Raw genomic sequence first — 57671 nt, 5'->3', positions numbered from 1 at the left:
ATTTGGTTAGGCGGAGATGATGTAACATTAAGCGCGTATGACTCTATATGTGGTTGGGCGTTTATTGACCAAATGGATGCCGAAAAGGTTAAGTGTTGGTCTCCCGTCGTATTACCAGACCCGCCTGATACGAGAGGCAAATAATGGCAACAGTAAGCATCCTCATCAGCGACCAACCGGACGGCCTGTTTATCAAGCTGACCTCGGACGAGCCAATGCCGAAAGATGGCGAAGACTGCGGCAGCATTGCCCAGAACGCAGGCCTTATCTGCCTAGCAATCCTTAAACGCGAAATGCGGCAGATAACAGGCAAAGAACCAGTTTTGATTGATATCCAATAACCCGCGCAACAACTACCAATCCGACAGACGGCGGAAATACCGCCTGATGAAGATTAGAAAGGCAAGAAGATGTATCTAACAGCGCAAGAATGCGCGGAATTACTACACGTCAAACGCGCAACATTCGTTAATCAGACTTGCAAACAGGCAGACTTCCCAAAGCCGTTTGTAATTTCGCCGCGCAAACGGTTATGGCCGAAAGCAGAAGTACACGACTTTATCCGTCGCCGCCGTCAGAAATAGAGAAACCGCCGTAACAGGCGGTTTTTTTCAATCTAGCAAATCGGCAAGTTCGCCAATATCAGGGTTATAGTACACGTTGAGCAGGATTCTCAAATCCTTGTGACCGCTGATTTTCGCCAGTTGCATAGGTTCAACTTTCGCCGCCATGCGCGTCAGTGCCTTGTGTCGCGTATCGTGGAAATGGAAGGCCTCAGCCCCTTCAACTTTTGCCCTCGCACGTCTGAACATTACATCAAGCGTGTGGGAGCTTATATCAAACACAGACCCACTCTCAGAGCGTGGCAATCTATCCAATATCGCCATAGCCTTTTTAGACAACGGCACATCACGACTGCTACCGTTTTTTGTCATTGGCAAATGCACCACGCGCCGGCTCAAATGCACATCACGCCAAGCCATGTTACAGATTTCCCCGGCACGCATGGCCGTCTCAATCGCAAACAAGACAGCCAAGCCGATACGCTGTTTTGCCGTGATTATCGGCACGCCGTCAGCTACACCAAGCTCACGCACGACAGCCAAAACAATATCATCGGGCGGTATGTAGTTTCGCGCCTTTCCTTTGCTGGGCCGTCTGATTTGTAACAGCGGATTTGACGGCAATAAGCCCCATTCTTTGACCGCCATTTGACAGACGGCCGACAGCGTTTCAAGCTCACGCCTGACCGTGGCCTCTTGCACTTCTTTTTTTCGATTGTCGCGCCATTGGGCAAAATGATGTGGGCGCAGGTCGCTGACTTTTATGTTTGCCAAATCCGACCGTAACGCACGATTCAGACGGTACGTTTCCGCCCTATTGCCTCGCTTCGTGGGCGTGATTTCATCGCGGTATCGTGTCAGCAAATCGGCAAAATATAGGCTTTTAGGCGCATTGCCCTGCACGCCGTCCAAGATTGCCGCTTCAGTCCGCGCCGCCCATGCGACGGCATCAGATTTCAGGGCAAATGTTTCAGACTTGGTAACACCTTTCAGACGGACTTTGACGCGATATTTTCCGTTGCGCTTTTCGATGGTTGCCATGTGGGTATTTTTGGGACACTGAGGGGACACGGCATTATATGTTATAATCAATTCTAATCAATCATAATGTATTGAGTGGTGCAGATATGAGATTGATTTGTATATATAATCTATCTAAATCAATCATAATCTACTATAATCGATTAGCTGTTTAAATGCACTCCGTCCGCACCACACTCAAAATGAGCAGCTTTCAGGCTGCTTTTTTTACATCTATTCCACTATATACCCTATTCAAAATCAAAACTGCTTTTAATTTTTTGACCTTTGCAAAAAAGGGGTTTATTTGGGGGTATAACAGACGTTTCCATTTTATCTTTCAGACGGCCTATCATTTATGTTGAATCCATCGCAAAAACTTGTCGAATTGGTCCGTATCCTTGAAGAACGTGCCTATATTTTTCCGGGAGATCCTGTGCAGGCGACGGAAGCGTTGCGACATATTGATGGCGGCAACGAGGAAAAACTGATACGCCGCGCCCAAATTATTGACCGCGACCAGCATTTGAAATATGTGTTGCAGCAGGTGGAGACAGGCTCGTTTTGGCTTTGGATTGTTGCGGCGACATTGTTGTTTACGGTCGGTTTTTCCAGCACTTATCTTTTGATGGACAATCAAGGGCTGAACTTTTTTCTGGTATTGGCCGGGATTTTGGGCATGAATACAGTCATGCTGCTGGTGTGGCTGGCGACTTTATTCCTTCGTTTGAAAAATGTGCACTTTTTCAGCAGTCCGGCAACTTGGTTCCGAGGTAAAGACCCGGTCAATCAGGCAATTTTGCGGCTTTATGTGGATGAATGGCGTAAACCGCAAACGCGTTGGCTGATTGGTGCAACTTCGCACAGCCTGTGGCTATGCACGCTGTCGGGAATGTTGGTTTCTGTTTTGCTGCTGCTTTTGGTGCGTCAATATACGTTCAACTGGGAAAGTACACTTTTAAGCAATACGACATTGGTGAAAACGGTTGAAGCTTTGTCATGGCTGCCGGAACGTTTGGGCTTTCCTGTTCCCGACAGTCAGGCCGTAATTGCAGGCCGTCTGAACAATCATATCGAAGATGCACGCGCTTGGGCGGGCTTACTCATCGGCAGCATCATCTGCTATGGTATTCTACCGCGCTTGATTGCTTGGCTGGCTTGCAAGATTACTTTAAAAACCCTTCGCGAACGTTTGGATTTGAATCAGCCCTACTATCAAAACATCCTCCGTACATGGCAAACGAAGATTGTTGATGCCGATGATTTTCAGGAAAACATCGTTCCCGTTTCATCCAAAATTACGCTGAATAATGCGCCCAAATGGGCAGTTACACTGGAAACGGAATGGCCTGAGCCGCTTTGGTTTTCCGGCATTTTGGCGCAAGAATGGATAGACAAAGGCGTGGTCGCCGGCAGAAAAGATTTGGAACAATTAGAAGCCGAATTGAAACAAACTCCGGCGCAACTTCTCATCGGCGTACGCACGCAAACTGTTCCCGACCGCGGCATTTTGCGTCAAATCAGCCGCTTGGCCGAAGCTACGGACGGCGGCGTTATCATTCAGCTTTTGAATCAAGGCAGCTTCTCTGAAGATTTGGATACCAAACTGGATTATTGGCGCAATGCGCTGGCAGAAAGAAACATTGCCTGGCTGGAACCGACCCGTTTGGCACAAGAAAAACGGCAAAGCTCTATTTGACAGATAAACCGAAGGCCGTCTGAAACCTGATGTTTGGGTTTCAGACGGCCTTATTTATTGTTGAGGATTCATCTTAATGATGTTCGTGGCGATGCTCTTGATGATGTTTGGGCTTGGCTGCGTGGTGTTTGTCTTTAGGTGCAGGTTTTTTCATTTTTTGCGGTTTGGCTTTTTTGTGCATACGCTCTTGTTTCGGATGCATTTCGTGTTTGCCGTGTGCAGAAGCGACAGGAGCCAATACCAAACCGGCAGCAGCAACCATCAAAGAGGTCATTTGAATCAGTTTTTTCATATTTATCTTCTTTCAAGGGTTGATTTGAGGTAAAAATAAGAATTTTTTCGCACTCAAGCAATGGACAAAATATTAATGGCTTTGACTGTCAGCTGCTGTCAGCATTCAGCGAAATCTGTTCAAAATTCGGCAATAGAAGTATGGCAACACGATGATGTAGCAAGGTTTTGAAAGTTTACCGTCAATTTCGACAAAGCGTCTTTACACATTTTCCAAACGACAAAAAGCGCGAACCTTTCGATTCGCGCTTTTTCAGACGGCATCAATTATTTTTTGTCGTCTTTTACTTCTTCAAAGTCGGCATCTACGATGTCGTCGTCTTTCTTAGCAGAAGACTCGGCTTGTGCGCCCTCGCCTGCTTGTGCTTCGGCTTGCGCTTGAGCGTAAACCATTTCGCCCAATTTTTGGCTGGCTGCACCCAAAGCTTCGGCTTTGGCATCAATAGCGGCTTTGTCGTCGCCTTTAACTGCTTCTTCAGCTTCTTTCAACGCAGCTTCGATTTTTTCTTTCTCGGCAGCGTCGAGCTTGTCACCGTAATCAGCCAGAGATTTTTTCACAGAGTGAATCAGGGCTTCAGCTTGGTTGCGGGAAGCGACCAATTCAGCCAGTTTTTTATCTTCTTCAGCGTTGGCTTCGGCATCTTTCACCATGCGTTCGATTTCTTCTTCGCTCAAACCTGAAGAACCTTGGATGGTGATGTTGGCTGCTTTGCCGGTGCCTTTGTCTTTGGCGGAAACGTGCAGGATGCCGTTGGCGTCAATGTCGAAGGTTACTTCGATTTGCGGCATGCCGCGCGGTGCGGGTGCGATGTCGCCCAAGTTGAACTGACCCAAAGATTTGTTGGCGGAAGCGCGTTCGCGTTCGCCTTGCAGTACATGGATGGTTACTGCACTTTGGTTGTCTTCGGCGGTAGAGAACACTTGCGACGCTTTGGTCGGGATGGTGGTGTTCTTCTGAATCAGCTTGGTCATCACGCCGCCCATGGTTTCGATACCCAAGGACAGAGGGGTTACGTCCAGCAGCAATACGTCGCTGCGGCCGCCGCTCAATACTTCGCCTTGAATCGCTGCGCCTACGGCAACGGCTTCGTCAGGGTTCACGTCTTTGCGCGGCTCTTTGCCGAAGAAGTCTCTAACGGCTTCTTGTACTTTCGGCATACGGGACTGACCGCCGACCAAAATCACGTCGTCGATATCGCTGGTGCTCAAGCCGGCATCTTTCAATGCAACTTTACAAGGCTCGATAGAACGTTGGATCAAATCTTCAACCAGGCTTTCAAATTTGGCACGGGTAATTTTCATGGCCAAGTGTTTAGGACCGGTTGCGTCCATAGTGATGTATGGCAGGTTGATTTCAGTTTGCTGACCGCTGGACAATTCGATTTTGGCTTTTTCGGCAGCTTCTTTCAGACGTTGCAGAGCCATTACGTCTTGTTTCAAATCAATGCCTTGTTCTTTTTTGAACTCGTCAATGATGTAGTCGATCAAGCGTTGGTCGAAGTCTTCACCGCCCAAGAAAGTATCGCCGTTGGTAGCCAATACTTCAAATTGTTTGTCGCCGTCGAGGTTGGCGATTTCGATGATGGAGATATCGAAAGTACCGCCACCCAAGTCATATACGGCTACTTTGCGGTCTTTGTTGTCGCCTTTGTCCATACCGAATGCCAAAGCGGCTGCGGTTGGTTCGTTGATGATACGTTTTACTTCCAAACCTGCGATACGGCCTGCGTCTTTAGTCGCTTGACGTTGGCTGTCGTTGAAGTAGGCAGGAACGGTAATCACGGCTTCGGTGACTTTCTCACCCAAGTAAGCTTCAGCGGCTTCTTTCATTTTACGCAAAACTTCTGCGGAAACTTGCGGCGGAGACAGCTCTTTGCCTTGCGCTTTCACCCATGCGTCGCCGTTGTTGGCCTTGATGATTTCGAAAGGCATGGATTCGATGTCGCGTTGAACTTCTTTGTCTTCAAATTTATGACCAATCAAACGTTTTACAGCGTAGATGGTGTTTTTAGCGTTGGTTACCGCTTGGCGTTTGGCGGGTGCGCCAACGAGGACTTCGCCGCCGTCCAGATAAGCGATAACGGAAGGAGTGGTGCGTGCACCTTCTGCATTTTCGATCACTTTGGTTTGACCGTTTTCAGAAATGGCCAAACAAGAGTTGGTTGTACCTAAGTCAATACCGATTACTTTTGCCATATTATGTTGCTCCTAATAAATAAACTTTTCTAAATTAATAATCCTGTGGAACATTTCGTTCCGATGGCTTGTAAATAAGGTTGCTTCATTTTTTTTCAAGGCTTAATTTGAATTTTTTTTCAAATTAAATTCAAGTATTTGATTTATTTATCCACAAGCCGTTTATTCTTTTTTCAGACGGCCGGTTTTAATTTTCCGATTCCGGTTTATCGGAATGATTTTCCAATAGCGGAACATCGGGCTTTGAAACCGGATAAGGCCGTCTGAAGATTTTATGCTTGATAAACTTTATCAAGCGGTGCCTTCAATCTTCTTTTTTCGCCACGACAACCATCGCAGGGCGCAAAACGCGGTCGGATAATGTGTAGCCTTTTTTCATCACGCTGACGATGGTGTTCGGCTCTTGCTCGCTGACCACTGTCTGCATGGCTTGGTGGTAATGCGGATCAAGTTTCTCGCCTGCCTGAGGATTGACTTCTTTAATATGGGTGGCATCAAACGCTTTTTGCAACTCGTTCAAAGTCATTTGCACGCCCATTTTCAGGGCATCGAAATTACCGCTTTGGTCGAGCAGCGCCATTTCAAGGTAGTCTTTGACAGGCAGCATTTCGGCCGCAAATTTTTGTCCGGCGAATTTATGGGTATCGGCGATTTCTTGCTGATGGCGGCGGCGCAGGTTTTGCTCGTTTGCCAAACCGCGCAGCTCGCTGTCTTTGAGCTGGCCTTCCAACTCGGCAATACGCGCCTGCAGATCTTCGTAAGTCGGCTCGGCTTGTACTTCGGCTTGTTCGGTTTCAACTGCTTCAGCAGTTTCTACGGCTGCCGCTTCTTCGGCTTCGTTTTGGTGTTGTTCGTTACGATCCGTCATTTCTGACATCCTTTTAGAGTGTTAGCATTCAATAACCCATATATAAGGCCGTCTGAAAAAACTTCAAGCATTTGAACGTCGATTATCAAATGCCTTGTTAAAAGACATTGGAAAACGGTAAGATAGCCATCTGATTTTATTCTTCAGACGGCCTCGAATATGAAAAAAGACCATTTGAATTCAACCGATTTTAATCTGTGGCACACCATCCGCGAAGAAACCGAAGCGGCCGCCGCGGCCGAACCGATGCTGGCGAGCTTCCTGCATCAAACCGTGTTGCGCCACGATTCTCTCGATTCGGTACTTGCCTACCATCTTTCCAGCAAGCTCGGCAGCCCGATTATGGATGTGCGCGCGCTGTTTGAAATCTATCAGCAGGCTTTGAGCGTGGACACCCGTATCAGCAAATGCGTCGAGGCCGACTTGAAAGCCATTTATGAGCGCGACCCGGCTTGTGATGAATATTCGCTGCCGCTGTTGTATTTCAAAGGTTTCCACGCCGTACAGGCACACCGCATCAACCACTGGCTCTATCAAAACGGCCGTAAAACGCTGGCGTATTTTCTGCAAAACCGCATGTCGGAAGTCTTCGGTGTCGATATCCACCCGGCCGCCCGTTTCGGTCACGGCCTGATGCTCGACCATGCCACCGGTTTTGTGGCCGGCGAAACTGCCGTCTTGGGCAACAATATTTCCATCCTCCACGGCGTAACGTTGGGCGGTTCGGGCAAAGAAAGCGGCGACCGCCACCCGAAAATAGGCGATGGCGTGATGATTGGTGCGAATGCTTCGATTTTGGGCAACATCCGCATCGGCGAAAATGCCAAAATCGGCGCAGGCAGCGTGGTGGTTGCCGACGTACCGTCTTCGATTACCGTTGTCGGCGTACCGGCCAAACCGGTTGGCCGCTCGTCCAAAACCCCGTCTGCCGATATGGATCAAAACATTCAATTATCGACTACGGATTTTGTGATTTAAGCAATCTGCCATTTAAAAGGCCGTCTGAAAACAAATCTTTCAGACGGCCTTTTATCATTTAAATCTTGGTGTTAACCGCGTTTGCGCAAGGCTTCCAAGTGCGTTTTAACCTGCTTGACTTTCTCTTCGGTAAACAGGTTGGCAATGTTTTTCCAAATGCTGTGATAACCGTAAGGCCCGTGCTGCATTTCGGCTTTTGCCTCTTCCGCTGTCCAGCCTTGATAAATGATGCGGTACATTCCGGCAATCAAACCGGTACGGTCTGCGCCGTGATAACAATGGATAAGCACTGCGCCGTTTTGCTGTTGTTTTTCAATTAAGTATAGGATTTCCGCAATCTCTTTCGGCTTAATGCTCCATGACAGCAACGGACGGTTTAGCAAGGTCAAACCATACGCTTTCAAATGGTCGTCATCGTTGCGGTCGAAAAAGCGCAAGTTGACCACGCTTTGAATGCCCAGTTTGACGATGGCTTCGCTATCTTCGGCAACAGGCTGCTCGCTGCGGTAAAGCTTGTCGTCGATACGATAAAGGTTAGCATCGTGTTTGACGGGGGTTGCCCAACGCTCGGACTGAACGGCTTTGCTGCCGTTATCCGGCGGCACGGACGAGCAAGCGATGGGCAAGCCAGAAGCGAGAAGACACAACAAAAGACGGCGCATAAAATTCCTGTATGAAAATCAATTGGAAATCAAAATATCATGCGATTCTCTCAAAACCCGTTCGGATATTCTATCCGCGCAAACCGCGTTACAATAAAGCCTCTTTTTTCAGACGGCCTTTCATCATGACCTACCTTGCTTGGAACACCACGCCTTCCCTTGCTACCCTTTGCCGCGCAATCGAACAACATACCGTACCGCTTTATTTGATTGTCTGCCTGCCTGAAAACCGTATTCCCGATTTTCCGCTGTCAAATCATCCCTCCGAGCTTGAAGGCCGTCTGAACAACCGTCTCGCTCAAGCCATGAAATGCCTTCAGTTCAACAGCGTCAATGTTTTAGAAAACCTATTGTCTGATGTGCATCTCTGGCTGGTTCCGCCACACCGCGCCGACCGCTTACACGAACATTTCCCTCATATCGAATGGCAAACCGAAGCCATACCCCAATCCGCTCCTATTCCTCTAAAACCTTGGTTCAGACGGCCCGAACATCAAGCCGCGCCCGAACACATCCTGATTATCGGCGCAGGCATTGCCGGCGCAGCGACTGCGCGCAAACTGGCGGAGCATGGCGTACGCGTTACGGTTTTGGAGGCAGGCAAAGCGGCGCAGGCAGGCAGCGGCAACCGCCAAGGCTTGCTCTACGCCAAAATCTCGCCACACGATACCGAACAAACCGAGTTGCTGCTGACAGGCTACGGCTACACGCGCCGATTGCTGGAAGACTTGCTGCCCGACTCCGACGTATGGGGCGGCGACGGCGTATTGCATTTGAATTTTGATGACAGTGAACGCAAACGCAATCAGGCCTTGGGTTTGCAACACCAGCATAAACACCTCTACCGCAGCGTATCTGCCGAAGAGGCTGCGTCCATCGCAGGCATAGACGTATTTTCAGACGGCCTTTACTGGCCGCAAGGCGTATGGCTGAATCCGCCCGCCGTTGTACATACCTTATTGAATCATCCGCTGATTGAGTTGCACGAACATTCGCCGCTGACCGCAGTATCACATGACGGCACACAATGGACGGCACACACGCTGGACGCGCATTTCAACGCCAGCCATATCGTTTACTGTATGGGCGCGCACAGCCCGACTGCCGCCGACACCAACGTCTCCGCCCTGCCTTTCCGCCAAATCCGCGGACAAACCGGCGTTGTATCCGCCAGCCCGTTTTCACAAAAACTGCGTTGCGCCATTTCCGGCGAAAGCTACATCAGCCCGAGCTGGCAAGGCTGCCACTGCTACGGCGCGACATTTGTCCTCAACAGCAACGATGAAACTTGGTATCCGCATGAAGAAACCGAAAACCGCGCTGCCCTGCACCAACTCAATCCGCCATTGGCACAATCCCTGTTTGAGCAAGACTCGTTTTCAGACGGCCTTCAAAGCACACAAGGCCATGCTGCCCTACGTTGCGACAGCCTCGACCACTTGCCCGTTGTCGGCGCACTCGGCGACATCGCCGCCATGCAGTCCGCTTACGCCAAGCTGGCATTAGACAAAAACTACCGCCTCGACAATATCCCCTGCCCTTACCTGCCCAATGCCTACATCAATACGGCACACGGCACGCGCGGACTGGCGACAGCCCCCATCTGCGCCGCCGCCATTGCAGCCGAAATACTCGGCTTGCCGCATCCGCTATCGCAAAGGCTGAGAGCCGTGCTGCACCCCAACCGCGCCATCATCCGCGCGATTGTTCGGCAGCAGCCGTTGTTATCCGTTTAAAGATTTCGTTTTAAATAAAAAAGGCCGTCTGAAAGTCATCAAAACTTTCAGACGGCCTTTAGCTATCCGTTAACTGCTTAGAATTTCCATTCCAAAGACACGGCATAGTTGCGACCTGGGGCGCGGTAGCGGTCTAAACCTTTGCCATCGCGGTCAACGCCGTTGGTGGTGCTGTAGCTGTACCAACCTTCCTTTCTGTTCTAATTACCTTAGAACTTGGCTTCAAGCGTGAAGTTGTAGCTTCTGCCGGGAGAGGTGAAGCGTTCTATACCGGCATGGGTTTTGTTGTCAACGCGGTTGACTGTACCGAATTCGCGGATGCTGCGCAGCGATTCCCAAGTGTAGTATTTTTTGTTGCCGATATTGTACGCACCGGCGCGCAGGGTGAAGTATTTGCCCAAGTTGACGTAGCCTGTCAGGTCGAAAAGCGTATAGGCTTTGCTGTGCTTGGCAAATGGCCATGGGTTGTTCAAATCATCACTGCTGTGAACGGTGTCAGACGGTTTTTTAGCTGCAGTGTGTGTCAGGTACGCATTGATACCCCAGCGTTTGGAAGGAGCGTCGTAGCCCAGATTGTAAACGGCAGACCACGGCGAAAGTGCGTTAATCGGGGTTTCCTGTTCGTTGGTCTGTTTGGCTTTGCCTTTGATGTAGCTGACATTGACACCTGCGTGCGTACCTTGCGGCAAACCGATGCTGTCGAGGTTCCATGTGCCGTTAAATTCCAAACCTTTCACCCATGCGGAGGAACGGTTTTGGTTTTGCCAAACGGGTGAGCTGACCAATGCGGTACCGTCGGAAATCGGCGCATAATTAGGGCTGTTGGGGTTGTCTGAGGACACGCCCATGTAGGTCAGTTCGATAAAGTTGCGGTAGCGGGTTTGGAAGCCGGAGAGTTTAAAGTTTCCGGCTTTGCCACTGCCGGCAAGTCCCAGCTCGAAGTTTTTGGCGGTTTCTGCCTTAAGGTTAGGGTTTGCTTTAAGGTAGAAGTCAGGATGCGGGAACAATAGCCAGGTTTCGTCCGAAGTCGGCGCGCGGAAGCCTGTACTGTATTTCGCCAGAAGATTCAAATGTGGAGTAAATTTCCAGTCTAATCCTAAGCCGTAGCTGAAACCGCTGTGTTTACGCTCGCTGCCAAGATAGGGGATTTGACCGCGGATGGCAGGGGTATAGTTGGGGTTGTCCTTGGCTTTGCTGCTGCTGTTGTCGTAGCGAAGCCCGGCATTGAGGCGGTATTGGCTGCTGTCGCCGAATTGGAAGGTGTTGTTCCAGTAGGCAAAACGGTTTTTGGAGGAGCTTTCGACCAGCATAGTCAATTCTTGGTTGTTGGACGTTTGATATTTCGGGTCGTATAGGCGTACCCAATAGCTATGGTCGCTATTACCGTTGTCGTTTTTAGAACCGCCCAATCCGTATTGCATAGCCCATACCGATTTGGAGAAGTCGATTTGTTTTTCGGTGTCTACACTATATTGTGCGGTCTTTTGACGGATGTTGCGGAACATATGATATACGTCGCTATTGATACCGTTTTGGGCGTAATCGGTCGGCAAGTCCCAAGTCCAGGTACTCATGTCGATGGTTTGACGGTCGTAACGCAGGTTGAGGCTGTCCCATGGTCCTTGGTCAAGTTGGTTTTTGTATTCGAAACCGATGCGTTTGCGGTAGGAAATATCTTGACGGGAACGGGTATCGCCCAGAGCCTCACCTTTCCAGTTTGCCGCCCACATATTGGATAATTCAGTCGTCGTGCGGTCGGTGCGTGAATCCTCGTAAATCCAACCGATACGGTTTTTATCGTTGAAGTTGTAACCCAGTTTGAATAAGGTGCTTTTGTTTACCCAATCTTGTGGATCGGGTTTGCTGCGGGCTACGCCGCGGCTGCCGTAGTTGGTGCTGCCGGCATTCGGGTTCCAGCTTTGTTTGTTGTCGGTGATGACGGTATCGGCAGCGTCGCTGTTGTTTTTGGTTTCTTTACCGAAACGGCGGGTATAAACCATCAATGCATCCAGACCCAGCCAAGTTCCTGCGGCGGTTATGCTGCTGAATTTCTGGCTGTTGCGTCCGATATAGCCGCCTTTAATGCCCAAATGGTAGGGCTTTTCTTCGGAAACATAGTCGCTTGCGGATTTGGTTTTATAGTTGACGGCACCGCCCAATGCACCGCTGCCGGATTTGAGCGAGTCCGCACCTTTGGTGAGGGTTACTTCCGAGAAATTTTCGGGTTCGGAAGTGTTGCGGTTGGCATTGAAGTTGCCGTATGCGCCGAACAACTCTTGGAATGCTTCAGACGACCTGCTTTCTGCTTGTGCCAGTCCGTCCACGTTGATGGCAACGCGGTCTTTATCGACACCGCGTATGGTAAAACCGTTAGAACCTGAGCGCCCGCCTTCAACGACGCTGATGCCCGGATCGTAACGCACCAAGTCGCTTTCATCGGAGACCATTTGTTTATCCAAAGCCTGACGGCGGATTTTCTCTTCACCGAGTTTTTGTACTTTGCGGCCGCCAATGACTTTGACTTCATTCAACTCCTGATAAGCTTGAGGAATAGGATCGGCCGCTAAGGCAGGGAAAGTTTGGCTGACAATAGCTGCCAGCAGTACAGGTTTAAAATGGAAGGACATTTTTTGCCTCTTAATATATATTGATTATCTATTATTGGAATGCTTGATGTGCAGTTACTGGCTGACAGGTGTCAAGCTTGTATCTGTCGTATTGCGGTCTGATGAATTTTCTACGCCGCCAAATACAGTATCTAACGATTTGTCAGCATCGAAGGTAACTTTGCCGCCTATGCTGACTTCTGTTTTATCGCCGCCTTTAAACTGACCGAAGAATTTTCCTTCGACTTTGCCGTTTTTACCGTCAGATTCGGCAGTGCCTGAGAAATCAACGCCGTTAATGCCCACATCTTTCATTACGACGTCCGGACCGTAATCCGCATTACCTAAAATCGTGCCGCCGAGTTTGTTGGTGTTGAAATTGGCTGTCAGCAGTGAAAGTTTGGGAGCGGTTTTTTCAGACGACCCGGAGGATTTGCCCGGATCGTAGGTTGAGGTAACGATATTGCCGTTGCGGACGCGGACTGCCCAAACTTCGTATGTGGTCTTGCCTTTTGCCACAGTACTGTCTGACGGAGTGTAATAAGACGGTTTCGCCGTGCCAACAGGTTTACCGCCGACGAACAGGTCTGCCGTGCCGTCTGAACTTATCCATGCGCCGAATTTGAGGTGATCATGTTTGGTTGCGGGCGCGTAGGTGAACTGTCCGGAACTGCTGCAACAAACAAACAGCTTTCCACCTTCGGATAAAGGCTGACCTTCGTGGCGTGTACGCAGGGCATAAGATGGGCTGGAGTAAGAGGGGACAATCGGGTCGGAATATGAGCTGATGTTGTAATAGTTGCCTGAAGGGGTTTGATAGACATATTGCTTATCGGTATAGCTGCCCCATGATGTTTTTACTTCGAGCTCCGCTTCATGCAGGCTGCCACCTTTTCCGGAAAGGGTATTGATGGTCTGTATCGCACTGCTTTCATCGCTCAGCTTAACATTGGCGATAGGTTGCGCTGTCGGAATAGCAACGGGAACTTTGGGTTCAGATGCACCTCCACCTGCACATGCAGTCAAAATAAAGGTAGTTGCAATGGGTACTATAAATACATTAATTTTCATAACCAATTTCTCTAAATACAAGCTTCTCAAATACAATAATGATAAGTATTACTAATAATATGAAATATTGTGTAACAAATATTTTATTTTAGCAATACCAATATTTTCTCTATCAGTAGTTAGGGTGAATCTTTATGCTATCTTCTCTCTGTTAAATATATTTACGTAATTTATAATCCTATAAAAATAAATAAGTTATATATATTTCGTAAATTTGCCGTTATAATGATAAATCTAAATACGAATCTGTATTTTTTATGCAAAAATAAAATTACCTGAGATGCCTCAGGCAGTTTTATGATAAGAGCAAATCCCTTATTAGAAACGGTTTGCCCTGCAATATATACATATATTTCGGATGACTTTAAATGCTAAAAATAAAACAAAAAATTGTCTCAGCTTCTTTGTGCTACCTATTGCCGTCAGCAGTCTTTGCTGAATTTCCCGAAGAGGGTGTTCGGCAGAATATTTCTTCTCAGAATACTGCTGTACAAGTACAACAGAAACAATGGTTAGATATTTTATCTGAGGAAGAAAGGTCGCCTGAAAAGAATGAGAATATAGGCAGACCGACTCTGATTAACGATGATTTTTTAGCGTCAAACCCGCATATTCTTGAAGACGCACTGGTTCAAGCACTTAACGGCAATAGCGCAGACCTGGTTTCCTCGCTTGTTGCCCTTTACCGCAAACAGCAGCCCAACCACAATCCCAAACTGATTGCACGTGCCGATGCTTTGCTGGCAAAACTGAAAGGACGGACTTCCGAAGCGGTCGAACGTTATCGTACCCTTTATGAATCTGACGTTTCAGACGACCGCATATTGTTGGATTTGGCAGCAGCAGAGTTTCAGGACTATCGCTTGGGTGAGGCAACGATGCATTTTCGTCATGCCGCGCAACGCGATATACCTGCCCCCGTTTTGGAAAATGTCAAACGTTTTCAAGAAGCCGTTAAACGGCAGACCGAATGGAAATGGTCTGGCGGAATCAGCCCTGTGCATAACGATAATGCCAACAACGCTGCTCCGCGTTATTGCATCGAAACAAGAGGGCAAACCGCATGCAGTGTTACCCTACCTGTCAGTGCCAACGGCTTGAATTACGAATTGAACACCGAAAAACTTACCCCATTGTATGGGCATCACGCCATCAAATTCCGCGCCAACCTCAGCGGCACAAGCTATTTTTTCGACCGCCAATCGGCTTACGACGATGCGTTCGGCAGAGCTTATTTGGGCTGGCAACGCAAGGACGGCAAACAAACCGTCAGCGTTTTACCGTTTTATCAGGCACAGTTGGCAGGCAGCAGCGAGTTTGACAGCAAAAAAGAAAATAAACGCCGCGCCGCGCCGTATATGCTGGCACACGGGGTTGGCGTACAGCTTTCGCATATGGTCAATCTCAGTAACGCGACACAACTTTATTACTCGTTGGAACGCTACCGCCAAAACTATCGGGAAACTGATCGTGCGCTGCGTAACGACGGTTGGCACGACAGTACCTATCTCTCCCTGGCGCGCCGTTTTGGCAGAACGACTCTGTTCGGTGGTTGGCAATACAACCGCTTTGTTCCTGAAAACAAAAGCATACACAATGCCGTCAACAATGCGGCCTACCACCGCAACGGTTTCAATATAGGTTGGATACAGCAATGGCAGGTTTTAGGTGAGCTTAACAGCAGACTTACCGCTTCATTTGCCAACCGCCACTATAAAGGCATTATGGCATTCGGTACGGAGCCGCAACACAACCGGGAGCACTCCCTCTCTATCAACCTTAGTCACAACAAATTATCTTACAAAGGCATTACCCCTACTTTGAATTATAGTTATAGTCACATCCGTAGCAATGCACCATATGCAATGCGTAATATTCATCAATGGTCATTAGGTGGTGAATGGAATTTTTAAAGGAAAATCAAATCTGAGTAGGTGTAAGACAGCAACCCGTTCAAACAAAACTTTGTAGTGTAATTAAAGGCCCCTGCAAACATCTACGCCGAGACCTTGTCTGTTTGATTTAATTATTTTTTAGAGTCTGTGCGGTGTCATACCTTCAGGCGCTTCTGCACCTTCCGGCAAACCGAAGGTTTCGCGCAAAATCACTTTATAGAAAGCAAATGCTTCGCGCGCACCTTGAATGGCTTCCGCCTCGGCTTCAGGAGTCAAGTTCAAAGCGTTCAGATGCTCGACAAAAGCGCGCCAGTGTTTGCCGCGGCCGTTTGGATGCGGAGCCAGATGGCGTGCGCCGAATTCGCCGGTGTATTCGAGTTTTTGAGCGTGTTTGAACAAGAATGCCGCGCCCAAATTAGAACCTTCGGCGCAATACAGCCAGCCGATGGCTTTATTGCCGGTTTCGTGTGGCAATTCTTTGTCAAATTGGTAAGGCTCTTCACCCAAGTCTTTCAAGTCTTGAGTCACGGCATCGTAACGCGCCATGTATTCAAGCTCTGGAATGGCTTTGTTCAATTCGGCATCTTTATAGATATGGTCAACAGCCTTGTGGAAAACAGATTGAAGTTTCAAGAATTTGATGTAGTTTTCTTTGCTGGAAAAAGGTTGAACGGACATAACCAAGTTATCAACGCTGTCGTGCGTTGTCGTGGTTTGCTCTTTCAAGCGTTTGGCAAAAGTCAGCTCTTGGGTCTCACTCATGATATTTCCTTTGAATAAGGGACAAATGGTTTCAGACGGCCTTTATGGTTAAAAATACCGTCTAATTTGAAAAGAATCGTTTTAAAAACAAAGAAGATAATTTTTAGCCTGCTTCAGGTTCGTTGACCGTGTACCTTCCACAAATCTACAAGGATTATCGTGTTTTCAAATATTGAGAATATATCTTATTTTTATCCTAATGGCAATAAACCAAACTAAGACCTATTAATAAAATTTAACAGCCCATAGCAATAATCTTCCAAAGTCTTTTCAAACTTTTCAGACGGCCCAAACCTTATTAAACAGCCGCTATTCAATCCAATATCAACCTAAATTTGGGCTATCCTTCTGTTTTCCTTTATAATGCGACACTCTTTGCACCTTCTTTATCCCCTGCCGAACCATGAAACGGATTCCTGCCTACCATCGCTGGTGGCGCTACAAGTCTTATCTTCCTGATGCGACGCTGCCTGCACATACGGTGGAATGCCCGGATTGCGGCTGCCGTATGGATATTCCGCGCCTGCGTCAGGGGCAGGAAGCGCATTGTCCGGTGTGCAACCATGAAATCGTGGAAGTGGAAAACAATCCGTATATCGCGCCGATTGCCTATGCGCTGACAACCTTGATTCTGATGGCGTTCGCGTACAATATGGTGTATATCCGCGTCGATTTGTTCGGCGTGACATCGATTTTGTCGTTGCCGCAAATGATGCGGCTTTTGATTTCGCTGGATTATGGTTTTCTGGCAGAAGTGATGTTTATCCTCACCTTCGGCGCGCCCTTACTGTTTTTACTGCTCTGCCTTTATGTTTATACGGCTTTGATACGCGAAAAGGCCTACCCTGCGCTGCGCTTTGCAACGCGTGTATTGGTGCGGCTGCGTCATTGGATTATGGTGGATGTGTTTTTTATTTCCACTCTGGTGGCGTATATCAAGCTCTCGTCCGTTGCTACGGTAGAATTCGGCTCGGCGTTTTATCTGATGTTTCCGTTGTCGGTCATGCTGATTCGGACTTCGGTATCGATTCCGCAGCATTGGGTTTATTATAAGATTCACCGTTTAACCGGCGGCCATGCGGTTCAGACGGCCACTGAAGACAAAATCTGTTGCAGCCGTTGCCTGTATTTCCGCAATAAAGACGAGCAGCCTTGCGGCGTATGCGGTGCGGACTTATACCGCCGCCGCCCGAAAAGCCTGAGCATTTCGCTGGCATTTTTAATGGCGGCGTTTATCCTGTATTTCCCTGCCAACATCCTGCCGATTATGATTTCGTCCAATCCGACGGCTTTGGAGATCAACACGATTTTTAACGGCATTGTTTATATGTGGGACGACGGCGACCGATTGATTGCCGTGATTATCTTTAGTGCCAGTATTATGGTGCCGGTTTTGAAGATTATTGCAATGGCGGTTTTGATTTATTCCGCATACTTCAAACCTGTGATGAGCGCGGACAAGATGTCGGTTTTGTATCGGATTACCGAATCCATCGGCCGCTGGTCGATGATTGATATTTTTGTGATTATTATTTTGATGAGTTCGTTTCACACCAATATGGCGCGCGTCGTGCCGGGTGGTGCGGCGATTTACTTCTGCCTGGTCGTTATTTTGACCATGCTTTCGGCCTATTACTTCGATCCCCGTCTGATTTGGGACAAGCAACAGCAGCTTTCAGACGGCCTTGATTCTGACCAGACCTTAACACAATGAAAAAACACGATTCTTCACCCAATTATCACGCCCCGGCGCGTGTCAAGAAAACCAATGTCTTCACGTCTATAGTGTGGCTGATTCCGCTGATTGCGCTGATTGCCGGCGGCTGGCTTTTGGTTAAAGATATCCGCAACCGCGGCCCTGTCGTTACGCTGTTGATGGACAGCGCCGAAGGCATCGAGGTCAACAACACCGTTATTAAGGTGTTGAACGTCGATGTCGGACGCGTTACCCGCATCAAATTGCGCGACGACCAAAAAGGCGTGGAAGTCACTGCGCAGCTCAGCGCGGATGCCAAAGACCTTATCCGCAGCGATACCCAATTTTGGGTAGTCAAACCGCGTATCGACCAAAGCGGCGTTACCGGCTTGGGAACCTTGCTTTCCGGCTCATATATCGCATTTACACCGGGCAAAAGCCAAGAAACCAAAGACGTATTTGTCGTGCAAGACATTCCGCCGATTGCCGCCATCGGTCAAAGCGGCCTGCGCCTGAATTTGATTGGCAAAAACGACCGCATCCTCAACGTCAGCAGCCCGGTTTTATATGAAAACTTTATGGTCGGCCAAATAGAAAGCGCGCATTTTGACCCGTCCGACCAAAGCGTGCATTACACCATCTTCATCCAAAGCCCCAACGACAAACTGATTAATTCCGCCAGCCGTTTCTGGCTGGAAAGCGGCATTAATATCGAAACCACAGGCAGCGGTGTCAAACTCAATTCTGCCCCTCTGCCTGCCCTGCTGTCCGGCGCGATTTCCTTTGACTCGCCTAAAACAAGCGACAGCAAAAACGTTAAAAGCGAGGATAGCTTCACGCTTTACGACAGCCGCAGCGAAGTTGCCAACCTGCCTGACGACCGCTCGCTGTACTACACCGCATTTTTCAAACAATCCGTCCGCGGCCTGTCTGCCGGTTCTCCTGTCGAATACAAAGGCCTGAATGTCGGCGTGGTTTCCGATGTCCCTTATTTCGACCGCAACGACAGCCTGCACTTGTTTGAAAACGGCTGGATTCCCGTACGCATCCGCATCGAGCCTTCCCGTTTGGAAATCAATGCCGACGAGCAAAGCAAAGAGCATTGGAAACAACAATTTCAGACGGCCTTAAACAAAGGCCTGACCGCCACCATCTCCAACAACAACCTGCTGACCGGCAGCAAAATGATTGAGTTGAACGATCAGCCTTCTGCCTCGCCTAAGCTGCGACCGCATACCGTTTATGCAGGCGATACCGTTATCGCAACCCAAGGCGGCGGTTTGGACGATTTGCAGGCAAAAGTGGCTGATTTGTTAGACAAGTTCAATAATCTGCCATTGGATAAAACCGTTGCCGGCTTGAACGGTTCGCTTGACGAACTCAAATCCACCCTCAAATCTGCCAATGCCGCCCTAAGCTCCATTGACAAACTGGTCGGCAAACCGCAAACGCAAAACATCCCCAACGAGCTGAACCAAACCCTAAAAGAATTGCGCCAAACCCTGCAAGGCGTATCACCTCAATCGCCTATCTACGGCGACGTACAAAATACGCTGCAAAGTTTGGACAAAACCTTAAAAGACGTTCAACCCGTGATTAATACTTTGAAAGAAAAACCCAACGCGCTGATTTTCAACAGCAGCAGCAAAGACCCTATACCGAAAGGAAGCCGATAATGCGCCTCTTCCCGATTGCCGCCGCCCTGACGCTTGCCGCCTGTGGCACTGCGCAAAGCACACAATATTTCGTTCTGCCCGACAGCCAGTATATCCGACCTGCTACGCATGGCAGCGAAATTGCGGTTAAAGTCAACCTTGCCGAACCGCTTGCCAACGGCGGCCTCGTTTACCAAACCGATGCCTATCATGTGAATCTGGCGAAAAACCACCTTTGGGCGGCACCGCTCGATGGCGCGTTGGCAGCAAACCTCAGCAACAAGCTCAACCGCCTCAATCCACATCGCACCTTTGTGCCTGCTTCACGCAGCCAAAGCAGCCAAACCCTGAAAATCTATATCGAAGCCTTCCAAGGCAGCTATCAGGGGCAGACCACCATCAGCGGTTATGCACAATGGCCGGACGGACGCAGCAAACCGTTTAACGCCGTCACGCCGCAACAAGGCGACGGCTATACTGCCATGCTCGAATCGTTGGAAAACGGTTTGTCACAGGTTGCCGATACAATTGCTTATTAAATAAAAGGCCGTCTGAAAGATGTTCAGACGGCCTTTTTTTATGTTTCAAACATTCATTACAACGCGCGGTCAAAATACAAAGCCACGCCGGAACGCTCACTCATCGCCAACAAATAATCCATCAATTTTTGCGGCCATTGAATGCCGCGCACAACGGTCAGGTTACGCAAAATAGGGAACGTCAGGATATCTTCCAAACTGATTTCACCGCCCAAGCCCTCGCCTTCGCACACCAGCGCTTCCAGTTCGGCCAAGTCTTGATGCAGACGCTCCAAATATTGCGCCGTTTTGTTCAGATTAGTCTCGAAATTGCCGATACTTCTCTCTTTTTTGTCGATAAAGTATTTTTTCGCTTCATCGGTCTCAAATTCAGGCAGACTGATTTTGACCATGCGCGGCTGTACCAATTTGTTATTGTATTCGCCCACTTTGTCCAACCACGCCTGAACCTCGGGACGAACCATTTCTTTCAGACGGCCTTGATCGATGTAACGGACAATATCCAAACTCTCGCCCATAAACGAACCGTCTTCTTTTTGCAGAATCGGCACTTGTTTTGAACCAATCATACCAATCGGCGTAGCTTCGTCATCGTTTGCCAAAACAACCTCTTCCACCGCCACATCGCGCAAGCCGTAAATCATCCGCGCACGGACGCAAAACGGGCAATGGTCGTAAATATACAGTTTCATCGAAATACTCCTTAAAATTTCAAAACGGTTAACCATAACACCCAAAGCCGTCTGAAACAAGGTGTCCTGAAACATAGTGCCACATTCGTATACAAATCTAGGGCAGTCGGCAATAAACTGTTACAATAGCAACGTTTTTATCAAAAAGAAAAAACGCACGCCATGACCACTATTCGCCAAACGCCCCAAACATCGAGTGCAACGCTGGAAGGCCTACTCGCATGGTTCGACGGCTATGTTGCCGCGCTGCCCGATTCCGATAAAAACCTGATTCAGACGGCCTTTGACTTAGCTAAAGAACATTACCCCGCCGATGCACTAACGACTTACGGCGAGCCATTGATGGAACATTTCCTCGGATCGATGCAAATCGTCAGCGAACTCGACCTTTTGCCCGATGCCGTGGCCGCTACGATTTTGTCCGACATCGGTAAATACGTTCCCACTTGGCACGAATTGGTTACCGAACGCTGCAACAGCACCGTTTGCGAACTGGTCAAAGGCGTGGACGAAGTACAGAAACTAACCCAATTCGCACGCGTGGACAGCCTTGCCACGCCGGAAGAACGCGGCCAGCAGGCCGAAACCATGCGTAAAATGCTGTTGGCGATGGTTACCGACATCCGCGTCGTCCTGATCAAACTGGCGATGCGTACGCGCACCCTCCAATTCTTAAGCAATGTTCCCGACAATCCTGAAAAGCGTGCGGTTGCCAAAGAAACCCTCGATATTTTTGCCCCGCTCGCCAACCGCTTGGGCGTGTGGCAACTCAAATGGCAGCTCGAAGATCTGGGCTTCCGTCATCAAGAGCCGGAAAAATACCGCGAAATCGCCCTGCTTTTGGACGAAAAACGCACCGAGCGCCTCGAATACATCGAAAACTTCCTCAATATCCTGCGTACGGAACTGAAAAAATACAATATTCATTTTGAAGTTGCCGGAAGACCGAAGCACATCTACTCCATTTACAAAAAAATGGTGAAGAAAAAGCTCACTTTCGACGGCTTGTTCGACATCCGCGCCGTACGGATTTTGGTGGACACCATTCCCGAGTGTTACACCACGTTGGGCATTGTCCACAGCCTCTGGCAGCCGATTCCGGGCGAGTTCGACGACTATATCGCCAACCCGAAAGGCAACGGCTATAAAAGTTTGCACACCGTCATCGTCGGTCCGGAAGACAAAGGTGTGGAAGTCCAAATCCGCACCTTCGATATGCACCAATTTAACGAATTCGGTGTTGCCGCCCACTGGCGTTATAAAGAAGGCGGCCGTGGCGATTCTGCCTACGAACAAAAAATCGCTTGGTTGCGCCAACTCCTAGACTGGCGCGAAAACATGGCCGAAAGCGGCAAAGAAGACCTTGCCGCCGCCTTTAAAACCGAGCTGTTCAACGACACGATTTACGTTTTGACTCCGCACGGCAAAGTCCTCTCCCTGCCTACGGGCGCTACCCCGATTGACTTTGCCTATGCCTTGCACAGCAGTGTAGGCGACCGTTGCCGCGGCGCAAAAGTCGAGGGACAAATCGTGCCGCTGTCCACGCCTTTGGAAAACGGTCAACGCGTTGAAATCATTACCGCCAAAGAGGGGAACCCTTCCGTCAACTGGCTCTACGAAGGCTGGGTTAAATCCAACCGCGCCATCAGCAAAATCCGTGCCTACATCCGCCAACAAAATGCGGATACCGTGCGAGAAGAAGGCCGAGCCCAGTTGGACAAACAGTTGTCAAAAATCTTCCCCAAACCCAATCTGCAAGCATTGGCGGAAAAACTCGGCTTCAAAAAAACCGACGAACTCTATACGGCCATCGGTCAGGGCGAAGTTTCCAACCGCGCCATCCACAAAGCCTGCGGCGCGCTGAATGAACCGCCTCCTGTGCCGATTGATGAAACCAATATCGTCAAGCAGTCCAAAATCAAAAAAGGCGGCAAAAACGGCATTTTGATTGACGGCGAAGACGGCTTGATGACCACGCTTGCCAAATGCTGCAAACCGGCACCTCCGGACGACATTATCGGTTTCGTTACGCGCGACCGCGGTATTTCCGTCCACCGCAACACCTGCCCTTCTTTCCGCCACCTTGCCGAACAGTCTCCTGAAAAAGTATTGAATGCAAGCTGGGCAGCCTTGCAAGAAGGACAAGTGTTTGCCGTCGATGTTGAAATCCGCGCCCAAGACCGCTCCGGTTTGCTTCGCGACGTTTCGGATGCACTGGCGCGTCATAAACTCAACGTTACCGCAGTGCAAACCCAATCGCGCGATTTGGAAGCCAGTATGCGCTTTACCCTTGAAGTCCGCCAAGTCAACGACCTGCCGCGCGTATTAGCCAGCTTGGGCGACATTAAAGGCGTTTTAAGCGTAACGCGCTTGTAGTTCTAACGCACCAAGCAAATCCCTAGGCCGTCTGAAAGCAACTTTTTCAGACGGCCTTTTAAGTTTTTAACACACCAATATCTCAACACCTCAACTTATCTTTCTTAAAAAGTCAGCCGCAGCCTTAACCGCTTCAATATATAACCCCCTCTTCTATTCTTACAACCAGTCGTTATTTCCTACCGGCATCATTCTCAGGCAAACTTATTATTCTCATGATAAACAAGATATTTCCAATTTAAGGGAGCTTCATGGATACACGAGATTTGTACCCTCACGAGATTTTGCAGGAAGCCATCGGCAAGAGCTGCGCCAAGTCTGAGTTCAGCATCAAAATGTTGGTGATTTTGAGTTTTTTAGGTGGCGGCTATGTCGGCTTCGGCTATCTTGCCTGCCTGCGCGTCATCAGCGGCATTCCTGCCGAATGGAACGGCCTGGCCGCCCTTTTGGGCGCGTCTGTGTTCCCGATTGCGCTGATTTGTATCTTAATCGGCGGCGGCGAGCTGGCAACAGGCAATATGATGATTATGGCTTTGGGCAGATTGACCGGCCGCGTCAGCACCTACAAACTGGTACGCAACTGGCTCATCGTCAGCTTGGGCAATCTGGCAGGCGCCGTTGCCATGGCCTATTTCCTCGGCCACTACGTCGGCCTGGCAGAGGGGGCGGCTGCGGCGAAAACCATTGCCATCGCCGAAGCCAAAGTTAATATGGACTTTGGCCGTGCATTCGTTTCCGCTGTCGCATGTAACTGGATGGTGTGCATGGGTATTTGGTTCTATTTCGGCTCACGCCATACTTCAGGCCGTATTTTGGCAACTTGGTTTCCGGTCATGATCTTCGTGTTAATCGGCTTCCAACACTTTGTTGCCAATATGTTCATCATTCCGGCCGGTATTTGGGCGGGCGCAAATGTCAGCTGGGGTCAATTTTTCTACAATATGATTCCCGTCTTCTTGGGCAATGTCCTCGGCGGATCGTCTTTTGTTGCCGCTTTCTATCTCTTCGCTTATAAACATTTGTTAAAAGATGATTTTTCTATTTAGTTCAAGCTGACTCGCTACCCCGTATTCATCAGAAATACGGGGTAGTGCCGTTATCAGGCCGTCTGAAAACGCCTTTTCGTGTCGCATAATTACGCTTTCTCTCTGCGTAACGTTTCATTTATAGGAAAGATAGTTTCATTGTCTTTCCTTTTCTCCAATTTAAGATAATTTTTGCAATCTTTTGTTTTCAAATGACTTCCCCTCAAAAGCACTACGATTTTTCATAAAGCCCGTGTTCCGTGCTTTGCAAAACAAAAAATTTACTGTATTCTGAATTTAATTATTTACAATTTAATGCGGATTGGTTATATATCCTATTGTATTTGAAAATAATTTATCCTGACTCTCTCGTGAAAAACAGGATTTTTAAGCTGTATTTTTATTAGAAAAAAGTTTGGGTACGAATTGCTTGCAATTTCAAAACCCGTATTTATAAGTTAGATGAGGAATAAGTACATGAATCCCATGTATATCACTTTCGCGATCTATTTGGTCGCCGTATTACTGATTGGCCTCGCCGCCTATTTTTCAACACGCAACTTCGACGACTACATTCTCGGCGGCCGCAGCTTGGGTCCGTTCGTGACCGCGATGTCTGCCGGTGCTTCCGATATGTCAGGTTGGCTTTTGATGGGCTTGCCAGGTGCCATTTACCTGAGCGGTTTGAATGAAGCTTGGATCGCCATTGGTCTGATTGTGGGTGCATACCTCAACTGGCTTTTGGTTGCAGGCCGTCTGCGCGTACATACCGAATACGCCAACAACGCGCTGACGCTTCCTGATTACTTCTTCCACCGCTTCGGTGCCGGCGGTCACTTGATGAAAGTGGTTTCTGCACTGATTATCTTGTTCTTCTTCACTATTTACTGTGCTTCAGGCATCGTAGCCGGTGCTACCCTGTTCCAAAGCCTGTTCCACGGTCTATCTTACACTCAAGCCATGTGGCTGGGTGCCGGCGCAACCATCGCCTACACTTTCTTGGGCGGTTTCTTGGCAGTAAGCTGGACCGATACCCTGCAAGCTTCTTTGATGATTTTTGCATTGGTACTGACTCCTATCATGGTGTACTTGGGTTTGGGCGGTGCAGATCAAATGAATGCTGCCATCCAACAAGTTGCCGCCTCTACCGGTAAAGAATACGGCAGTCTGTTTGCCGGTACTACTTTCATCGGCATTATCTCTACCGCCGCTTGGGGCTTGGGCTATTTTGGTCAACCACACATTTTGGCTCGTTTCATGGCTGCCGAAAGCGCTAAATCTCTGGTTTCTGCACGCCGTATCGGTATGACTTGGATGATTCTGTGTATGGCCGGTGCCGTGGCTGTCGGCTACTTCGGTATCGCTTACTTCGGCGCCAACCCTGCCCACGTTGACGAAATGAACGGCAACCACGAACGTATCTTCATCGCTTTGGCTACCCTGCTTTTCAACCCTTGGATTGCCGGTATCATCTTGAGCGCGATTCTTGCTGCTGTAATGTCTACCCTGTCTTGCCAATTGTTGGTTTGCTCCAGCGCGATTACCGAAGACTTCTATAAAGGCTTCCTGCGTAAAAACGCCCAACAAGCTGAATTGGTATGGATTGGCCGTGTAATGGTATTGGCTATCGCCGTGATTTCCATCCTGATTGCTTCTGACCCTGAAAGCAAAGTATTGGGCTTGGTAGCTTACGCATGGGCCGGCTTTGGTGCTGCATTTGGTCCGGTTGTTATCCTGTCTGTTTTGTGGAAACGCATTACTGCCTACGGCGCACTCTCCGGCATGATTGCTGGTGCGCTGACTGTGGTTGTTTGGGCTGAGTGGATTAAAAAACCTGCTTTGGCCGCACAAGAAACAGGCTTCTCTACCGTTTATGAAATCGTTCCCGGCTTCATCATTTGTACCCTCGTGATTGTTTTGGTCTCCCTGATCGACAAAAAACCTTCACGCGAATTGCAAGAACGTTTCGAAAAAGCAGACGCAGAATACCGCGCCTCTAAATAAAACGTTTTCAGACGGCCTGCATGATTCGGTGCAGGCCGTCTTTACGAAATAAACTGTTTCAAAATAATCTGAGCCTTATCAGAAAAAACAGCAATTTATGCGGATGCATCTTGTATCCGCATCATAATTTTATTACGATATTACTATCTTTCAGAATGCCTGTTTTAGCAGTCTTAATTCAGGCCGTCTGAAACCATGAAAAAAAACCTTTGGAGAACATAAATAATGTTTAACTTCGCTTTTCCAACACAAACTCCTCTGCGTCAAGCTGTAACTGATGCCTACCGCCGCGATGAAATCGAGGCCGTTCAGGATATGTTGCAACGTGCACAGATGACCGACGAAGAGCGCAATGCCGCCTCCGAGCTTGCCCGTCGTTTGGTTACTCAAGTCCGCTCCAGCCGCACAAAAGCAAGCGGAGTAGATGCCTTGATGCACGAATTCTCTCTCTCCAGTGAAGAAGGTGTTGCACTGATGTGTCTGGCCGAAGCCCTGCTGCGTATTCCAGACAATGCAACCCGCGACCGCCTGATTGCCGACAAAATCTCCGAAGGCAACTGGAAAAGCCACTTGAACAACAGCCCTTCCCTCTTCGTAAATGCGGCTGCATGGGGTCTGTTGATTACCGGTAAACTGACCACCAACACTTCTGAAAAAAACATGGGTTCTGTACTGAGCCGCATGATCAGCAAAGGTGGCGCTCCTCTGATCCGTCAAGGTGTGAACTACGCAATGCGCCTGTTGGGCAAACAGTTCGTAACCGGCCAAACCATTGAAGAAGCGCTACAAAACGGTAAAGAGCGCGAGAAAATGGGTTACCGCTTCTCTTTCGATATGTTGGGTGAAGCCGCATACACAGAAGAAGATGCCAACCGCTACTACAACGACTACGTTCAAGCCATTCACGCCATCGGCAAAGATGCCGCAGGCCAAGGCGTTTACGAAGGCAACGGTATCTCCGTTAAACTTTCCGCCATCCACCCACGCTACTCACGCGCCCAACACGAACGCGTTATGAGCGAACTGTTGCCACGCCTGAAAGAATTGTTCCTTTTGGGTAAAAAATACGATATCGGTATCAACATCGACGCCGAAGAAGCCAACCGTCTCGAATTGTCTTTGGACTTGATGGAAGCTTTGGTTTCCGACCCTGACTTGGCAGGTTACAAAGGTATCGGTTTCGTTGTTCAAGCCTACCAAAAACGTTGCCCGTTCGTTATCGATTACCTGATCGATCTGGCACGTCGCAACAACCAAAAACTGATGATCCGTTTGGTTAAAGGCGCATACTGGGACAGCGAAGTGAAATGGGCTCAAGTAGACGGCATGGACGGCTACCCGACTTACACCCGTAAAGTCCACACAGATATCTCCTACCTCGCCTGCGCACGCAAACTCTTGGATGCGCAAGATGCCGTGTTCCCACAATTTGCCACCCACAACGCCTACACTTTGGGCGCAATCTACCAAATGGGTAAAGGCAAAGACTTTGAACACCAATGTCTGCACGGCATGGGCGAAACCCTGTACGACCAAGTGGTCGGCCCGCAAAACTTAGGCCGCCGCGTACGCGTGTATGCCCCGGTCGGCACACACGAAACCCTGCTTGCCTACTTGGTACGCCGCCTGTTGGAAAACGGTGCGAACTCTTCTTTCGTGAACCAAATCGTTGACGAAAACATCAGCATCGACCGCCTGATTAAGAGCCCGTTCGACACCATCGCCGAACAAGGCATCCACCTGCATCCGGCATTGCCTCTGCCGCGCAATTTGTATGGCAAAGACCGTCTGAACTCTCAAGGCGTAGATTTCAGCAACGAAACCGTATTGCAAAACCTGCAAGAAAAACTCAACCAAGCTTCTTCCGAAGACTTCCACGCCGCTTCCATCGTCAATGGCGAAGCGCGCAATGTGGGTGAAGCACAACCTGTCCGCAACCCTGCAGACCACAACGATGTTGTCGGTACTGTCAGCTTTGCCGATGCCGCATTGGCTCAAGAAGCTATTGGTGCAGCCGTTGCCGCCCTGCCTGAGTGGAGCGCCAAACCTGCTTCAGAACGCGCCGACTGCCTGCGCCGTTTTGCCGACCTCTTGGAACAACACACGCCTGCATTGATGATGTTGGCCGTCCGTGAAGCCGGTAAAACCCTGAACAACGCCGTTGCCGAAGTACGCGAAGCCGTTGACTTCTGCCGCTACTATGCCAACGAAGCTGAAAACACCCTGCCTAAAGATGCCAAAGCTGTCGGCGCAATCGTTGCCATCAGCCCATGGAACTTCCCATTGGCCATCTTTACCGGCGAAGTGGTTTCTGCATTGGCCGCCGGTAACACCGTTATTGCCAAACCTGCCGAACAAACCAGCCTGATTGCTACTTACGCCGTTTCCCTGATGCATCAAGCCGGTATTCCAACTTCTGCGCTGCAACTCGTACTCGGCGCAGGCGATGTCGGCTCTGCCCTGACCGGCGATACCCGCATCGGCGGCGTGATCTTCACCGGTTCTACCGAAGTAGCACGCCTGATTAACAAAGCACTGTCCAAACGCGACGACAACCCTGTCCTGATTGCCGAGACCGGTGGTCAAAACGCGATGATTGTGGACTCTACCGCCCTGCCGGAACAAGTCTGCCTCGACGTATTGAACTCTGCCTTCGACAGCGCAGGCCAACGTTGTTCCGCTCTACGTATCTTGTGTGTTCAAGAAGATGTTGCCGATAAAATGGTCAACATCATCAAAGGCGCAATGGACGAATTGGTTGTCGGCAAACCAACCCAACTGACCACAGACATCGGCCCTGTCATCGATGCTGAAGCCCAACAAAACCTGTTGGCCCACATCAACCGAATGAAAGGCGTAGCGAAGGCTTACCACGAAATCAAAACTGCTGCCGACGTTGATAGCAACAACTCTACTTTTGTTCGTCCAATCCTATTTGAATTGAACAACTTAAACGAGTTGCAACGCGAAGTGTTCGGTCCTGTATTGCACGTTGTCCGCTACCGCGCCAGCGAATTGGATCAACTCATCGACCAAATCAACGCCAAAGGCTATGCTTTGACCAGCGGTGTACACAGCCGTATCGAAGGTACTGTCGAACACGTCCGCGACCGCATCGAAGCCGGCAACATCTATGTTAACCGCAACATCGTCGGTGCCGTTGTCGGCGTACAACCTTTCGGCGGTCACGGCTTATCCGGTACCGGTCCTAAAGCGGGCGGTCCATTCTATCTGCAACGCTTGGTTCGCACTCCTGAATGGATTGCGCCAACCCTCAGCCGTATCGGCCAAGCAGACGAAGACGCGCTCAAATGTTTGGAAACTCTGGTTCACAAACTACCGTTTAATGCAGAAGAGAAGAAAACTGCAGCCGCAGCTTTGGGTCACGCACGAGTTCGCACTCTGCGCAAAGCCGAAACCGTATTGGTCGGCCCGACCGGCGAACGCAACTCATTGAGCTGGCGCTCTCCGAAACGTGTTTGGGTACACGGCGGTACTCTGTTGCAAGCCTTCTCCGCCCTGACCGAGCTGGCAGCCGCAGGCATTCAAACCGTTGTTGAGCCAAACAGCCCACTGGCTTCCTACTCAGCCGATTTGGACGGTTTGTTGCAAGTCAACAGCAAACCTGAAAACGCAGGCATCAGCCATGTTGCCGCCATCGAGCCTTTGAGCAGCGAGCGCAAACAAGAGTTGGCCGGCCACGACGGTGCGCTTATCCGAATTCTGCCTTCCGAACAAGGTCTGGACATCCTGCAAGTATTTGAAGAAATCTCTTGCAGTATCAATACTACCGCTGCCGGTGGTAATGCCAGCCTGATGGCAGTTGCCGACTAATCGTAGCCAAATCAAAGGCCGTCTGAAATTCAGACGGCCTTTTTTATGTTTTTTATTTACATTTTTGCCGGATATTCGCACAAATCATTAATCAGACATTTGCTGCATTGCGGTTTTAAAGCCTTGCACGTATAGCGGCCATGCAAAATCAACCAGTGATGGGCATCCATCAAAAATTCTTTGGGAATAAAGCGCATCAGCTTGTCTTCAACTTCGCGCACATCCTTGCCGGGCGCGATTTTGGTGCGGTTGGCCACACGGAAAATATGGGTATCGACCGCCATAACAGGTTGCCCGAATGCAGTATTCAACACCACATTGGCTGTTTTACGGCCAACACCGGGCAAAGATTCCAAAGCCTCTCGGTCGGCAGGTACTTCACCGTTGTATTTCTCCAGCAAAATACGGCAAGTCTGCATGATGTGCTTGGATTTGGTTTTGTAGAGGCCTATGGTTTTGGTGTACTCCATCACGCCGTCCAGCCCCAAATCCAACATGGCTTGCGGCGTATTGGCAACGGGAAAGAGTTTGGCAGTCGCTTTGTTTACGCCGACATCAGTTGCCTGCGCGGACAATAAAACGGCGATAAGCAGCTCAAACGGTGAACTAAAGTTCAACTCGGTAGTCGGATGAGGATTAGCAGCGCGGAAACGCTCGAAAATTTCTTGGCGGATTTTTTTGTTCATTGTTTAGATTATTTTTTTATTGGCGCAGCAATTATAGTGAAATCATGCTGATACGGCTACTTCAAGTAAAACAAGGCCGTCTGAAATTGTTTTCAGACGGCCTTGTTTTATAAAAGCATTGCTGTTTTAAATGCGGTTTACTTCTTACTCAAAGTCAGCCCTGTCCAACCAAACACCAGCGTCAGAGCCAAGCTCAAGTAGCAGAAGAAGGCATAAGGCAGGTATTCCCAAACAGGCACGCCCAAGGCATGGCTGATAAATACGCCGCAGACGCTCCAAGGCACCAACGGGTTGATGACCGTACCCGCATCTTCCAGCGTACGGGCAAGGTTGCGCGAATGCAAACCAAGCTTGTCATAAACCGGCTTAAAGGTTTCTCCGGAAAGCAGGATACTCAAATATTGCTCGCCAATCAGGAAGTTGACACCGACCGATGTCATGGCGACGCTGAAAGTAGCGCGTCCGGCATTGGTCAGGAACGCACGAATGGCTTCCAGCAAAGACGGAATCACACCAATGCTGAACAACAGGCCGCCCAAGCTCATGCCGAGTATCACGATGGTTTGCGTAAAGAACATGCTTTCCAAGCCGCCGCGAGAAATCAAACGGGCAATATCTTTAAATGCTTCGCCTTCGAGTTTGTATCCGCTGTAAAACCACGCGCCCAGCTGTTTCAAATCAGGCGTACTGTGGAAGTAAGTCACAATCAGCGCCACTATAACGGTAAACAACATGGCTACAATGGCATTCACGCGCATCAGGGCAAGGACAACCAGCAAGGCAAACGGAATCAACGAATAGGCATGCACCAAACCGGTTGCTTCCAATTGCGCGCGGAAAGCTTCGACGCTGTTCATGTCATGCGCGGCAACATTGGGCAAGAGCCACAACATCAACGCCGCACTGATCAACCACGCAGGCACAGTGGTGTACATCATGTTTTTGATGTGTTCGAACAAATCAATGCCGACAATCGAAGCGGAAATACCGGTCGTATCGGAAAGCGGCGACATTTTATCGCCAAAGAATGCACCCGATACAATCGCGCCTGCCGTCATCGCCATATCGGCATGAAACGCAGCCGCCATACCCATAAATGCCACGCCGACAGTTGCACAAGTCGTCAAACTGCTGCCGATGGAAATACCGATGATTGAGCAAAGCGCAAACGCCGAGAAATAAAAATAAGTCGGCGAAATCAATCCGAAACCGTAATACATCAGCGTCGGAATCGCACCGCTCATCATCAGCGCGCTGACCATCAGGCCGATAAAGAAAAACAGATAAATCGCGCCCATGCCCTGCCCGACCGCGCCTATCATACCGTTTTGCATATCTTGATATTTCAAGCCGCGCATCAAACCGTACAACAGCAAGACCACAATCGCCGTCACAATCGACATATGCGGCAACCATTCAAGCGAAATAATCGTATAACCCATTGCCGCCACCAAAGCGAAAGCCACAGCGATGGCCTCAAAGCGCGGCATATTAAGTAAGGATTTGAAAGCAAACATTGTTCTTTGCCTTTTTAATAAGTATTTAACAGATTTTAGCATAACAGGCCGTCTGAAACCCGATTTTCAGACGGCCTGCCTGTTATTTTATAAAAACAGCTTCAGCAAAACTGCGACACTTTCTTTAAAATATATCAAATTATTAACATTAAATGCTGTTAAATTTAAATAAACAAAATTTTATTGCTTTTTAAAACATCCATCATGCAAAAATGCCACCACTTGCTCGACCGTTTTACGGTTAAACAGCATACCGCTATGGCTGACAGGTAAAACGACATGATCACGCATATTCGGACAATGCGTTTCGCTGACCAAAACCGTACCATCATGTTCGCCATGCAAACCTAAAACACGGCCCAGCCCATACGGTTTATTACCGGCAATACTGCCCAACTCAACACCCTCGGGCAATTCAGGCATACTGCCGTCCAATGCACCTTTATACGAGCCGCCCAATACCGGTTTTTGCAAACCCATATTGAACACACGTTGCGCGGCACGGCTGCCTTGATGCGGCGTACCCATGGTAACGATACGGCCGCTGACTTTATCCGGATATGCTGTTGCAAAATTGCGTAAGACCAACCCGCCCAAACTATGACCAACAAAGTGCAGCGTTTCATCAGCATGGCTCTCATCAATCCATCGCGACAAATCTTTGACATGTCGGTTCATCGAATGCAAAACACTGTAATAATCAAACAGCGCAACTTCAAAACCTTCTTGTTCCAGCAAATACGCCAGCGGTTTCATTACCCATGAATGCATGTGCAAGCCATGCAGCAAAATGATTTTGGCCATTTTTTCCTCCTGTCATTTAAATCATTATGCCACAAAGTAAAAAGGCCGTCTGAAATCCCATAAGGTTTCAGACGGCCTTTTATCATGATGAATTATTCGTCAGCTTTGTAGCCTTTTATAGCAAAGAAGACGATGTATACGTAACAAATTGCCGATACAACGAAAGAAATCATCAGACCGTAAGTATCTGCTGCCCAACCTTGTACCACAGGCACAACCGCACCGCCGACAATCGCAGTACACAATACGCCGGAAGCGCTGCTGGTGAATCGGCCCAGGCCTTTGGTTGCCAAAGAGAAAATCGTTGGGAACATGATGGAATTGAAGAAGCCGATGGCCAACAATGCCCACATCGCAATATCAGCACTGGCTTTACCTGCCAACATAGCAATACCCAACAGGGCAACGGCAGCGGTAGCATTGAATGCCAAATAGCGGTTAGGCGCAATTTTTGCCATGATGGCAGAGCCTAAGAAGCGGCCAACCATCGCGCCGCCCCAGTAGAACGACAGATATTTTGCGGCAGACGAGTGGTCCATACTTTTCAGGTAACCCAACACGCTGACCAACAAAGAACCGATGGATACTTCTGCACCAACGTAACAGAAAATACCAGCCGCACCAAAAACCAAATGACGGTATTGCCATACGCTGTGTTTGCCATCATGGTTGTGTTCGCTCTCTTCTTCAGCAATTTTGTTTGCGTCAGGCAGACGAATCATTTTGACGAACACAGCCAAAATAATCAGCAAACCGGCCAAACCTAAATATGGAATTTGAACAGAAGAAATTTGCTCGGCTTTGCTGACAGTTTGTGTCGCATCAGCCAAAATCAGGAAGGCACCAATTTGCGGAGCAATGGTCGTACCCAAAGAGTTGAATGCCTGAACCAAAGTCAGTGTTGCAGATTCTTTACCTGGTTTGGACAGCAAAGTCACATAAGGGTTACCCGCCACTTGCAACAGCGTTACACCTGAAGCCAAAATAAACAGCGCACCCAAGAAAGTAGGATAAGAATGGCTGCCGGCGGCAGGATAGAACAACAGACAGCCGATGGCAGTCAATACGAAACCGCCAATTACACCGTTTTTATAGCCGATTTTGCCGACAAAATAACCCATAGGAATCGACATAATTGCGTAAGCGGTAAAGAAGCAGAACTGAATTAGCATCGCCTGAACATAAGTCAGCTCGAAAATATCTTTCAGATGCGGAATCAAAATATCGTTCATGCAGGTGATGAAACCCATCATGAAGAAGAGTGTGGTCAAGACGACCAGCGCAGGAGTATGATTTTGTTGTGAATGCGCAGACATAATTTGCCTTTCGTTTTGTTAAGACTCGCCAAAAATGAGCTGAAAGCAGTTCATTAAACTTAACACTCATTAACAGCCGATAGTATCATACTGATATTTCATCACCTTGAAAACTATTTTCCGACATCTGACTACATCACCTTTAAGCCGTTTAATTTTAAAAAAACTAATAATATTGGTTTTATATTTTGATATTTTGAAAATATAGGCATAATCTCCTTTTAAACCTTGCTATTTCTTTTTTACAATATCACTTGATGCAACTCAAAACATGCCCCTTCTTTACGCTTACCTTGCCCTGATTGCTTCTGCCTTCACTTCGGCCACACTACTTCCGGGTACATCCGAGGCGGCATACGCCGCATTTGTGTACCAATATCCGCAACATGCCCTCGGCGGATGTTTGTGCGCCGGTTTGGCGAATGGCTTGGGCAGTATGGTTTCGTATTACATGGGCAGAATGTTTCCGGCTAAGAAAAGGCCGTCTGAAAAAGTATTGGCGCGTATACAAAGATGGGGGATTTGGCCGCTGTTGTTCGCATGGCTGCCGATTATCGGTGATGCCCTCCCCCTTGCCGCAGGCTGGCTCAGGCTCAATGCTTTGCATTGCGCCATCATTCTGATTACAGGCAAACTGCTGCGCTATGCCATGATTTATTGGGGAATGAACGCAGTTGCCGGATAAGCCACCACAACTAAAAATAAAGGCCGTCTGAATCATTCAGACGGCCTTTGCCTTTAATTCGACAATTACAAGACTTTCACAATGCTTTCGCACAGGTAGTCGATGTTGTCATCGGTAATGCCTGCAACATTAATGCGGCCGGAACGGACAGCATAAATGGCAAACTCGTTTTTCAAACGGTCAACTTGTTCGGGAGTCAAACCGCTGAAAGAGAACATACCGTTTTGTTCAATAATGAAATCAAAGTCTTGTGTTGCACCTTTAGCCTTGAGCAACTCGACAAATTTTTGGCGCATGGCTTTGATGCGGCCGCGCATTTCATCGAGTTCGGCAATCCATTGTGCTTTCAAATCATCATTTTTCAACACCAGCGCAATGGTGTTCGCGCCGTGTGAAGCCGGGTTGGAATACAAGGTACGGATGATGGTTTTGACTTGGCTGTGGGCGCGGGCTGCAGTTTCTTCATCTTCAGCCACCAAAGTGAACGCGCCGACGCGCTCGTTGTACATACCGAAGTTTTTGGAATAAGAGCTGGCAATCAGCAATTCTGTATTGTGTTTCAAGAACACGCGCAAGCCGTAGGCGTCTTCTTCCAAACCATTGCCAAAGCCTTGATAAGCAAAGTCAAACAATGGCAACCAGCCTTTTTCGGCAGAAAGTTTTGCCAAAGTTTCCCATTGTTCGTGCGTAGGGTCGATGCCGGTAGGGTTGTGGCAGCAGCCGTGCAGCAGGACGATATCGCCTTTTTGCGCTTGGCTCAAGTCTTCAATCATACCGTCCCAATCCAAACCGTGTTTGGCGGCATCATAGTAGCGATACGGTTTGTCTTGGATACCGACCGCTTTGGCGATGGCATTGTGGTTTGGCCAAGTCGGATTGGAAATCCAGATGGTTTGCGCATTCAACTGACGTTTGGCAAACTCGGCCGCAATACGCAATGCGCCTGTACCGCCAAGGCTTTGCGCTGTTTTGGCACGACGGCTGGCAATGATTTCGTGGTCTTTGCCAAACAGCAGAATTTGGGTTTGCTCGTTGTAGTCGGCAACGCCGTCGATGGTCAGGTAGTTTTTGGTTGTTTCGCTTTCCAACAGGCGTTTTTCAGCCTCTTTGACGGCTTTGACAATAGGCGTCGCACCGGATGCGTCTTTGTACACGCCGATACCGAGGTTGACTTTCTCCGGACGGGTTTCGGCTTTAAACGCCTCGCCCAAACCTAAAATCGGATCAGCAGGAGCAGCTTCGATATGCTTGAAGAACATGATTTTTCTCTTTACAAGTAGTAAAACGGTTGAAAAAATACAAACTTAGTACGATTTTACGCCGTTTCAGGCCGTCTGAAAACGGATTATTACAGGGTTTTAACGCAAGATTGCCAACAAATCCAAAGGCGTGGCAATACGGAAATCGGCGAGCCAGTTTTCGGTTTGGTCTTCGGCAGAAATATAGCCCCAATCGGCAAGCACGGTCGTCATACCTGCATTTTTTCCTGCCTGCATATCGCGCTCGGCATCGCCGACATAAAAACATCGCTGCGCCTCAACGCCAATCTGTTCGCACGCATAAAACATAGGCTTCACGCTGGGCTTGGGTTCATCGCAAGTATCGCCGCTGACAATCACGGCGGGAGGTACGGTAAACCCGAGCTTAGGCGCGAGGACATCGGTAAAACGCATAGGCTTGTTGGTGATAATGCCCCATTGGATACCGCGTTGAATTAAGGCTTCTAGCATTTCGTTTACGCCGTCGAACAAGATGGTTTGGTCGGCATAGCAGCGGCTGTATTCGTCCAAAAACTCTTTGCGCCATTGCATATAGTCCGGATGGTCGGGCGTAATGCCTGCACCCAGTTTGAGCAAACCGCTTGCACCGTGGCTGGCCTGCGGACGGATTTCATCCATGCTTTTTTCCGGCAAACCGTGTCGGCGCAATACCGTGTTGAGTGCGCCACCCAAATCAAGTGCGGTATCGGCAAGCGTGCCGTCTAGGTCGAATAATACGGCTTGGGTCATAAGTGTTCCTTTGATGATTTTAGAAGGCCGTCTGAACAATCCAACAAGTTTCAGACGGCCTGAATATGGTTAATGGTGATGGTGTTCGTGCATTTCCTGAGAACACAAAACTTCATCTTTATGCGGATGCTGTTCGCTTTCAATCTGAATCGTACAATGCCCGATGTTGTGATGCGCCAATTCATGTTCGATGCGGTAGGCGATTTGTTCGGACTCTGCAACCGTCATGTTGCCATCGACAACAATATGGCAGGACAAAACGTGGATATTGCTGGTAATCGTCCAAACATGCAAGTCGTGAACGGATTTTACGCCTTCCGTATTACGGATAACGCTGAGCAACTCATCGGTATAGATGTTTTCCGGCGCGCCTTCCATCAAAATGTGCAAAGTCTGTTTAAACAGCTTCCAGCCGCTGCGCCCTACCAAAGCCGCCACCAATACGCTGGCAACCGTATCCGCCCATTGCCAGCCATACGCCATCATCAATACCGCAGCGACAATCGCCCCTATCGAGCCGAACAAATCGCTGATTACATGCAGATACGCGCCACGCATATTGACGTTTTCTTCAGTATCACCATTCTTCAACATATAAACGGCCACGCCGATATTGACCAACAATCCAATGATACTGACCACCAACATGCCGCCCGTCAAAATTTCCGGCGGATAAAACAATCGTTTGACTGCTTCATAAAAAATCATCGCCGCAATCAACACCAGCGACAGGCCGTTAAACATCGCCGTCAAAATTTCAAAACGCTTATAGCCAAATGTTTTTTGCAGCGTGGTCTGTTTCTCGCCAAGTTTGAATGCCCACAATGCCACGCCCAGCGAAAACGCATCGCTGAACATATGCCCCGCATCGGAAAGCAGGGCCAAAGAGTTGGTCAGCCAGCCGCCGACCGCCTCAACCAGCATAAATCCGGCAATGATGAAAAATGAAATACGCAATACCTGCTTATTGGCGGTATGCGTATGCGCGTGCGAATGATCGTGATGATGTGCCATAATGGTTTTACCGTTTCAGACGGCCTTTTTATCCTGTTTCAAACTTTTTTCAAAATCTTCCAACATATCCAGCTCGAAACGGCTGAATCCTGCACGTTCCCGTGCTTCGATATTGACGTAGCCGCGGAAGATAAACATATCGTAACGCGCAATCAGGCTGCGGAACAAGGCAACCGGTTCCAAACCGCGCTCACGGCAAAGATGCTGATACCAATGATTGCCGATGGCGACGTGTCCCACCTCATCGCGATAAATAATATCCAACACATCGCAGGTTTCTACATCGCCACGCTGCGCCACTTTTGCACGAATACCCGGCGTGACATCCAAACCGCGCGCTTCCAACACCCGCGGCACCAAAGCCATGCGCAACAAGGGATCGTAAGCAGTTTTATACGCCATATCCCACAAATGCCCGTGCGCTTCAAAGTCGCCGTAATCGTAGCCCAAGCTGTTCAGACGGCCACGCATCAAGCCGAAGTGGAACACTTCTTCTTTCGCTACCCTTACCCAATCGCGTACAAACTGAAACGGCATATTGCGAAAACGATACGCCGCATCCAAAGCCAGATTAATCGCATTAAATTCAATGTGCGCAATCGCGTGCAACATGGCCGCATAGCCTTCGACCGTATTCATCTTGCGCGGCGTAACTTCCGAAGGCGCAACCAAACGCGGACGGGGCGGATGTCCGGCAAAACGGCAATCCACAGGTTTCGACTCATCAACCGTCAAACCTTCCGCCTCGCCCAACTGCGCAAACAAGGCCTGCGTCAATCTTCCCTTTTCATCCGGATTGTCCGACAGCAAAGCCTGTTCCAATAAAGGATAAGGATTCAGATACATACAAAACCATTGTTTTAAAAAGACAAATATTATAACCGTTTTAAAAAGCAAACAGAAAGACTATAATTTCACGCTTTCCGTAAAATGACATTAAATACCACACCAAACCCTCGTGTACTTCATTAAAAAAACGTCAAAACCAAATACAGGCCGTCTGAAGAAATGAAATTATTTCAGTCACTTGATTGGATTTTTCATATTTACACAAATTAAACCCTCCATTCAGCCCCTTGCCTGTTACACCATAACGTCTATACTGAACCCATCTCTCCGAACAAGGAACCAAAACATGAAAACTACCCGACTGTTCACCCTGACCGCTGCCGCGCTGCTTTCTTCAGCCATCGGCTTTGCACAAGCCGGCGCAGTGGACGCCCTGAAAAAATTCAATAATGACGCCGACGGTATCAGCGGCAACTTCAGCCAAACCGTTCACAGCAAAAAGAAAACCCAAACCACACACGGTACATTCAAAATCCTGCGCCCGGGCTTGTTCAAATGGGAATACACCAAACCCTACAAACAAACCATTGTTGGCGACGGCAAAACCATTTGGCTCTATGACGTAGATTTGGCGCAAGTAACCAAGTCCTCACAAGACCAAACCATCGGCGACAGCCCTGCCGCCATCCTCTCCAACAAAACCGCATTGGACAGCAGCTACACGCTGAAAGAAGACGGTTCTGCCAACGGTATCGACTACGTTTTGGCTACGCCTAAGAAAAACAACGCCGGCTATCAATACATCCGCATCGGCTTCAAAGGCGACAACCTCGCCGCCATGCAGTTGAAAGACAGCTTCGGCAACCAAACCAGCATCAGCTTCAGCAGTTTGAACACCAAACCTAACCTTTCCAGCGGTATGTTCAAATTCACGCCTCCTAAAGGCGTTGATGTTTTGAGCAACTAAGCTTCTAATGAAACACAAAGGCCGTCTGAACAACAGACGGCCTTTTATTTAGTTCAATTCAAAATCAAACACACTGTTACTTTTGACCTTGAATGGCAGCGGCAATTTTTTCTGCGCCTTTTTTCGCCCAGTCTGCCTGTTTGGCTTCCACCATCACGCGCACGACAGGCTCGGTACCGGATGCGCGCAAGACCACGCGGCCTTTGCCTTCGAGTTCTTTTTCCACTTCAGCTAAAGCTTCTTTAGAAGCGTCCTGCCAGTTTTGGCCTTTTTTGATGCGGACGTTAATCATGGTTTGCGGATACGGCTGCCAATCGGCGCAGACGGTGGCAAGGTCTTGATTCAAGGTTTGCAATGCCGCCAAAACTTGCAGCGCGGAAATGATGCCGTCGCCGGTATTGTGTTTGTCCATGCACAAAATATGGCCGCTGGCTTCGCCGCCAATCAGCCAACCGCGTTGATGGAGCTGTTCCAACACATAGCGGTCGCCCACTTTGGCGCGGCAGAAATCAACGCCCTGCTCTTTCAAAGCAATTTCCATCGCCATATTGGTCATCACTGTACCCACCACGCCGCCGATTTCCACACCTTCGTGCGCGCGTGCTTTGGCAATCACATAAATCAGGCTGTCGCCGTCATAAACTTTGCCATTGCGGTCAACCATCATTAAACGATCGCCATCGCCATCCAAGGCAATGCCGTAATCGGCTTCATTTTGCAACACAGCCGCTTGCAAAGCTTTCGGATGGGTTGCACCACATTTCTCATTGATGTTGTAGCCGTTTGGCTCATCACCGATACTGACTACTTGCGCACCCAATTCGTGGAATACTTTAGGCGCAACTGCATAGCCTGCACCATTGGCGGTATCGACCACTAATTTCAGACCGCGCAAGTCCAAATGGCTTGGGAAAGTGGATTTACAGAACTCGATATAGCGGTCATCCGCACCATTAATCCGGCGCGCGCGGCCCAAACGGCCGGACGGCTGGGCTTTCATTTCTTCATCGATTTTGGCTTCGATTTCCAACTCGATTTCATCGCTCAACTTCACACCGCCTTCTGCAAAGAATTTAATGCCGTTGTCGGAATAAACGTTATGGGAAGCAGAAATCATCACACCGGCAGACAAACGCAAAGCGCGGGTCAGATACGCTACGCCCGGGGTTGGCAAAGGGCCGGTTTGAATAACATTGACACCGGCGGCAGTAAAGCCGGCAATCAGAGCGGCTTCCAGCATATAGCCTGAAATACGCGTGTCTTTACCGATTAAAACGGTCGGTTTAATTTCGCCTTCGTGCTGTACCAAAACCTGACCCGCCGCATAACCCAATTTCAAGACAAAATCAGGATTGATAGGGAATTGACCGACTTCGCCGCGAACACCGTCAGTACCGAAATATTTTTTTGCCATGAGATAACTCCGTGATTGTTTTGTCGTATGTGAATATGGTTGAACTTCTTTAAAAGAATATTGTGTTTGAAGGCCGTCTGAATCTTTCAGACAAACCATAATCTACTACTTACGTATTATAGCAAGATCAGGCCTTCCTGCACGAAAAAAGCGCATCCTATGCAGAATGCGCTTTCTATTCGAGATTTAAAGTCAAATTTTAGAATTTAGCACCAGATTGATTAGCCATGTAATCAACTGCAGCTTTCACTTCATCGTCGCTCAGGCTGCCGTTACCGCCTTTGGCAGGCATGGCGTTAAAGCCTTCGATTGCATGTTTGTGCAGGGTGTCTTTACCTTGTTTGATACGAGGAGCCCAGTCTTCTTTTTTGCCTACATGAGGAATACCGGGAACCGCACCACCGTGACATGCTTGGCAACTGGCTTCGTAAACTTTTTTACCGTCTGCACCGCCGGCAGCTGCGCCTTTGTCTTCAGCTTTGGCAGCATCTGCTTTAGGAGCATCGGCAGGAGCCGCACCCTCAGCAGCAGGAGCTGAAGCAGCTTCGCCGGAAGCAGCGGCATCGGCAGGAGCCGCAGCATCAGGATCAGGGAAAGTACCGCCGGCTTTGTTGGCCATATAAGTAATCACGCGTTTCAATTCTTGATCGGTCAAATCAGCCGCACCGCCTTTGGCAGGCATTGCGTTGAAACCGTTCAAAGCGTGTTGGAACAAAGTATCAAAGCCTTGGGCGATACGAGGAGCCCAATCGCCTTTATTTTCAAACTTAGGCGCGTTAGGAACGATACTGTCCGCCGCGTGACATTGGATACAGATTTTGTTGAAAATCTGATCGCCTTGACGTTCGCCGACAGGGATGCCGTCGCCCAGTTTGAGTTGGCCGACTGGCTGGATACGGGTTTGAGTCGCAGCTTCGGTTGTTTCGTTAACATCGCCGAATGAACCGCTTCCCGCCAATTTGATCAGGAAGAAAATTACTGCAATAACAATAACGATACCGCTCACAAGGGTGAACAATGCAGAGCCTTGGGCTTTGTGGTCGCGGAGTTGTTTCATTTGGTAGGCCTCGCCGTTAGGTTAGGTTGTGCTGTAAGTTATAGTTTATGTGTTAAACGCAATTAACAATATTTTGCTGGATTATACTGAATTCGCAAAGGCTTTCCAATCCATCTTGAGAAAAAGATACGCAAAAATCCTCAAAAGGCCGTCTGAATTCTGCTAAGCCTTTGTAGTTAATTGATTATTCCAGCCATACAAAAAAGTGGCCGCCAATGCCACTTTCAGACACTTTCAAGATAAACTTTGCCAATAAAGCCAATATGCGTTAACCTTACGGCTTCCGCACCCATAGCTCAGTTGGAAGAGTGTCAGTTTCCGAAGCTGGAGGTCACAGGTTCGATCCCTGTTGGGTGCGCCAATTATAAAGAGGCCGTCTGAAAGATGAAAATTTTTCAGACGGCCTTTTGATTTACTTCAAATAAAACTACATTCAATTTCAAATTGAAAGGCTATTGCAACACTTTGGCAAATGCCTCGGCCACATAATCGATATTCGATGCATTCAAACCGGCCACACACATCCTGCCTGAATCCAGCAGATAAACGGCAAACTCGTCGCGCAGGCGGTGTACCTGCTCTACGGTCAGGCCTGTATAGCTGAACATGCCGCGTTGTTTGATGAAATAGCTGAAATCGCGATTGGGAATTTTGGCCGTCAAAACATCATAAAGCTTCTGACGCATGGCACGGATGCGGTCGCGCATGGCGTAAACCTCGTTTTCCCACAAAGCGCGCAAATCATCGCTGTTCATCACATCAGACGCAATATATGCACCATGCGCGGCAGGGCTGGAATAAATGCGGCGGACGGTAAATTTCAACTGTCCGAACACCAGCTCTGCTTCTTCCTTATTGGGACACACTACGCTCAAACCGCCGACGCGCTCGCCGTACAGCGACAGGTTTTTCGAGAAAGAGTTGCTGACAAACAAAGGTAGACCCATTTCGACGGCTTTACGGATTGCATAGGCATCGCTGTCCAAATCCTCGCCGAAACCTTGATAGGCAATATCCATAAACGGAATCAGCTTGTGCGTTTTGATGATGTCCAACACCTCATCCCATTGCGCTTGCGACATATCTACGCCGGTCGGGTTTTGACAGCATGGGTGCAAGATCAAGACGCTGTTTTCCGGTAATGTTTTGAAAAACGCAGTCATTTCTTCAAATTTCACGCCGACGGTTTCAGGGTTGTAATAAGGATACGTCCCCACTTCAAAACCTGCGCCTTCAAAAATGCCTTTATGGTTGTCCCACGTCGGATCGCTGACATAGGCTTTTGCATCAGGGAACCAACGGTGCAAAAAGTCGGCACCGACTTTCAATGCCCCCGAGCCGCCTAAAGTCTGTACGGTTGCAACACGCCCTTCTGCCAATGCCAGATTATCCTTGCCAAACAACAAACGCTGAACCGCGCTTCGATAAGTGTCCAAACCTTCCATCGGCAGATAAGGCGATGGTCGCGGTACGGCCGCACGCTCTGCTTCTGCTCGGCGGACAGATTCCAAAACCGGCATTTTGCCTTCGTCATCAAAATAAATGCCTATGCTCAAATTGACTTTTTCAGGACGCTCGTCGCGTTTGAAGGTTTCAACCAAACTCAAAATCGGGTCGCCCGGATAATACTCGACATGATGGTACATGGTGCTTCCTTTGTTTTCAGACAGAATTGATGAAGATTGTGGCACTAAAAGTCCTTATTTGCAAAATCAGGCCGTCTGAAAAATTCAGACGGCCTGATTATTTTTAAACGCTACCAATCTACCCGTTTCAAATCATTTTGTGCCAATACATCCGCATGCTCGCTGCGGCTTTGATATTCCCTGTCCTGCAAAATGCGGCGGGCGACATAATTCAAATGCAGCTTGGCCGCTTCAGCAGCCTCTGCCGGCTTGGCCTGGGCAACGGCTTCAAAAATAGCGCGGTGCTGGGCAATCAATGTCGGGCGCGGGTCTTCGGTTTGATGGATATAGATAATGCCGCTGCGTGTTTGCTGATAAAGCATTTTGAGCAGGCTGCTGGAAAGGTGGCTGAATAGGATATTGTGTGCGGCATCGGCAATGGTTTGATGGAAGCTGACATCTGCTTCGGCTTGATGCTCCAAGTTTCCGCTTTCACAAGCCGTTTCAAACTTCTGCCGCCAGAAGTCAATGCGTTTCAAATCGGCATCAGTCCGTCTTTCGGCGGCCAGCGCCGCCATACAGCCTTCAACGTGGCAACTGAAATCGAATACGTCTGTTTCCCAATTGGTATGTTTGCCAAGCAAATCCTGCCAGCTTTGTAAAAAATCCTGTTGTGGCTTGACGGAAACATAATAGCCATCGCCCTGCCGAGCTTCCAAAACCTGCTTCGCAATCAAGATATTCAATGCCACCCTGACCGACGGACGCGATACGCCGAATTCTTCCGCAAGCGTACGTTCGGGAGGCAATTTACTGCCTTCTTCATAAATGCCGGTAGCGATACGTTCTTCCAAAACGGCTAAAACCTGATCGCTGATTTTTTGCGGACGAACCAATTTCGTCATGTTGTATTCCTGATGATTGAAGGACAGTTTTATTCAGACGGCCATAAATTGGATTGACCAATTGGCCGCCCATTCTAATCAATCCCCTATTTTTTCGTCAAGAAATGTTATCAAATCGCAACATCAATAGAAAATCATAAGCAAATGACGCTTTCTATACCAAATATCTTCTTGCTTTCAGTTAAATAATTAAATTAATGAAATTCCCAATAATCAAGTTTAAACCCATATTGGCATTTTTCATTAACTACTTAAAAAGAATCAGATTTTGTCATCACTGGTATAACCAAATCACGAACCAGCAAAACATGCAGATAATAATGATAAATATTGATATAAGTTAAAAACAGTATGTTTTAATTTTACTAAACTTTGTATATACTGCTTAAGTATTACTCGATATGACACTTAATGATAGAGAGGAACCACATGAAATACCCACCATTACTTATCTTGCCTATCGTCTTAGCCGTATCCCAAGCATGGGCAGACACTGACCCTGTACCTGAAGAAACTGTTACACTTTCCCCTGTCACCGTTACCGGCACGCAACAAGAAAAAGCCAACCGCGTTACTTTCAACCCCAAAGCTGCTTTGCAACCCCTCCCTGCCGGCGACGGGGCAGACCTTTTGCAATCCGTGCCTAATATGAGCATCATCCGCAAAGGCGGCAGCTCGGGCGATCCGCTGTTCCGTGGCTTGGGTGGCTCGCGCCTCTCCGTCAATGCCGACGACCAGTTTATTTATGGCGGTTGCGGTATGCGAATGGACCCGCCGACTGCCTATATCCACCCAAATTCATTTGATCAAGTCGTGGTCACCAAAGGCCCGCAAACCGTTACCCAAGGCATGGGCTTGGTCAGCGGCTCGGTGCAATTTATCCGTAAAGATCCTGATTTCACTGAAAAACCTTACAACATTAACGCCACCCTGACAGCAGGCAGCAATGACCGCCTTGACGGCTCGCTGGAAGCCGAGTTCGGCGGCAAATACGGCTATGTCCGTACCAATATCTCCCATAACGAAGCCGACGATTACAAAGACGGCGACGGCAATCGCATTCATTCCAACTTCAAACGCGACAGCCAAATGTTGCAACTGGGTGTTACCCCGACAGAAAACACCACCATTGCCGGTACATACGAGCGCAGCAGGGCCAAGGTTGCCTACGCCGACCGCATGATGGACGGCAGCAAATTCGACCGTGATGCGTGGAACATCCGCTTTACCCAACGCAACCTCACTCCATGGTTCAGCGAGTTGGAACTGCGCTACGGTAAAAGCGAAATCGACCACGTGATGGACACATACAGCCTGCGTACCATCTACGACCGTTCCGGCAAGCAGATTAAAAATGCCAACAACCCTAAACGCAATACCGATACAGGCCGTCTGAAAGCCACTTTCGACTGGGACAAGCTCAACCTGCAAACCGGTTTGGATTATCTGGACGACGTCCACGTCGCACGCATGGAGCGTGGTGGCGACGGCTACAGCCACAAGCCTTACATGCCCAACCAAAGTTTCAAACAATGGGGTATTTTCACCGAAGCCTCTTGGCAGCAAACCGACAATCAACGCTGGGTAGCAGGTTTGCGCCATGACCAAGTCAAAGCGCATTACGATACCGCACGCGTGACCAACCCCGTTTTGAAACATCAAAAATTCAATTTGAACTCAGGATTCCTGCGCTGGGAAAGAAATACGGACAACGGCCTGAAATACTATGCCGGCTTCGGTATTGCCGAACGCGCACCTGACTACTGGGAACGCCTGCAGTCTGAAAACAAAGCCATCCGCGCAGAGCAAAACCGCCAAATTGATGCGGGCATTATCTGGAAACGTCCTAATCTCCACGCTTCCGTATCCGTATTCGGCAGCGACATCAAAGACTTCATCATGATGGAGCGCCAAGGCAAGAATTTCGGCGTGCGCAACATCAACGCTTCACGCTTTGGCGGCGAAGCCGAAGTCAAATGGACATTTGCGCCTAACTGGGAAGTCGGCACCAGCCTCGCCTACACCCACGGCAAAAACCGTACCGACGGCAAACCTTTGGCACAAACGCCGCCACTCGAGTGGAACAACACCCTCGCCTTTGACAACGGCAAATTCAGCGCGGGCGCATTATGGCGCGTCGTGGCCAAACAAAACCGTTACAGCAAAGGCCAAGGCAATATCGTCGGCCAAGACATCGGCGCTTCTTCGGGCTTTGGCGTACTCTCGCTCAACGCCGGTTGGAAATTCAGCAAATACGCCACATTGCAAGGCGGCGTGGACAACGTATTCAACAAAACCTATGCTGAATTCGTCAGCCGCGGTGGCGACCCGTCTGCCGGTACTCAAACCATGCGCGTGAACGAGCCCGGCCGTACTGCATGGCTGAGACTGCAAGCGAAGTTCTAATTCAGAATAAAGCGAGCATAAAAAGGCCGTCTGAAAAATTTTCAGACGGCCTTGATCTTTTTAATGATATTTTTAAACAAACAGTCCGGCGAAGCAATGCAACGCCGGACTGTTTGTTCACTATCGGATTAAATCAAACCTAAAGAGTTGATGAACACCACAATAATAGCAATCGGCGCAAGATAGCGAAGCGTACCCAACCACAGGTAAAGCAGCTGTTTCGGAATGGTACTGCCCATGCCCGCATCGCGCAGGACAGACTGTTTGTCCTGAACCCATGACGTAAACACGGCAACGCTCAATGCGCCAATCGGCATAATAACGGCGGAAATAATAAAATCCCACAAGTCAAAAATGGTTTTGCCGAAAATTTTAAACTCGCTCCATACGCCGAAAGACAGCGCTGAAGGGATACCGACTATGAAAATCGCAATGCCGGTTACCCAAGCATGGCTGCTGCGCTTTTTCTCATCTTGGCGGATGGTTGCCGCGATGACGGTTTCCAACATGGAAAACGCGGAAGTCAGCGTGGCAAAAACAACCAACAGCATAAACACGGCAAACAAATATGTACCCATCGGCATTTTCATGAAGACCGCAGGCAACACAACAAAAATCAAACCTGGGCCTTGACCGGGTTCAAAACCGAAGGCAAATACCGCAGGGAAAATTACTAAACCGGCCAGCAGTGACACAAACAGGTTCATCCACATAATCATATGGCCGGAGCGGAACATATCCTGATCCTTACCCAAATACGAAGCATAGGTAATCATCGCGGACACGCCGATACTCAACGCAAAAAATGCCTGCCCCAAAGCAGTCAGCATCGTGCCGGGCTTCAAATACGACCAATCCGGTTTCAACAAAAATGCCACGCCCTCCATCGCACCGGGCAAGGTCAGCGAACGGATAGCCAGCGCGATAAAGAGAATAAACAAACCCGGCATCAACACGCGGTTTGCCTTTTCAATGCCGTCTGAAACGCCGCCTTTAACCACCCAAATGGTAATCAGCATGAACAAACCTTGGTAAAACAGCGAGCCAAACGGTGAAGAAATCGTATTTTCAAACAGTGCCTTAAAGTCTGCGCCAACGTGAATTTCGCCGGTAAAACTGTGTACCACATAATTCAATACCCAGCCGCCGACCACGCTGTAAAACGATAGCAAAATAAAACAAGCGGCCACGCCCATGCGGCCGACCCATGGCCACTGCGAACCCGGGCGCAATACTTTGAAGGAGTCGATGGCATTTTTACCGCCCGTACGGCCGATATAAAACTCGGCCAATTGAACCGGCAAAGCCACCAAAATCGTAAAAATCAAAAACAAAAGAAAAAATACAGCGCCACCGTTTGTACCGGCCGTATAAGGGAATTTCCAAATTGCACCCAAACCGATGGCCGAGCCTGCCGCAGCAAGCACAAAGCCGATTTTGGATGACCAAGACGAATGGTTGCTCATGATGTAATATTAAGAAACGTGAAGATGCCGAATTGTAACAGGGTGAAGTCAAGCCGTGAGTGGCTGACGGACAGCCGATAAGTAATTCGCACGGATGGTGCGTACTTACCAAGCAAATTAGCATGAATTTTTGATAATTGAACTTTTAATAGCATAAATTTTATTTTTATATTTTAAATTTGACGGTTTATTTTAAAAATAAGCATATAAAAGGCCGTCTGAAACCTTGTTTTTAAGGTTTCAGACGGCCTTTATCCTTAAGCCGCTTTATTTTTTCATGGCATCGGTCAAAACTTTGACATTGTAGCGGTACATACCGATGTAGCTGTTAGCCGGTGCGCCACCCAATGCATCTGAATACAAACGTCCGCTGACATTGACGCCGGTTTCTTTGGCAATACGGTCAATCATACGCGTGTCTTTGATGTTTTCAGTAAAGACGGCCTTAATGCCCTCGCGTTTGATTTGGCGGATGATGGAAGCCACTTGTTTGGCAGACGGCTCGGCCTCACTGCTCACGCCTTGTGGGGCGATAAATTCAATATTGTAGCGTTTACCCATGTAAGAGAACGCATCGTGTCCAGTCAAGACTTTACGCTTGGCGGCAGGTACGGCATTAAAGGCAGCCTGCGCATCGCTGTGCAATTTTTTCAGCTGCATTTGGTAGTTGCCCAAACGTTGCTGATAGTAGGTTTTGCCTTCAGGATCGGCTTGAATCAAAGCATTGGCAACGTTTTGCGCATAAGTACCCATCAGGACGGGGTCAGTCCAAACGTGCGGGTCAAACTCGCCATGATCGTGATGATGGCCTTCATGATCGTGGTCATGATGATGGCCGCCCTCTTCTGCTTTCAAGGCCTGAATGCCTTTGGTCGCTTCGGCGAAAGGCACTTTGCTCTGTTTGACTGCGCGTTGTACATCGGCGGCTTCCAAGCCCAAGCCGTTGAGCAATACCAATTTTGCACTGCGGATTTTTTTGATGTCGCCGCTGGTCATGTGGTAAGCATGGCTGTCTTGGTTGGCACCCACCAAGCTTTGAACGGCCACGCGGTCGCCGCCAATCTGTTTGGCCACGTCGCCCAAAATGCTGAAGCTGGTCACAACAGGCAACGGAGCGGCATAAGCGGCACCGGTCAATAATGCGGCAACGATGCCGAGTTTCCAATGTTTCATATTCTCTCCATTGATATAACGTAACATTAACATCATCATAAAACAGACCGCCTGATTATTCAAGCGGCCGTCTGAAAAATCATGCCGTACGGTGTTTCTTGCGGCGCAGCCATTTTGCCAAAATGCCGCCCTCCCAACCAAACACGACGGAAATCAGGTAAAGCGTGCCGCAGCATAAAATAATCGCCGGGCCGGACGGGATTTCGATATGGTAGGAAAACAACAGTCCTGCCAAACCGCAAAGCAAAGCCAATGCGACCGACAAAATCATCAGCCAACCCATGCTTTTTGCCCACAGTCTGGCAGTAATCGCCGGCAACATCATCAAGCCGACTGACATCAGCGTACCCAATGCCTGAAAACCGGCAACCAGATTCATCACGACCAGCACCAAAAACAACACATGCCAAAAGCCGCCCTTACCGCCGACAGCCTTGAGGAACAAAGGGTCTATGCTTTCCAACACCAGCGGGCGGAACATCACAGCCATCAGCAAAATAGTGACGCTCGCAGAAACGGCAATCAGCTGCAAAGCCGGAATATCCACCGCCAACACCGAGCCAAACAGCAAATGCAGCAAATCGACGCTGCTGCCGTTTTTGCTGACCAAAACCACGCCGATGGCAAGGCTGCTCAAATAAAATGCGGCAAAGTTCGCATCCTCTTTCAATGAAGTAAACCGGCTGACCAAACCTGCCAACAAAGCCATCAGCAAACCGGCCGCAAAACCGCCGACGCTCATCGCAGGCAAACTCAAACCGGCAAACATATAGCCAATGGCTGCACCGGGCAAAACCGCATGGCTCAAGGCGTCGCCCACCAAACTCATGCGGCGCATCACCAAAAACACACCGACAGGAGCCGCGCTCAATGCCAGGCAGAAAATCGACGCCAAGGCATAGCGCATAAAGTCAAATTCGGCAAACGGCGCAACGACCAAATCATATAAATCCATGTTTTATCGCTTTTTTATTAATCTCTGAAAGCCTTAGGCCGTCTGAAAAACACTTACTTTCAGACGGCCTTGTCCATTAAACCGCGCACCAATCGGCCGCTTCCTGTTTCTGCATCATTCGATTGGCCTGCGCCAAAAATTCATCGGTCAACACATTTTCCGTCGCACCGGCAGTCACTTTTTCACGCGCCAAAAGCAGCGTGTTGGCAAAATATGCCCTTACCTGCTCGTAATCATGCAACACGGCAATCACAGCTTGACCGTCCTGATGGCACTGGCGCAAAACTTCCAACAGCGCATAAGTCGTCCGCGCATCCACCGCGTTAAACGGTTCGTCCAGCAGCAAAAATTTAGCATTCTGCACCAGCATCCGCGCGAATAATACACGTTGGAACTGGCCATTGGACAAGTGCGCGATTTGGCGCGTGGCAAAATCCTGCATTTCTACGCGCTCCAACGCCGCCATCACGCGCTTTTTCTGCTCCGCGTTCACGCGTCCGAAAAATCCGATTTCATACCACAGCCCCATCGCTGCCAGTTCAAACACCGTCATCGGCTGGCTGCGGTCAATGTCCGACTGTTGCGGCAGATAAGCAATGTCCTTGCGCGCCATATTTTCATAGCGCACACTGCCCGTATCCGTCTTCTGCAAGCCCATAATGGCTTTGAGTAAAGTCGATTTACCCGCGCCGTTCGGCCCGAAAATCGTCCACATCTTCCCATCTTCAAACACCATATCGACATGGTGTACCACCGGCCTGCGCTGATAGCTGACCGTCAGATTTTCCACCACGATACTCATGGCGATACCGCCCAAAAATATACAGCCCACAACGCCGCCAATGCGACAAGCGCAATCAGCAGCCTTTGCAGCAATCCGGTCAACAATACAGAATTCATAAGCCTAAAACCGCCCTTATCCGAATACGGACAACAGGCCGTCTGAAAGAAAATTAAAACATTAAAATGATACTGTATAACGTTAACCCTGTAAATTTCTTTCGTTTTCAGACGGCATCGGGCAAAAAGCCGAATATCGGTTACAATCCATTTTTTATTTGATGATTGTCCTATGTCTATTCCACTCTTAAACGAAAAACTCAATACCGAAACCGCCCGCATTTCATGGGAAGAGCTGCAACCCCACTTCGCACGCGGTGCCGCCGTCTATGTTGCGCCTGATTTGGATTTGATTGCCGTCGCCCGTCATGTTGCCGAAGATGAAGCCGCACCATTAAAACAATGGATGGAACAAGGCAAATTCGGTGCCGTCAGCGATGATATGGCGCGTACTTTTCTAGCGGATAAGCAGGAAATGTGGGCGGTCGTTGTAGCGCCGTGGGTATTGGTACAGCCTTGCAAAGACTGATAAGGCCATCTGAAAAAACAAAACCGGAACATTTCCCATGTTCCGGTTTTTCATTTTTCAGACGGCCTATTGCAAAGTAAAGCCTGCTTTGAATTCAAGCTTCGGCACCCCGATAACGAAACGTTTGCCGATGCTGTCTTCAAACTCATACGCGCCTTCGATGCTGCCCCAAGGCGTGCTGATTTGCGAACCGCTGTGATACTCATAGGCTTCGCCCGGGTACAAAACAGGTTGCTCTTCAATCAGGCCGGCATGACCGACCTGCTCTGTCTCACCGTGTCCGTCGGTAATTTCCCAAAAACGCTGACGCAAAGTAATGATTTCATCACTGCGGTTGCAGATGGTAATCAGATAATTGAAGGTATAGCGGTCGCGATAGACGTCGCTCTGACCGGCCATATAACGCGGCTCCACGTTAATCTCGATTTCATTCATAATTGTTTACCCCGTATGGTATTTATTTTATTTCAATCCGGATAATTCCGGCGTGTCCGCCCTATTTTTGCAAAGGGTCGAAACACTTAAAACGCATCACGCAATCCAATAAAACAGGCCTAAGACCATCAAGGTCATCACAGCCGCAATCAAATCATCAAGCATAATGCCTAAACCTCCATGAATCCGCCGGTCAAACCATTTGATCGGCCATGGTTTCAACGCATCAAACAAGCGGAAAATAACAAAAGCCGCCAGCCACCAGCTCCATTTAAACGGAATCAGCGACAGCACCAGCAGCATCGCGACAATTTCATCCCAGACGATACCGCCGTAATCCTGAATACCCAGTTCCTTCTCGGTATAACCGCAAATGCGGATACCCCAAAAAAACAAGGCAATACACAATAAAAGCAATATCCAGCCGTCTATGCCCAACAGGCACAATACAAAAGCCAGAGGTAATGCTGCCAGCGTTCCGGCCGTACCCGGCGCAACCGGCGACAAGCCGCTGCCGAAACCGAATCCTAAAAAACACAATGGTTTGTGCAACAGCCAAGAAAAAGTAGGTTTACGTTCAGCCAAAATGATCAAATCCTAAAGAAGTCAGTTCCAATACACCGCCTTCGGCATCCAAAATATTCAGACAGCCTGAGTCAGTAATTTTACCAATTCGGGCGACCGGTACGCCACTTTGTTCCGCTGCCTGACAAACACGTTCCCTATCTGCTGGAGCAGCAGTAAAAATCAGTTCGTAATCATCGCCGCCGGCCAATACTGCCGACAACCATTGTTCGCGCGACAACACATTTTTTAATTCAGGCAACGACGGCACACAATCGGCAAATATTTCCGCCCCAACAGCAGAGGCTTTCAAAATATGCCCCACATCTTGAGCCATGCCGTCTGAAACATCTTGCGCGGCATGGGCAAACGGTAACAATGCCTGACCCAATGAAACGCGCGGCTCTGGACGGAGCAATTTATCATCGCAAACCGCCATGATTTCAGACGGTAATTGATAACGCCCCAGATGTTTGTTCAACGCAGCGGCAGCCAAACCCAACCGACCCGATACCCAAATATCGTCTCCAACTTCGGCCGCATCCCGCCGCAAGGCACGCCCTGTCGGAACTTCACCTACTATCGTTACATTAAAGACCAAATCGCCTTTGGTGGTATCGCCACCAATCAACACCGTATCAAAACGCACAGCCAAAGCAAAAAAGCTATCGCAAAAGCGTTTGAGCCAATCTTGATTCAATTCAGGCAACGCAGCACTGAGCAACACCCAACGTGGCTTAGCACCCATAGCGGCCATATCGGATAAATTTACTGCAAGCATTTTCCATGCCAAATCTTCGGGTAAAACATCTTCAAAAAAATGTCTGCCTTTGACCAACATATCAGCGCTAAAACATAAATCAAATCCGTTACTTGGGCGAATAATAGCGGCATCGTCCCCTATGCCCAAAATCAGACCTTCCGATTTTTGTCGCTGCAAATATTGTCTGATAAAGTCAAATTCCGTCATATTTATCCAATATAACTATAACTTAGATTACCATATCTAATTTTGTGCCAGCTTAATGTTTGTCTGTTAACACGTCAAACATCAAACTTCAACATTATTTAGATATAAAACTCAATAAGTTAAAGGCCGTCTGAAAATATAAATTTCAGACGGCCTAATGTTTTCAAACCACTCTGAGCAGGTATATTTACAGATAGACGATTTCGCCTGTCCGCCCCCTGCTCTCTTGGCTTGCCCACCAAATAAATTGCGGCAGGACATCTTCGTAGTTTTTACGTTCGCTTTTCGATTCGCCCGGATGCGATTTAATACGTTGCGGCGAATTAATGGCACCCGGCACCAAAACATTGGCACGCAGGTTGTCAAATCGTTCCCACTCATCCGCAGCCACTTTACACAAATAATTGAGCGCGGCTTTGGAAGCACCGAAACCGCCCCAATAGGCTTGCGGTTTCTCGCCGTGGCTTTCGCCGACAAAAATCACAGAAGCGTCTTCGGATTGCTTCAACAATGGGAACAGCGCACGGGTCAAGCCCATAGGCGCAACGGTATTGATGCGGTATTGGTTGACCCATTCCGATACGGTTTGGAAGTCCAATGGCGACAAGGCATAGAAATAGCTGGCGCAATGCACCACGCCATCCAATTTTCCGCCGGTAGCTTCATCAATGGTTTCTGCAAACTGTTTAAATTCTTTTTCCTCAGCGCTCATCAAATCAAAGCAGATGGCAAACGGCTCTGGGCTGCCCGCAGCCACAATGGCATCATATACTTTTTCCAAACGCTTTTGATGACGCGCCACCAAAATGACAGTCGCTCCGGCCGCCGCATAGGCTTTGGCAACCTGCTCACCCAAGCCTTGGGATGCGCCGGTAACCAAGATGGTTTTGTCCGCTAATGTCGTCATGACTTTTCCTTGAACTTTATGGTTTCGGATATTGTATCGGCTTGGTAAGTTTTGTAAAGTCAAAAAGGCCGTCTGAACATTCAGACAGCCTCAGTTTATTCAAACCGCAAATCCAACATAAGCTTTTCAGCCGCTGCAAAGCCAGACTGAACCGCAGCCTCCAATGTTGCCGGATAGCGCGGATGGAGGTAGTCGCCGGCCGGATAAATACGGCGATGGTGCAACCATGAGAAATCAGGTTGTACAAAATCAACCGTTGCCGCCGTAGTCGCGCGTTTTCCCATAATAATGCGTACGGCTTCGGGCTTATCCAAATACGGACAAACCCGCTTAATGTCCGCATGAATTTTCTCGGCCAAATCTTTATCCTTCCAAGCCTCGGTGCAATCGGAAACGCTGATGACAACCGCAACTTCATTATCCGGCAAACCCAACGCCCCCCGATGCAGCACCCATTGCGCCGCACCATCGGCAAACCCGGTTAAAGGTGCAGGCAGTTTGACTGCTTGGGCATAACGCAAATAAACCGTGGTAATCGCATGATAGTGCAACGATTGATAGGCCGTCTGAATATAGTCAGGCGTATCTTCAGGCAGAAGTGCGTCAACATGATATGGCGCAACAGCCAAAATCACCGCATCAAATATTTCACCATTGATTTCAATTCGGCCATCAATATGATGGTTTAAATGGGAAACACGAGTTTCAAGATGTATCTTTGCACCATGCTTGTGCAGAAAATCCAAAGCCGGTTCGGCTACGATCCGCCCCAAATCCTGCTTAGGCAAAAGATAATCGCTGTTCGCCTTTTCAGACCATACGCCATCATTCAATACATTACATAAAATGCGCAACGATGCCTGTTCTAACGGCGTATTTAAAGCACCCCAAACCAAAGGTTGCCAAAATTGGCCAAGCAGGCTGCGGGGAACATTTCGTGTTCTCAACCACTTTGCAACCGTCAAATCGGTTTTATGATGAGCTGCCCAACGTCGCAATGCCGACATATCCGACAGCAATTTGATTTTCAATGAAAAAGAAAGATTTTTCGCACGCAGGATACCGACAAGCAAATACCAAGGTGCAGGCAGAGAGGCTGTCTGAAACTGCAATCCTTCATGGATGTACCATCGCAAAGGCTGGCGTAAAAAGGCTGATTCAGGTTGAATGCCAATATGTTGCATCAAAGTTTGAACACCATGATACGCACCCAACAAGATATGCTGCCCATTATCCAAAAAGCTGAATCCATCATTTTTCCCTGCCAAGGCACGCGCCCTACCGCCTGCCTGTCTCCCGGCCTCAAACAAAGCAATATCAGCTCGATGAATCAGGGAAACCGCCGCAGACAAACCTGCCCAACCGGCACCAATCACAGCAATTTTTGGACGCCGAATATTCATGGTTTAAATCCAAACAGCCAAGTTTTCAAAGCAATACGTTTTTTACGGGGAGAAGGAAGCGCAATTTTGTAAGTCAACACATTTTGCGCACCATCACGGTCAATTTCATTCAACAACGCATAATAAATAGCCGCCATAATCAGGCCGACTTTTTGAGATTTTTTATCTTCAGCCGGCAGAAGTAACATCGCTTCACGATAAGTTTCACGTGCCCTATTCACTTGAAATTGCATCAATTTTGCAAAATTGTCTGTCGGTTTGCACTGCATAATGACGTTGGCAGGTACGTCAAACTTCTGCATTTCCTCTATCGGCAGATAAATTCTTCCCTGTCGCGCATCTTCGCCCACATCGCGAATAATGTTCGTCAACTGCAAAGCCAAGCCCATTTTGTCCGCATATTCCAAAGTTTTCGGATTGGAAAAACCTAAAATCCGCGCAATAAGACAACCCACCACCCCGGCAACACGGTAGCAATACAGCTTTAATTCATCAAAACCACCATAACGAGCCTGCTCCAAATCCATCTGCATACCATCAATCAAAGCTTCAAATTCATTCTTCGGCAAGTCAAAATTTGACCGAATATCTTTTAAAGCTTGATGAACGGGATGCTCAGGCATCTCATTATTAAATACTTTCTCCAAATCACTGCGCCACCAATTCAACGTTATCCGAGCAACATTTGGATCGGTACAGCCATCAACCACATCATCTAGTTCGCGACAAAAAGCGTATAAAACAGTGATCGCATTCCGTTTTTCTAGCGATAAAAAACGAAAGCCGGATAAAAAACTGGAATGGCTTTCTGCAGCCTTTTGATGACAATAATCCAAAGCAAGCACTGTGTATCCTAAAAAATATCGTTATAAATAATTAGCAGGGATTTTATCTGTATTTAAAAAAGTACGCCAATATCAAATCTCATCTTACAACAAGGCCGTCTGAAAACTAATCTTAAGTATCTTTCAGACGGCCTAATATCCTACGTCGCCAATATCGAAACCAACAACATCACCACCAACAGCTGTATCAAAGAATAGCCCCTCTGCACAGTTGCCCTATTC

50 protein-coding genes and 1 tRNA gene (1 of these 51 running past the window's edge) are annotated in these 57671 nt (G+C 48.7%); 19 read left to right on the top strand and 32 right to left on the bottom strand.

Annotation, left to right across the window (positions count from 1 at the left end; genetic code table 11):
• The 3 genes from ACTHSQ_RS07170 to ACTHSQ_RS07160 all read left to right on the top strand — a co-directional run.
• On the top strand, window positions 1-144 hold the final stretch of the coding sequence (locus ACTHSQ_RS07170; RefSeq protein WP_440371482.1) for a hypothetical protein. 210 nt of this gene lie to the left of the window's left edge; only the last 144 of its 354 coding nucleotides appear in the window; its start codon lies off the left edge, out of view; the stop codon is at window positions 142-144.
• Window positions 144-341 (top strand): hypothetical protein, encoded by a 198-nt coding sequence (locus tag ACTHSQ_RS07165; protein ID WP_440371481.1) that lies wholly within the window; start codon window positions 144-146, stop codon window positions 339-341. The genes ACTHSQ_RS07170 and ACTHSQ_RS07165 overlap by 1 nt, the downstream gene beginning before the upstream one ends.
• A 69-nt stretch (window positions 342-410) precedes the next feature.
• Complete coding sequence (locus tag ACTHSQ_RS07160) at window positions 411-584, top strand: helix-turn-helix transcriptional regulator (protein WP_440375946.1); 174 nt, start codon at window positions 411-413, stop codon at window positions 582-584.
• A gap of 27 nt (window positions 585-611) precedes the next feature.
• On the opposite strand, the gene ACTHSQ_RS07155 is transcribed toward ACTHSQ_RS07160, so the two are convergent.
• Window positions 612-1604: a tyrosine-type recombinase/integrase gene (locus ACTHSQ_RS07155; protein ID WP_440371480.1), complete on the bottom strand. Its 993-nt coding sequence runs from the start codon at window positions 1602-1604 to the stop codon at window positions 612-614.
• Between the two features lie 337 nt (window positions 1605-1941).
• On the opposite strand from ACTHSQ_RS07155, the gene ACTHSQ_RS07150 reads away from it, so the two are divergent.
• Window positions 1942-3282: a DUF2868 domain-containing protein gene (locus ACTHSQ_RS07150; RefSeq protein WP_440371479.1), complete on the top strand. Its 1341-nt coding sequence runs from the start codon at window positions 1942-1944 to the stop codon at window positions 3280-3282.
• 73 nt (window positions 3283-3355) lie between these two features.
• On the opposite strand, the gene ACTHSQ_RS07145 is transcribed toward ACTHSQ_RS07150, so the two are convergent.
• The 3 genes from ACTHSQ_RS07145 to grpE all read right to left on the bottom strand — a co-directional run bounded on the left by ACTHSQ_RS07145 (window position 3356) and on the right by grpE (window position 6646).
• Complete coding sequence (locus ACTHSQ_RS07145) at window positions 3356-3574, bottom strand: hypothetical protein (protein ID WP_049329085.1); 219 nt, start codon at window positions 3572-3574, stop codon at window positions 3356-3358.
• Window positions 3575-3840: 266 nt separating this feature from the next.
• Window positions 3841-5769 carry a molecular chaperone DnaK gene (dnaK, locus tag ACTHSQ_RS07140; RefSeq protein WP_440371478.1) on the bottom strand — a complete coding sequence of 643 codons (1929 nt, stop codon included), beginning with the start codon at window positions 5767-5769 and terminating at the stop codon, window positions 3841-3843.
• Window positions 5770-6073: 304 nt separating this feature from the next.
• Complete coding sequence (gene grpE / locus ACTHSQ_RS07135; protein WP_308887835.1) at window positions 6074-6646, bottom strand: nucleotide exchange factor GrpE; 573 nt, start codon at window positions 6644-6646, stop codon at window positions 6074-6076.
• 150 nt (window positions 6647-6796) lie between these two features.
• Between grpE and cysE the strand changes: the two genes are divergently transcribed.
• The gene (gene cysE / locus ACTHSQ_RS07130) at window positions 6797-7615 is read left to right on the top strand and encodes a serine O-acetyltransferase (RefSeq protein ID WP_049329088.1); all 819 of its coding nucleotides are present in this window, start codon (window positions 6797-6799) and stop codon (window positions 7613-7615) included.
• A gap of 71 nt (window positions 7616-7686) precedes the next feature.
• Here the strand turns inward: cysE and ACTHSQ_RS07125 are convergent, their stop codons facing one another.
• A complete protein-coding gene (locus tag ACTHSQ_RS07125; protein ID WP_440371477.1) occupies window positions 7687-8277 on the bottom strand; it encodes a tyrosine-protein phosphatase in 591 nt (196 codons plus the stop codon).
• A gap of 125 nt (window positions 8278-8402) precedes the next feature.
• Between ACTHSQ_RS07125 and mnmC the strand changes: the two genes are divergently transcribed.
• Window positions 8403-10013: an FAD-dependent 5-carboxymethylaminomethyl-2-thiouridine(34) oxidoreductase MnmC gene (gene mnmC / locus ACTHSQ_RS07120; RefSeq protein ID WP_440371476.1), complete on the top strand. Its 1611-nt coding sequence runs from the start codon at window positions 8403-8405 to the stop codon at window positions 10011-10013.
• 209 nt (window positions 10014-10222) lie between these two features.
• Here the strand turns inward: mnmC and ACTHSQ_RS07115 are convergent, their stop codons facing one another.
• Together ACTHSQ_RS07115 and ACTHSQ_RS07110 are read right to left on the bottom strand one after the other, a co-directional pair.
• Window positions 10223-12460 carry a TonB-dependent hemoglobin/transferrin/lactoferrin family receptor gene (locus ACTHSQ_RS07115; protein WP_440371556.1) on the bottom strand — a complete coding sequence of 746 codons (2238 nt, stop codon included), beginning with the start codon at window positions 12458-12460 and terminating at the stop codon, window positions 10223-10225.
• A gap of 234 nt (window positions 12461-12694) precedes the next feature.
• Complete coding sequence (locus tag ACTHSQ_RS07110; protein ID WP_137041075.1) at window positions 12695-13690, bottom strand: Slam-dependent surface lipoprotein; 996 nt, start codon at window positions 13688-13690, stop codon at window positions 12695-12697.
• 368 nt (window positions 13691-14058) lie between these two features.
• Between ACTHSQ_RS07110 and ACTHSQ_RS07105 the strand changes: the two genes are divergently transcribed.
• Window positions 14059-15603, top strand: a complete 1545-nt coding sequence (locus ACTHSQ_RS07105) for a surface lipoprotein assembly modifier (RefSeq protein ID WP_003685257.1) — start codon at window positions 14059-14061, stop codon at window positions 15601-15603.
• Window positions 15604-15723: 120 nt separating this feature from the next.
• Here the strand turns inward: ACTHSQ_RS07105 and ACTHSQ_RS07100 are convergent, their stop codons facing one another.
• Entirely contained in the window at window positions 15724-16347 is a 624-nt protein-coding gene (locus ACTHSQ_RS07100) for a biliverdin-producing heme oxygenase (RefSeq protein WP_003684843.1), read from the bottom strand.
• Window positions 16348-16750: 403 nt separating this feature from the next.
• Between ACTHSQ_RS07100 and ACTHSQ_RS07095 the strand changes: the two genes are divergently transcribed.
• From ACTHSQ_RS07095 to ACTHSQ_RS07085, 3 genes are read left to right on the top strand one after another with little or no spacing between them, the layout of a single operon-like run.
• Window positions 16751-18061, top strand: a complete 1311-nt coding sequence (locus tag ACTHSQ_RS07095; RefSeq protein ID WP_440371475.1) for a PqiA/YebS family transporter subunit — start codon at window positions 16751-16753, stop codon at window positions 18059-18061.
• Window positions 18058-19719 carry an intermembrane transport protein PqiB gene (gene pqiB, locus ACTHSQ_RS07090; protein ID WP_440371474.1) on the top strand — a complete coding sequence of 554 codons (1662 nt, stop codon included), beginning with the start codon at window positions 18058-18060 and terminating at the stop codon, window positions 19717-19719. The genes ACTHSQ_RS07095 and pqiB overlap by 4 nt, the downstream gene beginning before the upstream one ends.
• Entirely contained in the window at window positions 19719-20237 is a 519-nt protein-coding gene (locus ACTHSQ_RS07085; protein WP_049352757.1) for a PqiC family protein, read from the top strand. Before pqiB ends, ACTHSQ_RS07085 begins: the two co-directional genes overlap by 1 nt.
• Window positions 20238-20293: 56 nt before the next feature.
• On the opposite strand, the gene ACTHSQ_RS07080 is transcribed toward ACTHSQ_RS07085, so the two are convergent.
• Window positions 20294-21004, bottom strand: a complete 711-nt coding sequence (locus tag ACTHSQ_RS07080; protein ID WP_440371473.1) for a GrxB family glutaredoxin — start codon at window positions 21002-21004, stop codon at window positions 20294-20296.
• 87 nt (window positions 21005-21091) lie between these two features.
• Here ACTHSQ_RS07080 and ACTHSQ_RS07075 point away from each other — a divergent pair, with 87 nt between their 5' ends.
• From ACTHSQ_RS07075 to putA, 4 genes are all read left to right on the top strand, one after another.
• Window positions 21092-23305, top strand: coding sequence for a RelA/SpoT family protein (locus ACTHSQ_RS07075; RefSeq protein WP_440371472.1), 2214 nt, complete (start codon window positions 21092-21094; stop codon window positions 23303-23305).
• 251 nt (window positions 23306-23556) lie between these two features.
• Window positions 23557-24351 carry a formate/nitrite transporter family protein gene (locus ACTHSQ_RS07070; RefSeq protein WP_049352763.1) on the top strand — a complete coding sequence of 265 codons (795 nt, stop codon included), beginning with the start codon at window positions 23557-23559 and terminating at the stop codon, window positions 24349-24351.
• A gap of 456 nt (window positions 24352-24807) precedes the next feature.
• On the top strand, window positions 24808-26334 hold the full coding sequence (gene putP / locus ACTHSQ_RS07065; RefSeq protein WP_440371471.1) for a sodium/proline symporter PutP: 1527 nt from the start codon (window positions 24808-24810) through the stop codon (window positions 26332-26334).
• Window positions 26335-26559: 225 nt separating this feature from the next.
• Entirely contained in the window at window positions 26560-30168 is a 3609-nt protein-coding gene (gene putA / locus ACTHSQ_RS07060) for a bifunctional proline dehydrogenase/L-glutamate gamma-semialdehyde dehydrogenase PutA (protein ID WP_440371470.1), read from the top strand.
• 56 nt (window positions 30169-30224) lie between these two features.
• On the opposite strand, the gene nth is transcribed toward putA, so the two are convergent.
• From nth to ACTHSQ_RS07040, 4 genes are all read right to left on the bottom strand, one after another.
• Window positions 30225-30854 (bottom strand): endonuclease III, encoded by a 630-nt coding sequence (nth, locus tag ACTHSQ_RS07055; protein ID WP_440371469.1) that lies wholly within the window; start codon window positions 30852-30854, stop codon window positions 30225-30227.
• A gap of 137 nt (window positions 30855-30991) precedes the next feature.
• Window positions 30992-32371, bottom strand: coding sequence for a Na+/H+ antiporter NhaC (gene nhaC, locus ACTHSQ_RS07050; protein WP_049352769.1), 1380 nt, complete (start codon window positions 32369-32371; stop codon window positions 30992-30994).
• Window positions 32372-32551: 180 nt separating this feature from the next.
• The gene (locus tag ACTHSQ_RS07045) at window positions 32552-33175 is read right to left on the bottom strand and encodes an alpha/beta fold hydrolase (RefSeq protein WP_440371468.1); all 624 of its coding nucleotides are present in this window, start codon (window positions 33173-33175) and stop codon (window positions 32552-32554) included.
• Window positions 33176-33267: 92 nt separating this feature from the next.
• Window positions 33268-34491 carry a sugar MFS transporter gene (locus tag ACTHSQ_RS07040; protein WP_049352773.1) on the bottom strand — a complete coding sequence of 408 codons (1224 nt, stop codon included), beginning with the start codon at window positions 34489-34491 and terminating at the stop codon, window positions 33268-33270.
• Window positions 34492-34762: 271 nt separating this feature from the next.
• Here ACTHSQ_RS07040 and ACTHSQ_RS07035 point away from each other — a divergent pair, with 271 nt between their 5' ends.
• Window positions 34763-35176 (top strand): YqaA family protein, encoded by a 414-nt coding sequence (locus ACTHSQ_RS07035; RefSeq protein ID WP_154954414.1) that lies wholly within the window; start codon window positions 34763-34765, stop codon window positions 35174-35176.
• A gap of 65 nt (window positions 35177-35241) precedes the next feature.
• Here ACTHSQ_RS07035 and ACTHSQ_RS07030 read toward each other — a convergent pair whose 3' ends face one another.
• The 4 genes from ACTHSQ_RS07030 to ACTHSQ_RS07015 all read right to left on the bottom strand — a co-directional run bounded on the left by ACTHSQ_RS07030 (window position 35242) and on the right by ACTHSQ_RS07015 (window position 39045).
• On the bottom strand, window positions 35242-36435 hold the full coding sequence (locus ACTHSQ_RS07030; protein ID WP_036493785.1) for an amino acid aminotransferase: 1194 nt from the start codon (window positions 36433-36435) through the stop codon (window positions 35242-35244).
• Window positions 36436-36534: 99 nt separating this feature from the next.
• Window positions 36535-37185 carry an HAD family hydrolase gene (locus ACTHSQ_RS07025; RefSeq protein ID WP_440371467.1) on the bottom strand — a complete coding sequence of 217 codons (651 nt, stop codon included), beginning with the start codon at window positions 37183-37185 and terminating at the stop codon, window positions 36535-36537.
• Window positions 37186-37254: 69 nt separating this feature from the next.
• On the bottom strand, window positions 37255-38199 hold the full coding sequence (locus tag ACTHSQ_RS07020) for a cation diffusion facilitator family transporter (RefSeq protein ID WP_440371466.1): 945 nt from the start codon (window positions 38197-38199) through the stop codon (window positions 37255-37257).
• A gap of 15 nt (window positions 38200-38214) precedes the next feature.
• The gene (locus tag ACTHSQ_RS07015) at window positions 38215-39045 is read right to left on the bottom strand and encodes a ferritin-like domain-containing protein (protein ID WP_254324600.1); all 831 of its coding nucleotides are present in this window, start codon (window positions 39043-39045) and stop codon (window positions 38215-38217) included.
• A gap of 289 nt (window positions 39046-39334) precedes the next feature.
• Here ACTHSQ_RS07015 and lolA point away from each other — a divergent pair, with 289 nt between their 5' ends.
• Complete coding sequence (gene lolA / locus ACTHSQ_RS07010; RefSeq protein ID WP_440371465.1) at window positions 39335-39955, top strand: outer membrane lipoprotein chaperone LolA; 621 nt, start codon at window positions 39335-39337, stop codon at window positions 39953-39955.
• A gap of 76 nt (window positions 39956-40031) precedes the next feature.
• On the opposite strand, the gene glmM is transcribed toward lolA, so the two are convergent.
• Window positions 40032-41369, bottom strand: coding sequence for a phosphoglucosamine mutase (gene glmM, locus ACTHSQ_RS07005; protein WP_036472859.1), 1338 nt, complete (start codon window positions 41367-41369; stop codon window positions 40032-40034).
• Between the two features lie 199 nt (window positions 41370-41568).
• The gene (locus ACTHSQ_RS07000) at window positions 41569-42426 is read right to left on the bottom strand and encodes a c-type cytochrome (RefSeq protein ID WP_003685059.1); all 858 of its coding nucleotides are present in this window, start codon (window positions 42424-42426) and stop codon (window positions 41569-41571) included.
• A 285-nt stretch (window positions 42427-42711) separates the two neighbouring features.
• Here ACTHSQ_RS07000 and ACTHSQ_RS06995 point away from each other — a divergent pair.
• Window positions 42712-42787: transfer RNA gene (locus ACTHSQ_RS06995), tRNA-Arg, on the top strand.
• A gap of 91 nt (window positions 42788-42878) precedes the next feature.
• Here the strand turns inward: ACTHSQ_RS06995 and ACTHSQ_RS06990 are convergent.
• Window positions 42879-44072, bottom strand: a complete 1194-nt coding sequence (locus tag ACTHSQ_RS06990; protein WP_003684931.1) for an amino acid aminotransferase — start codon at window positions 44070-44072, stop codon at window positions 42879-42881.
• Between the two features lie 110 nt (window positions 44073-44182).
• Window positions 44183-44956, bottom strand: a complete 774-nt coding sequence (locus tag ACTHSQ_RS06985; protein WP_308187233.1) for a FadR/GntR family transcriptional regulator — start codon at window positions 44954-44956, stop codon at window positions 44183-44185.
• A gap of 429 nt (window positions 44957-45385) precedes the next feature.
• On the opposite strand from ACTHSQ_RS06985, the gene ACTHSQ_RS06980 reads away from it, so the two are divergent.
• On the top strand, window positions 45386-47362 hold the full coding sequence (locus ACTHSQ_RS06980) for a TonB-dependent copper receptor (RefSeq protein WP_003685383.1): 1977 nt from the start codon (window positions 45386-45388) through the stop codon (window positions 47360-47362).
• 128 nt (window positions 47363-47490) lie between these two features.
• Here the strand turns inward: ACTHSQ_RS06980 and ACTHSQ_RS06975 are convergent, their stop codons facing one another.
• From ACTHSQ_RS06975 to ACTHSQ_RS06960, 4 genes are all read right to left on the bottom strand, one after another.
• On the bottom strand, window positions 47491-48828 hold the full coding sequence (locus ACTHSQ_RS06975) for a sodium-dependent transporter (protein ID WP_003685373.1): 1338 nt from the start codon (window positions 48826-48828) through the stop codon (window positions 47491-47493).
• Window positions 48829-49095: 267 nt separating this feature from the next.
• A complete protein-coding gene (locus ACTHSQ_RS06970; RefSeq protein ID WP_049336292.1) occupies window positions 49096-50001 on the bottom strand; it encodes a metal ABC transporter solute-binding protein, Zn/Mn family in 906 nt (301 codons plus the stop codon).
• A 79-nt stretch (window positions 50002-50080) separates the two neighbouring features.
• The gene (locus tag ACTHSQ_RS06965) at window positions 50081-50956 is read right to left on the bottom strand and encodes a metal ABC transporter permease (protein WP_003685375.1); all 876 of its coding nucleotides are present in this window, start codon (window positions 50954-50956) and stop codon (window positions 50081-50083) included.
• Window positions 50957-51032: 76 nt separating this feature from the next.
• Window positions 51033-51758 carry a metal ABC transporter ATP-binding protein gene (locus ACTHSQ_RS06960; RefSeq protein WP_250592250.1) on the bottom strand — a complete coding sequence of 242 codons (726 nt, stop codon included), beginning with the start codon at window positions 51756-51758 and terminating at the stop codon, window positions 51033-51035.
• Window positions 51759-52028: 270 nt separating this feature from the next.
• On the opposite strand from ACTHSQ_RS06960, the gene ACTHSQ_RS06955 reads away from it, so the two are divergent.
• On the top strand, window positions 52029-52325 hold the full coding sequence (locus ACTHSQ_RS06955) for a DUF2288 domain-containing protein (protein WP_049323125.1): 297 nt from the start codon (window positions 52029-52031) through the stop codon (window positions 52323-52325).
• Window positions 52326-52391: 66 nt separating this feature from the next.
• Here the strand turns inward: ACTHSQ_RS06955 and apaG are convergent, their stop codons facing one another.
• The 7 genes from apaG to ACTHSQ_RS06920 form a co-directional block, all read right to left on the bottom strand.
• Window positions 52392-52760 carry a Co2+/Mg2+ efflux protein ApaG gene (gene apaG, locus ACTHSQ_RS06950; protein ID WP_440371464.1) on the bottom strand — a complete coding sequence of 123 codons (369 nt, stop codon included), beginning with the start codon at window positions 52758-52760 and terminating at the stop codon, window positions 52392-52394.
• Window positions 52761-52856: 96 nt separating this feature from the next.
• Window positions 52857-53345 carry a phosphatidylglycerophosphatase A family protein gene (locus tag ACTHSQ_RS06945; RefSeq protein WP_204789089.1) on the bottom strand — a complete coding sequence of 163 codons (489 nt, stop codon included), beginning with the start codon at window positions 53343-53345 and terminating at the stop codon, window positions 52857-52859.
• Window positions 53338-54294, bottom strand: coding sequence for a thiamine-phosphate kinase (gene thiL, locus ACTHSQ_RS06940; protein WP_440371463.1), 957 nt, complete (start codon window positions 54292-54294; stop codon window positions 53338-53340). The genes ACTHSQ_RS06945 and thiL overlap by 8 nt, the downstream gene beginning before the upstream one ends.
• 187 nt (window positions 54295-54481) lie before the next feature.
• The gene (locus ACTHSQ_RS06935; RefSeq protein ID WP_049331115.1) at window positions 54482-55201 is read right to left on the bottom strand and encodes an SDR family oxidoreductase; all 720 of its coding nucleotides are present in this window, start codon (window positions 55199-55201) and stop codon (window positions 54482-54484) included.
• 95 nt (window positions 55202-55296) lie between these two features.
• Window positions 55297-56604 carry a hydroxysqualene dehydroxylase HpnE gene (gene hpnE, locus ACTHSQ_RS06930; protein ID WP_440371462.1) on the bottom strand — a complete coding sequence of 436 codons (1308 nt, stop codon included), beginning with the start codon at window positions 56602-56604 and terminating at the stop codon, window positions 55297-55299.
• On the bottom strand, window positions 56601-57449 hold the full coding sequence (gene hpnD, locus ACTHSQ_RS06925) for a presqualene diphosphate synthase HpnD (RefSeq protein WP_440371461.1): 849 nt from the start codon (window positions 57447-57449) through the stop codon (window positions 56601-56603). Before hpnD ends, hpnE begins: the two co-directional genes overlap by 4 nt.
• A gap of 140 nt (window positions 57450-57589) precedes the next feature.
• A complete protein-coding gene (locus ACTHSQ_RS06920; protein ID WP_107723650.1) occupies window positions 57590-57658 on the bottom strand; it encodes a prepilin-type N-terminal cleavage/methylation domain-containing protein in 69 nt (22 codons plus the stop codon).
• Between the last annotated feature and the right edge of the window lie 13 nt (window positions 57659-57671).

It is taken from the genome of Neisseria sp. P0009.S008, from assembly GCF_051958615.1.
Lineage (GTDB): Bacteria > Pseudomonadota > Gammaproteobacteria > Burkholderiales > Neisseriaceae > Neisseria > Neisseria subflava.
The sequence above is the reverse complement of the archived record's forward strand: the minus strand, read 5'-3'. Positions and strand labels throughout refer to the sequence as shown.

Coding starts and splice junctions, on each gene's coding strand:
- ACTHSQ_RS07165 (WP_440371481.1), top strand. CDS start 144: ATGGCAACAGTAAGCATCCTCATCAGCGACCAACCGGACGGCCTGTTT.
- ACTHSQ_RS07160 (WP_440375946.1), top strand. CDS start 411: ATGTATCTAACAGCGCAAGAATGCGCGGAATTACTACACGTCAAACGC.
- ACTHSQ_RS07155 (WP_440371480.1), bottom strand. CDS start 1,604: ATGGCAACCATCGAAAAGCGCAACGGAAAATATCGCGTCAAAGTCCGT.
- ACTHSQ_RS07150 (WP_440371479.1), top strand. CDS start 1,942: ATGTTGAATCCATCGCAAAAACTTGTCGAATTGGTCCGTATCCTTGAA.
- ACTHSQ_RS07145 (WP_049329085.1), bottom strand. CDS start 3,574: ATGAAAAAACTGATTCAAATGACCTCTTTGATGGTTGCTGCTGCCGGT.
- dnaK (WP_440371478.1), bottom strand. CDS start 5,769: ATGGCAAAAGTAATCGGTATTGACTTAGGTACAACCAACTCTTGTTTG.
- grpE (WP_308887835.1), bottom strand. CDS start 6,646: ATGTCAGAAATGACGGATCGTAACGAACAACACCAAAACGAAGCCGAA.
- cysE (WP_049329088.1), top strand. CDS start 6,797: ATGAAAAAAGACCATTTGAATTCAACCGATTTTAATCTGTGGCACACC.
- ACTHSQ_RS07125 (WP_440371477.1), bottom strand. CDS start 8,277: ATGCGCCGTCTTTTGTTGTGTCTTCTCGCTTCTGGCTTGCCCATCGCT.
- mnmC (WP_440371476.1), top strand. CDS start 8,403: ATGACCTACCTTGCTTGGAACACCACGCCTTCCCTTGCTACCCTTTGC.
- ACTHSQ_RS07115 (WP_440371556.1), bottom strand. CDS start 12,460: ATGGTCTCCGATGAAAGCGACTTGGTGCGTTACGATCCGGGCATCAGC.
- ACTHSQ_RS07110 (WP_137041075.1), bottom strand. CDS start 13,690: ATGAAAATTAATGTATTTATAGTACCCATTGCAACTACCTTTATTTTG.
- ACTHSQ_RS07105 (WP_003685257.1), top strand. CDS start 14,059: ATGCTAAAAATAAAACAAAAAATTGTCTCAGCTTCTTTGTGCTACCTA.
- ACTHSQ_RS07100 (WP_003684843.1), bottom strand. CDS start 16,347: ATGAGTGAGACCCAAGAGCTGACTTTTGCCAAACGCTTGAAAGAGCAA.
- ACTHSQ_RS07095 (WP_440371475.1), top strand. CDS start 16,751: ATGAAACGGATTCCTGCCTACCATCGCTGGTGGCGCTACAAGTCTTAT.
- pqiB (WP_440371474.1), top strand. CDS start 18,058: ATGAAAAAACACGATTCTTCACCCAATTATCACGCCCCGGCGCGTGTC.
- ACTHSQ_RS07085 (WP_049352757.1), top strand. CDS start 19,719: ATGCGCCTCTTCCCGATTGCCGCCGCCCTGACGCTTGCCGCCTGTGGC.
- ACTHSQ_RS07080 (WP_440371473.1), bottom strand. CDS start 21,004: ATGTTTCAGGACACCTTGTTTCAGACGGCTTTGGGTGTTATGGTTAAC.
- ACTHSQ_RS07075 (WP_440371472.1), top strand. CDS start 21,092: ATGACCACTATTCGCCAAACGCCCCAAACATCGAGTGCAACGCTGGAA.
- ACTHSQ_RS07070 (WP_049352763.1), top strand. CDS start 23,557: ATGGATACACGAGATTTGTACCCTCACGAGATTTTGCAGGAAGCCATC.
- putP (WP_440371471.1), top strand. CDS start 24,808: ATGAATCCCATGTATATCACTTTCGCGATCTATTTGGTCGCCGTATTA.
- putA (WP_440371470.1), top strand. CDS start 26,560: ATGTTTAACTTCGCTTTTCCAACACAAACTCCTCTGCGTCAAGCTGTA.
- nth (WP_440371469.1), bottom strand. CDS start 30,854: ATGAACAAAAAAATCCGCCAAGAAATTTTCGAGCGTTTCCGCGCTGCT.
- nhaC (WP_049352769.1), bottom strand. CDS start 32,371: ATGTTTGCTTTCAAATCCTTACTTAATATGCCGCGCTTTGAGGCCATC.
- ACTHSQ_RS07045 (WP_440371468.1), bottom strand. CDS start 33,175: ATGGCCAAAATCATTTTGCTGCATGGCTTGCACATGCATTCATGGGTA.
- ACTHSQ_RS07040 (WP_049352773.1), bottom strand. CDS start 34,491: ATGTCTGCGCATTCACAACAAAATCATACTCCTGCGCTGGTCGTCTTG.
- ACTHSQ_RS07035 (WP_154954414.1), top strand. CDS start 34,763: ATGCCCCTTCTTTACGCTTACCTTGCCCTGATTGCTTCTGCCTTCACT.
- ACTHSQ_RS07030 (WP_036493785.1), bottom strand. CDS start 36,435: ATGTTCTTCAAGCATATCGAAGCTGCTCCTGCTGATCCGATTTTAGGT.
- ACTHSQ_RS07025 (WP_440371467.1), bottom strand. CDS start 37,185: ATGACCCAAGCCGTATTATTCGACCTAGACGGCACGCTTGCCGATACC.
- ACTHSQ_RS07020 (WP_440371466.1), bottom strand. CDS start 38,199: ATGGCACATCATCACGATCATTCGCACGCGCATACGCATACCGCCAAT.
- ACTHSQ_RS07015 (WP_254324600.1), bottom strand. CDS start 39,045: ATGTATCTGAATCCTTATCCTTTATTGGAACAGGCTTTGCTGTCGGAC.
- lolA (WP_440371465.1), top strand. CDS start 39,335: ATGAAAACTACCCGACTGTTCACCCTGACCGCTGCCGCGCTGCTTTCT.
- glmM (WP_036472859.1), bottom strand. CDS start 41,369: ATGGCAAAAAAATATTTCGGTACTGACGGTGTTCGCGGCGAAGTCGGT.
- ACTHSQ_RS07000 (WP_003685059.1), bottom strand. CDS start 42,426: ATGAAACAACTCCGCGACCACAAAGCCCAAGGCTCTGCATTGTTCACC.
- ACTHSQ_RS06990 (WP_003684931.1), bottom strand. CDS start 44,072: ATGTACCATCATGTCGAGTATTATCCGGGCGACCCGATTTTGAGTTTG.
- ACTHSQ_RS06985 (WP_308187233.1), bottom strand. CDS start 44,956: ATGACGAAATTGGTTCGTCCGCAAAAAATCAGCGATCAGGTTTTAGCC.
- ACTHSQ_RS06980 (WP_003685383.1), top strand. CDS start 45,386: ATGAAATACCCACCATTACTTATCTTGCCTATCGTCTTAGCCGTATCC.
- ACTHSQ_RS06975 (WP_003685373.1), bottom strand. CDS start 48,828: ATGAGCAACCATTCGTCTTGGTCATCCAAAATCGGCTTTGTGCTTGCT.
- ACTHSQ_RS06970 (WP_049336292.1), bottom strand. CDS start 50,001: ATGAAACATTGGAAACTCGGCATCGTTGCCGCATTATTGACCGGTGCC.
- ACTHSQ_RS06965 (WP_003685375.1), bottom strand. CDS start 50,956: ATGGATTTATATGATTTGGTCGTTGCGCCGTTTGCCGAATTTGACTTT.
- ACTHSQ_RS06960 (WP_250592250.1), bottom strand. CDS start 51,758: ATGAGTATCGTGGTGGAAAATCTGACGGTCAGCTATCAGCGCAGGCCG.
- ACTHSQ_RS06955 (WP_049323125.1), top strand. CDS start 52,029: ATGTCTATTCCACTCTTAAACGAAAAACTCAATACCGAAACCGCCCGC.
- apaG (WP_440371464.1), bottom strand. CDS start 52,760: ATGAATGAAATCGAGATTAACGTGGAGCCGCGTTATATGGCCGGTCAG.
- thiL (WP_440371463.1), bottom strand. CDS start 54,294: ATGACGGAATTTGACTTTATCAGACAATATTTGCAGCGACAAAAATCG.
- ACTHSQ_RS06935 (WP_049331115.1), bottom strand. CDS start 55,201: ATGACGACATTAGCGGACAAAACCATCTTGGTTACCGGCGCATCCCAA.
- hpnE (WP_440371462.1), bottom strand. CDS start 56,604: ATGAATATTCGGCGTCCAAAAATTGCTGTGATTGGTGCCGGTTGGGCA.